Source organism: Bradyrhizobium sp. 192 (assembly GCF_023100965.1).
GTDB lineage: Bacteria > Pseudomonadota > Alphaproteobacteria > Rhizobiales > Xanthobacteraceae > Bradyrhizobium > Bradyrhizobium symbiodeficiens.
The window spans coordinates 686,685-744,053 of sequence record NZ_CP064690.1; the positions used below are offsets into that span (position 1 = coordinate 686,685).

Sequence of the window (57,369 nt, forward strand, 5' to 3'; positions counted from 1 at the left end):
GCCTTTGAGCCCGGTGTCGACCAAATCGTACCAGCTCAGCTTGCGAACAGTCTTCATGTTGCCGGGCATGCAGCCGCCGACGATCAAGCGGTCGGCCGCACGTGTCATCGCGACGTAGAGCAGACGGCGATATTCGTCCTCGGTCTCCTCGAGCATGGCCTTGCGCGCGTCGGCGACGGGCTTGGGGTCGTCTGCCTTACGGCCGGCCCAGACCACGACCTCGCCGCCATTGCCGCGCGGCACGTGGATCAGCCGGACCCGCTGCGAATCCGCCGGCGACGAGGTGGTGTCGACCATGAACACGACCGAAGCTTCCAGCCCCTTGGCGCCGTGCACGGTCATCACCCGCACCTCGTCGCGCGAGATTTCCATGTCGCGCTTCACCTCGGTGTCGGCCGAGCGCAGCCAGGCCATGAAGCCCTGCAGCGAGGCCGGCGCCTTGCGCTCACAGCTGAGCGCGAGCTCCAGGAATTCGTCGAGTGCGTCATTGGCCTCATGGCCGAGCCGGCGCAGGATGCGCGCACGGCCGCCGTCGCCCCCTAACAGCCAGGCGTAGAAGGCGAAAGGCGTCTCCTCGCGCGCACGGGCCTCGCAGGCCTCCAGACGCCGCAGCACGGAAGCGAACTTCTCGCTCCCGGCCGCATGCTCGCCGAGTGCGCGGCGCAGCGAGCCCTTGCGCTCATGGGCCAATTGAAACAGGTCGTCGTCATCGAGGCCGAACAGCGGGCTCTTCAGCGCCACCGCCAGAGCGAGATCGTCCTGCGGCAGCAGCAGCGCGTCCGCGAGGTTCATCAGGTCGATGATCGCGATATGCTCGGTCAGCTTCAGCCGGTCGGCGCCGGCGACGGGAACGCCAGCATGCTTCAGCGCCTGGATCACCGCGTCGAACGCATTGCCGCGCCGTCGCACCAGGATCAGCATGTCGCCGTAGCGCAGCGGCCGGCGCTCGCCCTCATGCCCTGTCAGCGTGCCGCTCTCGACCAGCCGCTTGATCTCGGTCTGGATGCGGCGCGCCAGTTTGACTTCAGGGCTGGTGACCGCAACACCGTCGAACGGCGCGCGCCAGCCCTCGATGTCCTGCCGATCGTCGGCTTCCGCGAGATCCCAGAGCTCGACGACGCTTGGACCAGCATCGCTGAGCGAGTTGTGCAAGGGATGGCCGACGTCGATCGAATGGATGCTCTTGTAGATCGTGGGTTCGCGGAAGACGTGGTCGACCGAATGCAGGATCGCAGCACCCGAACGGAACGAGTAAGTGAAGGCGACGGGGTCGAACTTCAGCCCGGCAGCCCTGAATCTGCGATCCAACTCTCGCTTGCGTTTGTCGAATTCGTGCGGGTCAGCGCCCTGGAACGAGAAGATCGACTGCTTCTCGTCGCCGACCGCGAAGACCGTGCGGTTCAGCCCGTCGCGCGCGCCTTCGCCGGCCGTGAATTCCGAGATGATGTGGGCGACGATGTCCCATTGCCGCGGGCTGGTGTCCTGGGCTTCGTCGATCAGGACGTGATCGACGCCGCGGTCGAGCTTGTAATGCACCCAGCCGGAAGACACGCGGTTCAGCATCGCCAGCGTCTTGTCGATGAGGTCATCGTAGTCCAGCAGGCCGCGCTCTTGCTTCTCGCGGCGATAGTTCGCAGCCGCCGCGGTCGCGATGTGCAGCAGCGCCGCGGTGCGGTCGCGCATGGTCACGGCGCGGCGCTTCTCGATCAATCCGGCGAGGCGCTGCGCCTCGTTCTCGAACAGGCGGGCGACGGACGGGTTGTGCTCGCCAAACTTCTTGGTCAGAACCGCCTTGCGCGGCAGCTTTTCGTCGGTAAGGAAAACGCAGAGATAGGCATCGACCTGCGCACTGCCGGAAAAGACCTTGGCCTCGCGAAGGCGGGAGGCCTGATCATTGTCCGACTTGCTGCCGTCCTCCAGCGCAAAGGCGATGTCCTCCCAGCGCGAGCGCGGCAGGTAGGGACCATCGAGAATGTCCGTCTCGACGTCCTCGATGCGGTCGCTCGCATCAACGCCCAGCGCCGCCGCCATCTGCGCAGCAGCCGCTTCGGCGTTGCCGGCCTCATCCGTCCAGGCCATGAAATGATCGCGGCTGAGACAGGCTTCGCGCACGACCTCCTTGAAGGTGACGTCGGCGGCGCTCGCCATCGCGGTCAGCAAGGCGCGGCCGGTGACGCTGTCGGGAGCGCGCGCGGCCTCCAGCAGCACCTTCAGATTGGCGCGCTCCATCATGTCGGTCTGGTCGCGCTCGTCGATCACGGCAAAGCGCGCGGGCACGTTGGCCTCGAACGGAAACTGCTGCAGCAGGCGCGTGCACAGTGCGTGGATGGTCTGCACCTTCAGCCCGCCCGGTGTTTCCAGCGCGCAGGCGAACAGTTTTCGCGCGTCACGGCGAATTTTCGCGCTGGGATGCGGGATGCCGACCGCGCGGATCGCTGCGTCGAGCCCGGTATCGTCCAGCGTCACCCAATGTCCCAGCGTGGTGAACACGCGCTCGGCCATGTTGGCGGCGGCCGCCTTGGTGAAGGTGATGCAGAGGATCTTTTCCGGCGGCACGCCCGATAGCAGCAGGCGGATCACCCGCTGCACCAGCACATGCGTCTTGCCTGAGCCGGCATTGGCGGACACGAACGCCGACGCAGTCGGATCGGATGCACGCGCCTGCCGCGCGCGCACCTCGTCAGGAATGGGGCGTGGCAGCTTCACCATTCCTCGATCCCCAGGCCGCCGGCCGCCGACCATTCCTTGATCCGGGCGAGATCGTCATAAGTGCCGTAGCGGTTGGTCCACATCGGCAGGTTCAGCGAGGTGTAGGGCTGGTTCTCGTCGTCGAAGGCGCGGATCAGCGCCTCCAGTTTGGCGCGCGCTTCGGCGGCCGCTGTGTCCGGCGGCTGCGGCTCGTCACCCTGCTTGTACTTGAGCTCGAGGATGCGTTCCTCCCCCGGCGGATTGTTACCGCTCAGGCGGACGTAGACGAGCTGGCTCACCGAGGCGCCCGCGTCGATATCGGGGAAGCCGCCCTCGCGCAGGATCGCGGCTTCCAGCGTGAGCTGCGGTGACAGCCCCATGCGGACCTGCTTGCCCGTCGGCGGCTGTCCGGTCTTGTAGTCGAGGATGGCATAGCCGCCGCCCCGGCGCCGCTCGATGCGATCGGCGCGCGCCGAAAGACGGAAGCTGCGTTCGCTGTCGAGCGGGATCGAGATCTCACCGCGGGTCTCCGCCGTGATCGCCTCGATTGCATCGCGGCGCACCGTCTCCCATTCGCCGAACCAGCGCGCGATGCGCTGGAAGCGTGGCCACCACAGCGCGCGCGCCTCGGGCCGCTCCATCAGCGGCGCAAAATACTTTTCGCCGATCGCGCGCAGCACGCGTGCGGGATCGGCGGGCAGATGCGCGGCATAGGTTTCCGTGAACTCGCCGAGCGCATCGTGGATCGCCGAGCCGCGGTCGGCGGCCGACAGCGGCATGTCGACGGGATCGAGCGCGTCGAGTCGCAGGATGTGTTTGGCGTAGATCGTGTAGGGATCGCGCAGCCAGTCCTCGATTGAGGTGACCGACATCCTGAGCGGCCGGGTCGCCCGCGGCGGCCGCGGCTCGGGCTGCTTGATCGGCCTGACCTCGCCCGGCTGGTCCAGCGCGCCCGCGAATTGCACATATTTCTCGCCGGCGCGAACGGCCGCCTTCCAACGATCGTCGCCCGCAACCGCCTCGAGCCGATGCAGGAAGCGCGAAGCCACCGCCGGCGCGCCGCCGGCCTTGGCGGAATGGGTGAGGATCACCTCGCCGCCGCCAAGCAGCTGGGCGAAGTCGTGTGCGGAGAGGCCGATGCGGCGCTCCGGAAGATCGAGACCAAGCTCGTGCCGCATCGGCCGGCTCAGCCAGGGATCGATGCGCGGCGCCGGCGGCCAGACGCCTTCGATCAGCCCGCCGACGATGATGCGGTCGGCCTGCATCAGGCGCGATTCCAGCGGTCCGTAAATCTGCAGCCGCGCACCTGGCTTGTCGCGCCGTCGCACCGCGCGGTCGCTGAACGCGGTCTGGAAGACGTCGGGATAGTCCGGCAGCGCCACCATCAAGCCGCTGGTGGTGCCGCCGCGCAGGAGATCGTCGAAGGCGCCGGCAAGCGCGAGGCCTTCGCGCTCCTCGAAGGCCAGCGGAAGGCCCTGCTCGTCGCGCGACAGCTCGATCATGATCTCGCGGTGCCGGTGCGCGAGCTCGGCGAAGTCGAATGGCTTTGACGATGCGAGGCTCTCGATCGGCGCCAACGCTTTCTGCAGGACATCGATCAGTGCCTGGATGCGATCGAGATCTTCGGCCTTGAGACGCGCACGGGGCTCGGCCTTGTGGAGCGCGGAAACCTCGCTGCGCCACAGCTTGGCCAGCTCCTCGCGAAAACGGTTGAATTCGCGCAAGAGGCCAGCCGCGCAGGCAGGCGGGCGCCTGCCGCGCAGGACTGCAAGCTCGAGGTCCTCGATCGCCGCCTTCCATGCGCCAGGCAGCCGGCCGAGCCGGCACAGCGGATGCTTCAGCATTGCCAGCAGCGTCGGCGGCTCCAACCCCTTGGTCGCGGCTTCCGCTACGAGGCGCGCAAAGACGCCGGCAGAGGTTTCCATCAGCACGTCGCCGCCGGAATCGTCGAACGCCAGATCCCAGCGCGTGAGTGCGGCCATCACCCGCCGCGCCAGCGCGCGGTCGGGTGTCACCAGCGCCGCCGATTTGTCGAGATGCCGTGCCTCGCGCATCGCAATGGCAATAGCGAGCGCTTCCATCTCAGGATTGGGAGCTTCGACGACGGCGAGATTCTTCATGCCGCCCGCGATCTTTGCGGCGACATCCGGCTGCTTCAGCCGGTCGTGCCAGACTTCCGTCTTGGCGGAGGGCCGCATCGACTCGGATGCGAGCAGATCGCGGCCGCCGTCTGCCGGCGGCCGGATGATCTCGACGTCACTGCGCTTGATGCCGAAACGATCCAGCAGCGCATGCAGGGCATATTGCGGATGGTTCGAGGCCGGATGCTCCGCGAACTTGCCGAGCGAATCACGCACACCGCCAATGCTGCGCCAGGCGTCGTCGTCGAGATCGGTGTCGAGGCCCGGCAGCACCACGGCGCCGTGCGGCAGCGAGGCGACTGCGTGCAGGAATTTTGCGGTCGCCGGCATCGAGCCGGTCGAACCCGCCGCGATCACGGGGCCGGTCGGATGTGCCGTCAGCCGTTTGGCTTCCGCTGCGATCAGGAGATCGCGCCGCGCCGCGGGCTCGATCCGATTGATCTCGGCGAGATGACCGGGCCAGGCGATGCGGGCGATACGCAGGAATTCGAGCGAGTGCTGCCAGTAGCGATCGAGGTTATCAGGCACCAAGCCGTCGAGCGCGCTCCAGTCGACGCCGCGCGTCACCATGTCGTCGATCAGCCGCGCGAGGTCGGCTGCGAGAGCCAGCGTCGAAGCGGGCCCGCCGACCACCAGCGGCGACAGCACCGGGCCCTTGGCCCAGGCCGCGACCAGTTGCGCCAGCGTCAGCCGTCGTTCGAGTTCGCCAAGCCGCGGCGGAATGTCGAGCGGCGTTGCGCCGGAGAACTGCTCGCCTTCATCGGCGAAGGCGAGCTCGTCCTCGTCGATGTCGCCGAGCGCGACGATGCGAGGCAGCACGACCGCGTCCGCCTTCATCTCGTCGAGGAAGATCTCGCGGACCACGCGCATCGCGCGCCGTGTCGGCAGATACAGCGTGGCATCGGCCAGCCGCGCCGGTTCCTTGCGCGCCTCGAATCCCTCGACCAGCCGGCCGTCGAGCAGAGCCGTGACGACCGTGCGCAGAAAGGGAACTGAGATGGGGACGCTGAAGACGCGCATGAGCTGCCTGATTCGGGATCAGGCGCCAATATAGGGACGCGGGCTCAAATGGATATGGGTGCAGGGGGATCTTCCCCGCTGTTCGCCGGGCTAGAACAGGTGCTGTAGGGTGGGCAAAGGCGTACTTGCGCCGTGCCCACCATGGCTGCCGCGAGTTTCAGCTTAGATGGTGGGCGCGCTTCGCTTCGCCCACCCTACGGCACTGGGTTCGAGGCGAGTTACGCCACGCTCTCCAGGAACGCCTCTTCCGCGGCGTGGACCGCGTCGGGCGTGCCGACATGCATCCAGACGCCGTCGAGGCGGAGGCCGAACAGCCGCTCCTGCTCGCCCGCACGGTCGAACATCTTCGTCAGCGAGAACTCACCCTGCGGCGCGCCTTCGAAGATCGATGGCGACAGGATCGCGGCCCCGGCATAGACGAACGGAACGACTTCCTTTTCCTTGCGCTTGCGCAGGGCGCCGTCGGGCAACATGCCGTAATCGCCGCGCCCGCTATAGCCGATGCTGGTCGCGGTCGGCGCCATCAGCAGCAGGATGTCCATGCGCGCGGGGTCGAAGTTTTCAGCGAGCCGCGTCAAATTGGAGCGCACGCCGTCGATCCACAGCGTGTCGGAATTGACGTGGTAGAACGGTGCACCGCCGAGCAGCGGCAACGCCTTGACCACGCCGCCGCCGGTGCCGAGCACCTGGTCGCGCTCGTCTGAAATCGTCACGCGCGGAAGCTGGCGCGTTGCGACATGGTCGATGATCTGATCCGGCAGGTAATGCACGTTGACCACGGCCTCGGTCACGCCGGCTTGGCCGAGCTTGTCGAGCACGTGGTCGAGCAGCGGCTGGCCGGCCACCGGCACCATCGGCTTCGGCATCTTGTCCGTCAACGGACGCATGCGCAGGCCGAACCCTGCGGCGAGCACCATGGCTTTGGTCGGTTTGACGGACATCCTTCGCTTTCCAGACCTTTCACGTTCGCGGCAATCTTAACACGAGGTTCGATCAGCCGCACCGCATCTCAATCGCCTTAACTACCCGCCGTGACGGTTGTACGACGGGTGCTGCCGTCATGCCCCGACGGCTGTGGAACGCGCCTTTTTCTTCTTGTCGCCGACTTTCAGGAAATTGACGCCGATCTGGTCGCCATTGACCCAGGCCAGTTCGCAGCGCCGGTACGCGAGTCCAGTGGACGACAGCAGCAGAAAGAACTCTTTCAAATGGAGGCCCTCCACCGAGCCGTCGATGGTCAGCTTGGCGCCGGTCTCGGAGACGTCCTCCATGGTGCAGTCGCGCCGCCAGGTGCCGTCGATCCCCATCATCTGGGCCGAGATCCCGCGCTCGAAAACAACCCGGCTATTGCCGCGCTGGTCCGTCTTTACCGCCATCTGACCTCCAGCCCCGTATTTATCCGGCTGCCTCGCCGCCAGAATACCGGCGTCTTGGCTAATAGCTGGTAAATCGGCCCCCGAATCAGCCCTGTGGCGGACTTTGGGGCGCCGGCACGTTGGCGAGATACCAGTCGCGCAACGAACTCAGCGCGGGATGTGCCAGCGAGCGCTGGAGATAGGTCCAGATCCGCGGCTGGTGACGCAAATAATGCGGCTTACCGTCGCGGCGGTTGAGGCGGGCGAAGGTGCCGAGCAGGCGCGTGTTCCGCTGTGCCGACATGATGGCATAGAGCTCGGCGAAGCCGGCCGGATCGAAGCCGGCATCGGCGCCGCGCCGGGCCTTGATGTAGCGCGACAGCAGCGTCAGCTCGACGGTCTCGGGCACGTCGATGCGGGCGTCCTGAAGCAGCGAAACCACGTCGTAGGATTGCGGACCGAGCACGGCGTCCTGAAAATCGATCACGCCGACGCGCGCGATGCCGGCGCGATCCCCAAGCCAGATCAGATTGGGCGAGTGATAGTCGCGGATGATCCACGTCTTCGGCGCGGACTGTGGCTTCTTCAGCAGCTCGCGCCACATCGCGAAAAATTCCGAGCGCGCCGCCGCGCTCAGCGGCGCGTTTCGATCGGGCAGGTACCATTCCGGCATCAGGCCGATCTCGATCAGCAGCGCCTCGGTATCGAAGACAGGTATGGCGTAGGTCTGATCCGCCAGCGGCAGTGTTTCCGGCAGCGTCTTGCCGTGGAGTGCGGCCAGCACATCGGTCGCGGCCTCGTAGCGCTCGGCGATCGGGCGTGGCGGGTCGCCTTCGACCACGCTTTCGCTGCCGAAATCCTCGGTGATCAGGAAGCCATGGTCGAGGTCGGAATGGTAAATCGCCGGCGCCGAGATGTCCTGCGCACGCAGGCCTTCGTCGATGGCGACGAAGGGCTTTACATTCTCGGCGAGATGTACCGCGGCGCTGTAGGATTTCCCGTTGTACTTCGCGGCACCATCCGGGCGCTGCGGAAAGTTCATGAGGATGACGATCTCGTCGTCGCGCAGCAGCCGCGCATAGGATCGGGTCGAGGCATCGCCGGCCATTCGCCGACGCGTCGACTCGAGATAGCCGGACGCATCGAGGAATTCACGCAGGGCCTGCAGCCTCGCGACCGTGGCGGCGCTCTTGCCGTGACCGGTGATGTCGGCAGCGCGCGCGTTCGAGCCCAGTGCGGGGCGGTGCGTCAGCGAAATGTCGATGCGATCTTGCGGCATCGCCGACGGCGCACGCTCCGGCCATTCGATCAGGACGAGCGTTGCATCGGGCAGCGGTGACAGCCCGATCTCCTCGAGCTCGCTCTCGTCCTCGACGCGGTAGAGGTCGGCGTGCACCACCGGGAACGGCGGCAGCTCGTAGCCCTGCACCAGCGTAAAGGTCGGGCTCGGCACTTCCATCGTCTCGTCGCCGGCGAGGTAGCGGATGAGCGCGCGTGCGGCCGCGGTCTTTCCCGCGCCGAGATCGCCGGTGAGCGTGACGACATCGCCGGGGCCGACCAGCAGCGCGAGGTCGGCCATCAATTGCGCGGTGGCCGTCTCGTTGTGAAGCGCGACGGAGAATGTGGTGGGCGCGCTCATTCGGCGGCGTCGCGATGCGCCGCCTGGTCGGTCGGGAAGTCACAGATCACGACCGTGCCCCGGCCGACGATCGAATCCACCCGCACGTTGCCGCCATGCAGCTCGACGAAGGAGCGCACCAGCGACAGGCCGAGCCCGGCGCCGCGGTGACGCGAGCCCTGCGAGCGGCTTTCGAACCAGTTGAACACCTTGTCCTTCATGTCGGCAGGTATTCCAGGCCCGGAATCTGTCACGGTGAAGACCACGCTGCGTTCGGTGCGCCGCGCGCTGATGCCGACGGTGGAATCCTGTGGAGAAAACCCGACGGCGTTGGCGAGGAGGTTATAGAGCACCTGCACCACGCGCTTCTCGTCGCCGGAGAAGCTGCCGATATCGGGCGCGATCTCGACCTTGAGACGGATGCGGTCGGTGGCGAGCCGGTCCTGGATGCCCTCGGCGGCGAGCTCGATGGCCTTGCTGACGTCGACCGGTCCGAGTTCCAGCTTCATGGCGCCGGCGTCGATGGTGGCGAGATCGAGGATGTTGTTGGTCAGCGCGAGCAGCGCGTTGGTCGATTTGGTGACGTAGTCGAGATATTCGGCCTGTTTCGGCGTCAGCGGCCCGGTCGAGGGATCGCTGAGGAAATGCGCGAAGCCGATGATGGTGGTGAGCGGCGAGCGCAGCTCGTAGGAGACGTGGTGGACGAAATCCACCTTCATCTGGTCGGCAGCCTCCAGCGCCTCGTTGCGCTCGCGCAGCGCGCGCTCGACGTTCTCGGTGTCGGTGATGTCCTGGAACGTCAGCATGGTGGCGCCGTCATGCAGCGGGCGGATCATGCCGTCGAGCACGCTGCCGTCCTTGCGTTCCAGCTTCAGCGGCACGTCGGCGCGGCTCTCGATCGAGGTGACGGCCTCGCGGATCTGGCGCCAGACCGCGGGGTCGTCGAACAACTGGTGGCACCAGCCCTCCACCGTCTGGATGTGCGGCTCGTCGCGCATGGCATCGCTCGACAACTTCCACATCCGGACGAAGGCCGGATTGAACAATTGCGCCTTGCCGTTGCTGCCGAACACCGCGACGCCCTCGGCGAGGCTGTCCAGCGTCTCGCGCTGGACGCGGATCATGCCGTCGAAGCGGCGGGCGAGCTCGAGGCTCTCGGTGACGTCGTCGAACAGATAGGTGACGCCGCCTTCCGGGTTCGGCGTGGTGACGACCGAGAGCGCGCGGCCGTCGGGCAGGTACCAGGTGTCCTTGGTGGTCTCGACCGCGCGATAGGCCTCGTGCAGCTTGGATTTCCAGGCGCGGAAGTCGGGCTGCTCCGGCAGTTTTCGTGCAGCACGGAGCTGATCCAGCACGCTGGAATCATCAGGATTGGCGTCGAGGAAGGTGCGGTCGAGGTCCCACAGCCGGCGGTAGGAATCGTTGTAGAAGGCGAGCCGGCGCTGGCCGTCGAACACGGCAACGCCGGAGGAGAGCTGGTCGAGCGTACGGCGATGCGCCTCCGCCATCCGCACCAGCGCCGAGCTGAGCGCATCCGCCTCGCTGGCGTCGATGGCGACGCCGACGCTGCCGCTGCCGACATTGACCGCGCGCACGTCGTAGATTCGGCGCTCGCCGCGGACCACGATCGGCAGCCGCGCGTTGAAATTGGCGGCGTCCTTCAGTCCCCGCTCCATCGCGGTGCGGTCGGCGCTGTCGAGCAGCTCGAGCTTGCGCTCCTGCGCATCGGTGACGTTGTTCGCCTCGGTGGCACGGACATAGGCCGGGTTGGCGTAGGTCAGCGCGCCGTTCTCGCCCTTGGCCCAGATCGGCCAGGGTGCGTTGGCGGCGAAGCCGCGCAGCATCTCGGTCTCGTCGGAAAGCGCGTTGTAGCGAAGGTTGGTCTCGGCCAGATCGCGGCGGAGCCCCGAGAGTTCGCGAATCCGGACAATGGCCTGGCCGCCGATGGCGCGGCCGATGGCCTCGAGCGTGTGGCCATGCGCGGTCGTCAGTGTCAGCTGGAACCCGTCGCCGCGGTCACGCAGCGCGTCGACGGCATGATCCATCTGGAGCGCGGGTTCCGGCGGCAGCCAGGTTCCGAAGGCGAGCACGCGTTGCGGCGAGGAGTCGCGCGGCAGGACCAGCGAGACGTCGCCGGAGATCTGCGCGCGGTTGTCGCCGGCGGGCCAGGAGATCAGGATTTGCGGCTCGGCGAACAGCAGCGCGCCGAAGCGGTCGGCCTGGAGCTGGAGTTCCCCAATTCGGGCACGCAGCCGCGCCTCGTTCTTCGCAGTGCGCACGCGCGTGCGCATCAACAGGATCGCGGCCATCACCGAGAAGCCGAGCAAGGCCAGCGCGGTGGCGAGCACCGCGAGTTCCTGCCGGTTGAAATCCAGCATGATGGAGAGGGTGTCGATGAGGTCGGCCGCCTCGGCCGGCGCAGCCGGCAGCAGCGCTGCAAGAGCGCCTCCCAACAGGCCGTTGCGCACGAGCGATGTGCACGACAGCAGCGTCCGACGCATCGACACGATCACGCCTGACATAGTTGCCCCAAGACCGCACGAATTTACACGCGGCGACCCCCGTCGCGTGCGAATCAAACGACAATACCCTCACCGTGACTCCGCCGGTAAGAGTCCAGATCGTGAACGCAAAGGCGGCCCCAAAAAAATGCCGGGCGGGGGGTTCCCGGCCACGTAATTGTGCGGGTGATTCGGCTGAAGCGTCGCGGCGACCAGCTGCGCCTCAGCCGCGCGCTACGGATAGCCCCGCCAGAAGTGGCGCGTACGCGGCGAGCCTGCGGGATACGAACTCCGTGAAGAGCTGCACGCGCTTCGTCTTGCGCGTCTCGCCCTGCGTGAGAAGCCAGAGCGTTCCGTACATATGCAGCTCGGTGCCCGGCACCCTCGCCAGCAGGGGGTCGGCGTCGCCGACGAAGCACGGCAATGTCGTGATCCCGAGTCCTTGCCGTACGGCAACGATCTGCGACGCGGCGTCCGTGACCCTGAACGGAACCCCGGTGGTGCGAACCTCACCCGCGCTGGCCCAATCCGGAATGCCATGAATGCTGATGACGATCCACCTGACAGGGTCAGCCGCGCCCGCCCGCAACGCGGCTAGTCGATCGCGCGACATGTAGACGCCGCCGAACACCTCCGGTCCCTTCAGGCCGTGAAGATTGAGCGGCAGGGTTTTGCGATCGTAGACGACGCGGATCGCGACGTCGGCCTCCCGGTTGGTCAGATTTGCCAGCTCGCCGAACGACAGGATGTCCATCTCGATATCAGGATGCAGACGCGCGAAATCGACGAAATCGGGCATCAGCAGGTGTGTCGCCAGCGGCGGTGCCAACGTCGCCCGCAGGAGTCCGCGCACGCTCTGGTCGCGCCCGAAGATTCGCGTCTCCAGCTGGTGCGACGACGCTTCCATCTGGTTCGCGAGCTCGAGCACCTCCTCGCCCGCAGCCGTCAGGCGGTAGCCCGAAGGCAGCTTTTCGAACATCTGCGCCCCGAGGCGTTCCTCGAGTTGGGCGATGCGTCGCAGCACGGTCGAGTGATTGACCCCGAGGCCCTCGGCGGCAGCCCGCACTGAGCCTCCGCGCGCCACGGCAATGAAATAGCGAATGTCATCCCAGTCGATCATGGTGCAATCCGGCACCACGCGGTGCGCCTTCCAACGCTCGTACCGACGCATCGTACAGCAGGATGGGCGGTCTGATAGCCCATATCGACGTGCGCGGCCCAATTCCGAACGGCGGACACGGATCGTCGCGGCGGGCGCCGGCCGTTCAGCCGGATCGTTTTCGCACCACCGATGTGCGCGCTTTCGCACTCAACGCTGGGCTCAGGCGGACCTATGTCGCGGTTCTCCGGGGCAGATGCTGTCCCGACACCACGAAAGGAGAAATTGTGGGAAAGCTTGAAGGTAAAGTTGCAGTCATCACGGGTGGATCGAGCGGCATGGCTCTGGCGAGCGCCAAGCGCTTCGTGGAAGAAGGCGCCTATGTGTTCATCACGGGCCGGAGGCAGGAGGCGCTCGACGAGGCCGTCAGGCTGATTGGCCGGAACGTGACCGGCGTGCGCGGCGACGCGGCCAATCTCGACGACCTCGACCGCCTGTTCGACACGGTCAAACGGGTCAAGGGCAAGATCGACGTGCTGTACGCGAGCGCCGGCACGGGCGACGCCGTCCCACTTGGTGAGATTACCGAGCAGCATTTCGATGCGACCTTCGGCCTGAATACGCGCGGCACGCTGTTCACGGTGCAAAAGGCGTTGCCGCTGTTCAACGACGGCGGATCGATCTTCATGACCGGATCGGTTGCTTCGCTGAAAGGCTTTCCCGGTTACAGCGTGTATGCGGCGAGCAAGGCGGCGTTGCACGCATTCGCACGCGGGTGGCTCAACGAGCTGAAGGGCAGGAATATCCGGGTGAATGTGCTGCACCCGGGGCCGATCGCCACACCGATGCAGGACCAGGTTCTCACCGAGGAAGCGAAGCAGATGTTCGAATCCCTGATCCCGCGCGGAAAAATGGGGCGTCCCGAGGAAATCGCGACGGCCGCGCTGTTTCTGGCGTCAGACGATTCCAGCTTCGTGAATGGGCTGGAGCTGTCTGTCGACGGCGGCTTCTCGGCCATCTGAAATCGGAGACATATCATGAGCTATGCGATTGTAGGATTCGGCAAGATAGGTCAGGCGCTGGCCCGGGCCTTCGCCCGCAAGAACATCGAGGTGACCGTCGCGAGCCGCCGGCCGCCCGAGACGCTGGCACCGCAGGCTCGGGGGATTGGACCCGCGGTCGTCGCCAAGTCGCTGCGGGATGCACTCGAGGCCGACACGATCATCCTGGCGGTCCCGTTTGCGGAGCATCGCGAGGTTGCGAAGGCCCTACCGGACTGGAAAGGCAAGACGATCATCGACGCGATGAACGCATTGCTTCCCCTTGAGGAGCTGGACGGTCTCCCGTCCTCCGCCTTCGTCGCGAAGGCGTTCACCGGCGCCAAGCTCGTGAAAGGCTTCAATCACTTGGGTGCGGCTACCCTGGCCGCCGATCCGATCGTCGAGGGCGGTCACCGTGTCGTCTTTCTGTCCGGTGACGACGAGGACGCGATCGCTCCCGTGGCGGCCCTGGCCAAGCAACTCGGGTTCGCACCCGTCAAGCTGGGAAAGCTCAGCGAGGGTGGCGCGCTGGTGCACGCACGCAACCGCATTTGGGGCCAGCTCATCTTCCAGGATATGTTCAAAAAGGAGCAGTAACGGATTTGCTGTCCACTGCCAGAGTACTGACCTCTCCCGCAAGGAAAGCGGGAGAGGTCGGAAACTAGCGCCCGGTCGAGCCGAAGCCGCCGGCGCCGCGGTCGGTCGCCGACAATGTCGCCACGGGAACCAGCGCGGCCTGCAGCACGGGCGCGATCACCATCTGCGCGATGCGCTCGCCGCGCTTGATCACGAAGGGAGCCGCACCGTGGTTGATCAGGATCACCTTGATCTCGCCGCGGTAGTCCGCGTCGATCGTGCCCGGCGAGTTCAGCACGGTGACGCCGTGCTTGGCGGCAAGCCCCGAGCGCGGCCGCACCTGCGCCTCGTGCCCGGGCGGCAGTGCGATCGCAAGGCCGGTCGGCACCAGCGCATATTGACCGGGGGCGAGCGTCATCGGCGCGCCCTCAGGCACCGCGGCCATCAGATCGAGCCCTGCGGCGTCAGCCGTTTGATAGGCCGGCAGCGCCAGGCCTTCGGCGTGGCCCAGTTGCTGCAGTTCGACGGTGACCTCAGTGCTCAAGATGCGGACTCCCGGGATTTGCCGGTCACGCTCTTGGCGACATGCGCGACCAGCTCGATGGCGACCTGTTCCTTGGTCATCACCGGCCAAGAATCAACTGTGATCTCGCCGTTCCTCTCAGCATTCTTGCTGATGAGGTGCACGGTGTTGCGGTCGCCGCCCATCACGCCGGTGGCGGGCGAGACGTCATTGGCGACGATCCAGTCGCAGCCCTTGCGGGCAAGTTTTGACTTGGCGTTATCGATCAGGTGCTCGGTCTCGGCGGCAAAGCCGATCACCAGCGGCGGGCGCTGGTCGGTCAGCTTCGAAATGGTGGCGAGGATGTCGGGGTTCTCGACCAGCTGAAGCGGTGGCATGCTGCCTGCGGTCTTCTTCAGCTTCTGCTCGCCTTCGCTCGCAACGCGCCAGTCGGCGACGGCGGCGGCGAAGATCGCGATGTCGGCGGGAAGCGCGGCCTGCACCTGCTCCAGCATCTGGCGCGCAGATTCGACGTGCTTGACCGTGACGCCCTGGGGATCGTCGAGATCGACCGGGCCGCTCACCAGAATCACCTCGGCACCGGCGGCCTGGGCCGCGGCGGCAATGGCAAAACCCTGCTTGCCCGAGGAGCGGTTGGCAATGTAGCGCACTGGATCGATCGGCTCGTGGGTCGGGCCCGCGGTGATCAACACGCGCTTGCCGGCGAGCGGGCGCGGCACCGGCGGCCGCAGCAGCCGTTCGGCGGCACTGGCGATCTCGATCGCCTCGGACATGCGGCCGATGCCGGCCTCGCCCGCTTCCGCCATCTCGCCGGAATTGGGCCCGATCAGCACCACTCCGTCGCGCTGCAGCTGCGCGACGTTGCGCCGCGTCGCCGCATTGCCCCACATCAACGGGTTCATTGCCGGTGCCAGCAGCACCTTGCGGTTGGTCGCGAGCAGGATCGCGCTGGCGAGATCGTCGGCATGGCCGTTCGCCATCTTCGCCATCAGGTCGGCAGTGGCCGGCGCCACCACGATCAGGTCGCAGTCGCGCGCGAGCCTGATATGGCCGGCGTCGAACTCGCTCTGGGGATCGAACAGGTCGGTATAGACACGCTCATGCGACAGCGCGCTCACCGCCAGCGGCGTGACGAATTGCTGGGCCGCCTTGGTCAGGACGCAGCGGATCTCGACGCGGCGCTCCTTCAGCCTTCGGATCAGGTCGAGCGATTTATAGGCCGCGATGCCGCCGCCGATGATCAGGGTGACGCTGGCCTCGGGAAGGGCGCCGGTGCGCTGGAGAGTGGGGACGGAGGATGCCGCAGGCGGTGCTGCAAAGGGCGTCAGCGGCTCCTCGCGGCCCTCGATCAGCTCCCGCAGGATGACCCGGACCTCTTCCTCGACCGACCTGCGGTTCTTGGCCGAGCGCAGCCGAAGATAGGTTTTGACGTGTTCGTCGAGCTTGCGGATGGTCAGGCTTGCCACAGCGCCACTCCAGCGTGAATGATGGCGATGCTATCATCCACACGATTGCAATGCAATCATCGGCAATCATAGATTTCTGACGGCGATCAGGATCCCGATGAAGGTCGCGGCGATGATCCAGAGCGCGACGGTGCGCCAGCGATTCTTGCGGCCCTCGCTGCGGCCCATCGCGGCGATGCTCTCGGGCGACAGCCGGATGCCCTCGCGCGTCATGGTCTCGAGCTGTTCCAGCACCTTCACCGACCGTTCGGCGATCTCGGGCAGGCGCATCAGCACGCGCGCGATGTCTCCGGTCCCGGCGAGCGCGCCCTGCACCCGGCCAATGGGGCCGAGATTGCGCTCGATCCATTCTCGCACCACGGGGTCGGCGATCTTCCAGATGTCGAGCTTGGGATCGAAGCCGCGCGCCACGCCCTCGACCACCACCATGGTCTTCTGCAGCAGGATCAGCTCGGGCCGCGTGGTCATGTCGAACAGGCCGGTGACCTCGAGCAGCAGCGTCAGGAGCCGCGCCATCGAGATCTCTTCCGCCGTGCGGTTGTGGATCGGCTCGCCGATGGCGCGAATGGCCTGAGCGAAATTCTCGACCGAGTGATGCGCGGGCACGTAGCCCGCCTCGAAATGCACTTCCGCGACGCGGCGATAGTCGCGGGTGATGAAGCCGAGCAGGATCTCCGCGAGGAATCTCCGCTCCTTCATGCCGAGCCGGCCCATGATGCCGAAATCGACCGCGACGAGTCGTCCTGCGTCATCCAGGAACAGATTGCCCGGATGCATGTCGGCGTGGAAGAAGCCGTCGCGCAGCGCGTGCCGCAGGAAGCTCTGGATCACCTTGCGGCCGAGATCGGGCAGGTCGACCTGTGATTCCGCCAGGCGCTTGTGATCGTTCAGCGCGATGCCGTCGATCCACTCCATCGTCAGCACGTTGTGCGTGGTGCGGTCCCAGTCGACATCAGGCACGCGGAAATCAGGATCGTCGCGCGTGTTCTCCGCCATCTCGGACAGCGCGGCTGCTTCCAGCCGCAGGTCCATCTCCATGGCGACCGAGCGCGACATGGTGTTGATGACCTCGATGAGGCGCAGCCGGCGCGCTTCCGCCGAATAGGTCTCGGCCTTGTGTGCGACGAAGAAGAAGTCGGAGAGATCGCGGCGGAAGCGCGCGGCCACGTTGGGCCTGAGCACCTTGACCGCGACCGATTTTTGGATCCCGTCGTGCAAGACTTCGCCGCGATGCACCTGCGCGATCGAGGCGGCCGCGACGGGGGGGCCGAAGCTGATAAACACGTCTTTCAGCGGCCGCTCCAGCGAGGTCGCGATCGTGGCTTCCGCTTCGTGCTGCGGAAACGGCGGCAGGCGGTCCTGGAGACTTTCGAGGTCGCGCGCCATGATCACGCCGACGACGTCGGGACGTGTGGCCAGGAATTGTCCGAGCTTGAGATAGGCCGGGCCCATCCGCGTCAGCGCGCGCGCGATCCGCGGGCCGTGCTTGACGCCACGTCGTTCGATCAGGCGCGCCAGCTTCAGCGCGAGCTGTCCCGGCGGCGGCACCAGGCTCGGATCGACCGAGCCAAACACGCCCTCGCGGGCAAACACGAACGCGGCGCGGATCAGGCGCGAAATGTGGGTGAAGGCAGAGATCACAAACGCCAGCCCGAATGCAGTGCGACGATTCCGCCCGACAATGTCTGCCAGCTGACGCGGGCGAAGCCGGCGTCGCGGATCATGTCGGCGAAGGCGTTGGGTTTCGGAAACTTGCGGATGGACTCGACGAGATATTGGTAGGACTCGGCATCGCCCGTGATCATGCGGCCGAGCGGCGGGATCACCTTGAACGAGAACAGGTCGTAGATCCGGTCGAGCCCGGGCATCTCGACGGTGGAGAATTCCAGGCACAGGAAGCGGCTGCCGGGCTTGAGCACGCGATGGGCCTCGCGCAGCGCGAGATCGATCCGGGGCACGTTGCGAATGCCGAAAGCGATCGTATATGCGTCGAAGCTGCGATCGGCGAAGGCGAGCGCCTCGGCATTGCCCTCGACGAAATCGACCCGGGTTTCGAGATGGCGCTTCGCGGCGCGCTCGCGGCCGACCGCCAGCATGTCGGTGTTGATGTCGCAGACGGTGGCATGGAAGCCCGCACCAGCGGCCTTGGCGGCGCGGAACGAAATGTCGCCGGTGCCGCCGGCCACGTCGAGCAGCGCGAACGGCCGGTCGCCCCTCGGCGGGTCGAGCGCCGTGATCATGATGTCCTTCCAGACCCGGTGCAGGCCACCGGACATCAAATCGTTCATCAAATCATAGCGCGACGCCACGCTGCGAAACACATCGTTCACCAGCGTCTGCTTGTCCCCCAGGGGAACGTCCCTGAAGCCGAAATGCGTGGTTTCGCCCGGCCGATCCATTACTCTACTCCACTGGGCGAACCATAGCGCGCCCGCCGCAATGGCGCTATCACACCGCCCTCATAAGGTGAATGCCTGACCATGCCTGAATTGCCCGAAGTCGAGACCGTCCGCCGCGGCCTTCAGCCGGTGATGGAGGGCGCGAAAATCCTGGTCGCGGAGGCCCGCCGGCCGGATCTGCGCTTTCCGTTCCAGCCGGATTTCGTGGCGCGGCTGCAGGGGCAGGTCGTCACGGGGCTCGGCCGCCGTGCAAAATATCTCATGGCCGATCTCGCCTCCGGCGACGTGCTCTTGATGCATCTGGGCATGTCGGGCTCATTCCGCGTCATCAAGCCGGATAACGAGGCCGCGCCCGGCGAGTTTCACTATCCGAAGGGCAAGGATTCCACGCACGACCACGTGCTGTTTCGGATGTCCTCCGGCGCCGACATCGTCTTCAACGATCCGCGGCGCTTCGGTTACATGAAAGTGATCGCACGCAACGCGCTCGAAGATGAGCCGCTGCTGCGCGACCTCGGTCCCGAGCCGCTCGGCAACGAATTCGACGCCGCGATGCTGGCTCGGTCCTGCGAAGGCAAAACGACGAGCCTGAAGGCCGCACTGCTCGACCAGCGCGTGGTCGCGGGGCTCGGCAACATCTATGTCTGCGAAGCCCTGCATCGCTCGCATCTGTCGCCGCGCCGGATCGCCGCGACGCTCGCGACCAAGGGTCGCAAGGGTGTTGGCGGCGGCGAGCCGACCGAACATGCGAAGCGGCTGGTGAGTGCGATCCACACCGTGCTGAACGACGCCATCAAGGCCGGTGGCTCGTCCTTGCGCGACCATCGCCAGACCTCGGGTGAGCTCGGCTATTTCCAGCATTCGTTCAAGGTCTACGACCGCGAGGGCGAGACCTGCAAGACGCCGGGGTGCGGCGGCACGGTCAAGCGGTTCACGCAGAACGGCCGATCCACGTTCTGGTGTCCGAAATGTCAGAAGTGACGTAGTCCGTAGACCGGATGGAGCTTCCGAAAAACGCGAAGCGAAGCAATCCGGCGGGGCTGGTGGCCGGATTGCTTCGTCGCTGAGGCCCTTCCGGATGGTGAAGGGCCGACTGCCGTCAGAGCGATTGCCCCGCTCAGGACGTCAGTGTCGTGGTCTCGTCCGCCGCCTGCTCGGCGGCGATATGCAGCATGCTGTCTGCGGCCGAGATGACCTGGTCGATCAGCACATTGGTGGTGGCTTCGAGATCGAGCCGGGTTTCGATCCAGCGCCAGAGGCTGCGGATCTCGTCCGCCGACTTGCCGTTCGGCGCGAATTCGCTCACCGCGAGGCCGCTCGCGAGCGAATCCTGGTGGTCGTTGCGCATCACGATCAGCGGGCGCGCCAGCACGTCCGAAAGATCGAGCGCGGCTTCCTCGCCGAGGGTGTTGGCGGCATTGTCGATGCGCTGGCCGCGGATCGGCGTCTGGTTGAGCACGAAGCTGTAGGGCCGCTTCCAGGCGCGCGCGACGCTGAGCGTCGAGACTGTCGCCTCGATGTCGACAACGCTGGGGCGGGCCGGGATCAGGCAGAGATCGGAATGGCGGATCGCAGCGGTGGTCGCGGCGCTGAGGCCGGCGGCGGTGTCGACGATCGCAAGCTGCAGGCCGCTCTCAGCCAGCATTTTCAGGCGCGGCTCGATATCGGCGGCATGATAGATCGGCTCGACGACGACGTCGTCGTTGTTGCGGCGGCGCAGCCAGTTGGACAGGGTGCCCTGCGGGTCGGTTTCGATCAGGCGGACGGTGAAGCCGGCCTGCTTGGCCGCCAGCGCGAGGCCGATGGCGAGCGTGCTCTTGCCGCTGCCACCCTTTTGGGTGGCCAGTACGATCGTGTGCATTTGAAGATCAATCCTTTGGAGTGCTGGGTCTCGGGATAACGCCACGCGAACGTGCATCGCTCTCGATGCTGAGCTCTTCTCGCTCAGGACGTGCCTTGCCCGATCCAAAGGGGACCGCGGATGTCCGAATCAACGCTGACAATGATGGCAGAATCGGGAATGCCAGCTAATCCGTACCATTACTGGACCCGTAATCGTGCGTGTGGTGTGCTCGCCGCTACAAATAGAGGGACGAGCGGCATGAGCGGAAACTGGCGCGACCGGACGGCGACGACTTTTGACTGCCAGAAGATGCCGGCGGTCTCGAGCCGCGGCATGGTGGTCAGCAACCACCCGCTGGCCTCCAGCGCCGGCGCCGAGATGTTGGCCGCCGGCGGCAACGCCATCGACGCCGCGATCGCCACCCTGTTCACGCTGACCGTGGTCGAGCCGATGATGGTCGGCATCATCGGCGGCGGCATGGCGCATATCAGGCTCGCCGACGGCAGCCATCGCTTCATCGACGGCCAGAGCACCGTGCCCGCAGCGGTGCGCGATACCAGCTACACGCCCAAGCCGGGCTCGGCGCATGACGTGTTCGACACCATCGGCGACGAAAATCTCAACGGTCCGAAAGCCGTTGCCACGCCGGGCTCGCTGAAGGCCTGGTGCGAGACGCTGCGCCGGTTCGGTACGATGAGTCTCTCCGACGTCATGCAGCCTGCCATCAAGCACGCGGCGCGCGGCTATGCGGCGACCCCCTATTTGCACGAGTGCATCAGCGAGAGCGCCGCCGAAATGCGCAAGGACAGGCCGATCGCGGCGATCTTCCTCCCTGATGGCGGGCCGCTGAAAGTCGGCGAGCGCGTGGTGCAGGCCGAATATGCCGAGACCTTGCGCTACATCGCCGATCACGGTGAGACCGCTCTCTACGAAGGGCCGCTCGGCGACATCCTCGCCGACTACATGGAGAAGACCGGCGGCTTCATCCGTCGCAATGACCTCACCAGCTACAAGACCGTCGAGCGGCAGCCGATCCGTGCCGACTATCGTGGTTGGACCATCCTTGGCCCGCCGCCGCCCGCGGCCTCCGGCGTGCACATTGCGCAGATGCTGAACATCCTGGAGGGCTATGACATCGGCGGCCTCGGCTTCGGCACATCCGAGACGATTCATTACCTCGCCGAGGTCCTGAAGATCGCCTTCGCCGATCGTGCCGCGGCCAGCGGCGATCCTGACTATGTCGGTGTTCCCGTGGAGCAGCTGACCTCGAAGGCCTATGCCGAGGAGCGCCGCTGCGCCATCGATCCGGCGCGGGCGCAGGCCTGGGGCGCCGGCGTGTCGCCGCTCGAAGGCGCACATACTACGCACATGACAGCAGCCGATGCGTTCGGCAACGTGGTCGCGACCACGCAGACCATCAACAATCTGTTCGGCGCCAAGATCATGATCCCGGGGCTTGGTGCCATCGCCAACAACTACATAAATCTGTTCGATCCGCGTCCGGGACATGCGCTATCGCTGGCGCCGGGTAAGCGCGTGACGACTTCGATGTCGCCGATGATGGCGATGCGCGACGGCAGGCTGCGCTATGCGCTCGGCTTGCCCGGCGGCAAGCGTATCTTCCCGAGCGCGATGCAGGCACTGGTCAATCTGATCGACCACGGCATGACCTTGCAGGAAGCTGTCGAGGCGCCGCGGGTCTGGACCGAGGGCAACGCGCTCGAGGTCGAGCAGAAGGTGCCGGAGGCCGTGCGTGCGAAACTCGCGGGGCTCGGCCACAAGGTGCAACCGGTTGCGACAGTCGCCGGCGGCATGAACGGCATCGGCTTCCACGACGACGGAACGATGAGCGGCGCCGCCTGCTGGCGCGCGGACGGCACGCCGGTCGGGATCTCAGGCGGCCTCGCAAAGAGTGGTGTGCGGTTCAGGCTGAGCTGATCGCTACTTCCGCACGCAGATCACGCGCACGACGGCGGTCTTCGCATCAGTCGACGTGCCGTTCGCCGTGACACCATTCGCCTTCAGGAAATCGCGTACCGTCTCGGCGGGGACCATCACGGCCTGTGAGGCCGGCACCGCTGTCGCGGGTCCCGCGACCATCGCCGGCTTCAACAGCGCGATGCCGGTGAGCTTGCCGTCGCCATCGATGGCCGGACCACCGGAGAACCCGACCGCCGGCGGCGGGGTCAGCGCGGAATCGCTGCTCGGGACCGGCGCCAGTGCGGCCTTGACGACCGACACGCCGGCCGCGCCGCCCTGGCTCTGTGGATCGGCGATGCCGACGACATCCACGTTCGTCTTGGCCGAGCCGCCAGCAAGGCTGAACGGCTTCAGGCCGCGCGCGCCGTAGATATGCAGCAGTGCAAGACCGCGCTCCTTGTCCTCGGCGAGGCGATCGGCGCTGCCATAGCCGGCGATCGTGATGGCGAGACAGCTGTCGGTGACGAGCCGGTCGGCCAGAATCGCGCCGTCGTCACTGACGACGAGGCCGGTGCCGTATTCGACGGTCTTGCGCGGCGGCGGCCCGGCCTGCGCTCCGGACGGAAACGCATTGAACGCGCTCGACATCGCGATCACGACCGGCTCGACCGTGTTCTCGGTCGCCTGGTCGTAGAGGATCGTCATGGTGCGGACCTCGTCTCCCTTGAAGGTGCCGCGGACGTAAAACTTCTTCAGCCCCTGCAAGCCCGACAGCACGAAGAAATCGGGCTTCACCACGGTGTAATCGACCTTGCGCCCGGACGGCTCCTTCTCCAGTTCCGCGAGTTTTGCCGTGGTCGGGTTCGCCTCCTTGCGGCGGCTGAGCTGTATCTGCACCGTTCCGGTCGGGGAGGTCCATTTCGAGCCGTTGGCGTCGGTCGCCTGCTGCGGCACCAGTTTTGAGGGAATGCCAAGCCGCGCGCCGCTGGTCATCTCGGTCACGATCTTCCAGCCGACGCTCTCCTGCTTTTTTCGCGCTGTTTCGGCCAGCGCCGCGCGCTCCTGCGGATTGAGCACGCCGGTCGGCTTGCCGCCCTTGGCTTTCTGGTATTCCTTGATGGCCTCGACCATGCGCGTGCTGACGTCGCCGGTGATGGCTCCGTTGTATTGCCCGACCCAGGCGAGGTCGGATTGCAGCGACAGCCGCGCCGCCTGCGCCATCGCGTCCGCCGTCGCCGATGGCGTCTGCATTGCGGGTGGCCGGATCGGCACGGTCTGGATAGGCTTCGGCTTGGTGCCGGGGATCTGCGGCGTCGTCATCTGGGCGTTCGCGCCTGTGGCGGACGCAAACATCAGTGTTGCCGCAAGCATCGATCTCATGACAAATCCAGCCAGCCCATTGAACGCAATGTCATTCAAGCACATCTCGTTGGTCGCGAACAACGTTGCGGTGGTTCAGGAGGCTTGGTGGCCACAAGCTGAGATCCTCATCCCGAGGAGCGGCCCGAAAGCCGCGTCTCGAAGGATGGCTACAGGCGAGATCGGGGCCTTCGTGGTTCGAGACGCGCGTACCGCGCTCCTCACCATGAGGTCGAGAGGAACGAAGGACGATGCTGAGCCCGGACGAACTCGAACGCTATGCCCGCCATATCGTGCTGCGTGACGTCGGTGGTCCCGGCCAGGCTGCGCTGAAGCGGGCCTCCGCGCTGGTGATCGGCGCCGGCGGGCTCGGCGCGCCGGCGCTGATGTATCTGGCCGCCGCCGGTATCGGCACGCTCGGCGTGGTCGATGACGACGTTGTGTCGCTGTCCAACCTGCAGCGCCAGGTCATCCACACCACGCCCGATATCGGCCGCCACAAGGTCGAGAGCGCGGCAGAGCGGATCTCGGGGCTCAATCCGCATGTCCGTTTCGTCGGCCACGCCGCCTGGCTCAACGCCGACAACGCGCTCGACCTGATCGGCGAGTACGACCTCGTGCTCGACGGCTCCGATAATTTCTCGACGCGCTATCTGGTCTCGGACGCCTGCTTCTTCGCGAAGAAGCCGCTGATCACGGCGGCGCTCGGCACGTTCGACGGCTCGCTCACCACCATCCGCGCACACGAGACCAACGAGCAGGGTGAATTCAATCCGACCTATCGCTGCCTGTTTCCGGAGGCGCCGCCGCCCGGTACGGTTCCGGCCTGCGCGGAAGCCGGTGTCATGGGCGCGCTGGCGGGCGTGATGGGCTCGATGATGGCGCTGGAGGCGATCCGCGAGATCGTCGGCTTCGGCGACGGCCTCGTCGGCCGCCTCCTCATGATCGATGCGCGTGCGATGCGCTTCGAGACGCTGCGCTATGGGCGCGATCCGGCCAACCCGCTCAATGGCGACGGGCCCGTGGTCACCGACCTCAGCGCCCATCGCACTTGATTTGCTGCGTTACGCCGCGGCCGGCTTCTCGCTATCGAGATGGGCCATCTGCTCGGCGGTATAGCGCGTGCCCGAAGCGACATCCGGCGGAAACGCCTTGGCCAGCGCCGCAAGATGTGCCGGTGTCAGCGTGACCCTGGTCGCGCCAAGCGCTTCGATGAGACGGGTGCGGGTCTTGGCGCCGACCAGCGGCACGATCTCTTGACCGCGCTCTTGGCCTTGCGCCGCCACCCAGGCGATAGCGACTTGCGCCGGCGTTGCGCCAATTTCGTCGGCGATGGCACGCAGGGACTCCACCAGCGCCAGATTGGCGTCGAGATTTGCGCCCTGGAAGCGCGGTGTCATCAGCCGGTAGTCCTTGCCGGCCCTGCCCGAGTCCTTCGACCAATGGCCGCTGATCAGACCGCGCGCCAGGACGCCATAGGCGGTGATGCCAATGCCGAGCTCGCGGCAGGTCTTGAGGATGTCGCGTTCGATGCCGCGCTCGATCAGCGAATATTCGATCTGGAGATCGGCGATCGGATGCACGGCATGCGCGCGGCGGATGGTGTCGGAGCCGACCTCTGACAGGCCGATATGCCTGACGTAGCCGGCCTTCACGAGATCGGCGAGGCCGCCGATGGTCTCTTCGATAGGAACGTTGGGGTCGAGCCGCGCCGGGCGGTAGATGTCGACATAGTCGGTGCCGAGCCGCTGCAGCGAATAAGCAAGGAAATTCCGGGTCGCTGCCGGGCGGCAATCCATTCCGGTGAATTCACCGGCGGGGCCGCGCAGCGCGCCGAACTTGACGCTGATCTGCACTCTGTCGCGCGCCACATCCCTCAGCGCATCGCGAATCAGCATTTCATTGTGGCCCATCGCGTAGAAATCGCCGGTGTCGATCAGTGTGATGCCGGCATCGAGGGCGGCGTGGACCGTAACGATGCTCTCGCCGCGATCGGCCGGGCCGTAGGCGTCCGACATGGCCATGCAGCCGAGACCCAGGGCGGAGACGGTGGGGCCGGTTGAACCGAGTTTGTGCTGTTCCATGATGGCTCTCCTCGAAAAGGCGGCAGGCTGATCGCGCCGCGTGACGAGGAGGGATATGCGCCCGCTCCATTACCCCGATAAGCTGGACAATGCCGAATGGCTTGTTCATTCTGTCGAACAATGACTGAACCTGATCTGCGCGATCTCGACGTCTTCGTGGCGATCGCCCGCACCCGGAATTTCCGGCGTGCGGCAATCGAAATTCGCGTGTCGGTGTCGAGCCTTAGCCAGCGCCTACGGGACCTCGAGGAGCGCCTCGGTGTTCGCCTGATGAACCGTACCACCCGCAGCGTCGCCTTGACCGAGGCGGGTGAGCTGCTGCTGTCGCGGGTGGCACCTGCGCTGCGCGATGTCGGCGATGCCCTGGCGGAGGTGCGGGGTCTGCGCGAGGTGGCCTCTGGCCGCCTGCGCATCAACGCGCCGCCCCCGGCCGTCGATCTCGTGCTGGCTCCGATGGTCGGGCCGTTTCTCGCCGCCCATCCGCAGGTCGATCTCGACGTCGTGTCCGAGAGCGGCTTCGTCGACATCGTGAGCGGGGGCTACGATGCCGGCGTGCGCTATGGCGAGCATCTGGCGCAGGACATGGTGGCGATTCCGCTGAGCGGTCCGCAGCACTATGTCGTCGTCGCCTCGCCCGATTATGTCGCGCGCCGCGGCGAGCCGAAGCATCCGAAGGATCTGCTCGATCATGATTGCATCCGCGCCCGCTATTCGAGCGGCGTGATGCATGATTGGGAGTTCGAGAAGGCCGGCCAGATCATGAAGGTCGATCCGCCGGCCAAGCTGATCTCGACCAACATGAACCTTGCGATGCAGGCCGCGCTCGCCGGCGCGGGCATCTGGGCAACGATCGACGGTTATGTCGGCGAAGCCCTGAAGTCCGGCGCGCTGATCAGCCTGATGGAAGATTGGTGCGAGCCGTTTCCCGGACCGTTTCTGTACTACCCGAGCCGGCGCCAGACGCCGCCCGCGCTGCGCGCCTTCATCGATTTCGTCGCCGACTGGCGCAAGAGCGAGACGCGCGGGAAATAGACCTCAGAGCATGCTCGGGAGCACGCGATCCGGCGGCTTGTGGGCGTCGAGGAAGGTGCGGATGTTGATGATCACCTTCTCGCCCATCTCGACGCGGCCCTCGATCGTGGCCGAGCCCATATGCGGCATCAGCGTCACCTTGCCGGCCCTGGCGAGCCGCACCAGCTTCGGGTTGACCGCGGGCTCGTGCTCGTAGACGTCGAGGCCGGCGCCGGCAATTTCGCCGCCCTCGATCAGCTTGATCAGCGTATCCTCGTCGGTCACCTCGCCGCGCGCGGTGTTGACGATGTAGGCGTCTTTCCGGATCAGCTTCAGCCGCCGCGCCGAGAGCAGATGATAAGTCGCCGGCGTGTGCGGACAGTTCACCGAGATGATGTCCATCCGCGCCAGCATCTGGTCGAGGCTTTCCCAATAGGTCGCCCCCAACTCTTCGGCGATGACGGGCGCCACGGGACGGCGGTTGTGATAGTGGATCTGCAGGCCGAAGGCGCGGGCACGGCGCGCCACCGCCTGGCCGATGCGGCCCATGCCGATGATGCCGAGCCGCTTGCCGCCGATGCGGTGGCCGAGCATCCAGGTCGGCGACCAGCCGGCCCACGGCTTTCCTTCGGTTAGGATCGAGGCGCCTTCAATCATCCGCCTGGGCACGGCGAGGATCAGCGCCATGGTCATGTCGGCGGTGTCCTCGGTCAGGACTTTTGGCGTATTGGTCACGGTGATGCCGCGGGCATGCGCGGCCTCCACGTCGATATTGTCGACGCCGTTGCCGAAATTGGCGATCAGCCGCAGCTTGCAGTCGGGCTGGTTGACGATGTCGGCGCTGATATGGTCGGTGACCGTCGGAACCAGCACGTCGGCGGTGCGCGCGGCTTCCGCGATCTGTTCGGCGGACATCGGCGTGTCCTCGAGATTGATCCGCGCGTCGAACAATTCGCGCATCCGCGTCTCGATCGAATCCGGCAGCTTGCGCGTCACCACGACGAGGGGCTTTTTCTTCACCGACATGTCCTGCTCTCATGAGGCATCGCAAGCCGCCTCTGTCGCCAAAGGCCGGTCGTTGAGGTCTCATTAACCCGGTTGTTCGACACTGCCCTTGCCGTGTCCGTCCCCGGCGTTTCCTTCAAGCTCTCCCGATATTTCCGGCCGGAAAATCGGGGCAAACTGGTTGTTCAGATGCCCGTCCTCTCTAGCAGAAGGCCGGGCCAAGACAAGAACCACGGGTTTAAGGCTTGAAGGAGCCGGCTTGGGAACATCCGCGTGGGGCGGGTCAGGGTGGCGCGGCAGGTTTTGGAATTTGGGGTGAGGACCCGGCTCGGGCCGGGTCTTCGACAGGAGACGGGTTGATGGCGTTGGGGCGTTTTTGTTCGGTGATGGCGCTCGTTTGCACGTGGTTGAGCGCTTCGGTCGGCCCCTCGCATTCGGCCAAGGACTCCACGCCCCAGACCGCCAGCGGCCTGCCGGTGCCGCGCTATGTCAGCCTCAAATCGGATCATGTGAACGTCCGTGCCGGCCCGACCAAGGACAATGACGTGGCCTGGGTCTACACCCGTTCGGGCCTGCCGGTGGAAATCACCGCCGAGTTCGAGAATTGGCGCCGGGTGCGCGATTCCGAAGGTGCCGAGGGCTGGGTCTATCACTCGCTGCTGTCGGGTCGCCGCACCGCGGTCGTCACCATGAAGCACAAGGACGAGCTCGCCCCGATCTACGATCGCGCCGATCCCGACAGCGCCGTTGCAGCAAAACTCCAGGCCGGCGTCGTCACGCAGGTGAAGAAGTGCGCTGCAAACTGGTGCCGTGTCACCGGCAACGGCTTCGACGGCTGGATCCAGCAAGAGCGCCTCTGGGGCGTGTATTCGGACGAGCAGGTCAACTGACGCGGTAGAGGCGAGCTGCTCCCCGTCATGCCCGGGCTTGTCCCGGGCATCCACGGACTTCGCACGTGGCCCAAAAACGTGGATGGCCGGGACAAGCCCGGCCATGACGACGAATTCAGCAGTTTCGGATCGATCTCAGCGCTTCTTGCGCAGGCGCACGACCATGTCGATGCGCGCGATCTCGTAGCCCTCCGGCACCTCCGGCATCTTGGACAGCGCCAGATGCGGATCCTCGATATCGACCAGCTCATGGCTGTTCTCGAGGTAATAGTGGTGGTGGGTTGTGACGTTGGTGTCGAAATAGGTCTTGGTGCCGTCGACACTGACCTGCCGGAGCAGGCCGGCATCGGTGAGCTGGTTCAGCGTGTTGTAAACGGTCGCCAGCGACACCGGAACCTTGGCCAGCGTCGCTTCCTCGTACAGCATTTCAGCTGTGAGGTGGCGAGCACCCTTGCCGAACAACAGCCAGCCGAGCGCCATGCGCTGGCGCGTCGGACGGAGCCCCGCGGACTGGAGCATTTCGTTGACGTCGTGCCAGGGGCAGCCGGTCAAAGCCGGCTGGCGGCCGGACAGGAGGGCCGCGGCATGGACGTCGTCGTCGTGATGGGGCGCGGTGTTCTCGTTCATTTCCAGACTTCGGCACGCGTGAACAATATCTCCCCGTAATATAAGAACAGAAAGATGCAGATGCAAGTTTCTCGCAACTAGAGAGGTTCTAATCAGGCTTGGAACCGGCCCGGGGATCGCGTCATTTTACCTTCATGCATCTGCTTTGCCACCCGAAATGGCCTGTGTTAGAGCAGCGCGCGGTTCCGCTTAACCGACTTTGGTGCAGCCGGGCATCGAGGCCCGGTCCGCAGTCCATCCGGGGCAAGCGGGCGCAGCGCCTGACAGTGGCAATTGGCGTTGCTCTCCGACCGAGACGGGGCCCATTTTCGCCAAGAAGCGCCGCTCAATCGGAATTCAAACAGAGGCTCGTGCATGCTGAACAGGCGCAACGGTTACGAATACGAAGATCTGCTGGCCTGTGGCCGCGGCGAGATGTTCGGCCCGGGCAATGCCCAGCTGCCGTTGCCGCCGATGCTGATGTTCGACCGCATCACTGACATCAACGACAATGGCGGCGAGTTCGGCAAGGGGCTGGTGCGCGCCGAGCTCGATGTGAAGCCCGATCTCTGGTTCTTCGGCTGCCACTTCAAGAACGATCCGGTGATGCCCGGCTGCCTCGGTCTCGACGCGCTGTGGCAAATGGTCGGCTTTTTTCTGGGCTGGACCGGGGGCGAAGGTCGCGGCCGTGCGCTTGGCTTGAACGAATTAAAGTTCAGCGGCCAGGTGCTGCCCGAGGCCCGCAAGGTTGTGTACAACGTCGATATCAAGCGCGTGATGCGTTCAAAGCTCGTGCTTGGCATCGCCGATGGATGGCTTTCGGTCGATGACCAGATTATTTATCGCGCCAAGGACTTGAAGGTCGGCCTGTTCAAGCAGGGCACGGACCTGGGCTGAGCGCATCACCAAGCAACAACGATTAAGGCGAGGCTGTCATGAGGCGGGTTGTGGTCACCGGGATGGGCATCGTCTCGTCGATCGGAAACAACACCCAGGAAGTGCTTGCGAGCCTTCACGAGGCGAAGTCGGGCATTTCGCGGGCTGAGAAATATGCCGAGCTCGGCTTTCGTTCCCAGGTGCAGGGCGCGCCGACGCTCGATCCTGCGACGGTGGTCGACCGCCGCGCGATGCGTTTCCTCGGTCAGGGCGCGGCGTGGAATCACGTCGCGATGGAGCAGGCGATCCAGGACTCCGGCCTGTCGCCCGACGAAGTCTCCAACATTCGCACCGGCATCATCATGGGCTCCGGCGGCCCTTCTGCCCGCACCATCGTCGAATCCGCCGACATCACCCGCACCAAGGGACCGAAGCGCGTCGGACCTTTCGCAGTGCCGAAGGCGATGTCGTCCACGGCTTCCGCGACGCTTGCGACCTGGTTCAAGATCAAGGGTGTGAACTATTCGATCTCCTCGGCCTGTGCGACGTCGAACCATTGCGTCGGCAACGCCTATGAGACGATCCAGATCGGCAAGCAGGACGTCATCTTTGCCGGTGGCTGCGAGGAGCTGGACTGGTCGCTCTCCGTGCTGTTCGACGCCATGGGCGCGATGTCCTCGAAGTACAACGACACGCCGGCCACCGCGTCGCGTCCCTACGACGTCAACCGTGACGGCTTCGTCATCGCCGGCGGTGCCGGCGTGCTGGTGCTGGAAGAGCTCGAGCATGCCAAGGCGCGCGGCGCCCGCATCTACGGCGAGATCGTCGGCTACGGCGCGACCTCGGACGGCTACGACATGGTTGCACCCTCAGGCGAAGGCGCCGAGCGCTGCATGCGCATGGCGATGTCGACGGTGAAGACCAAGGTCGACTACATCAATCCGCACGCGACCTCGACGCCGGCCGGCGATCCTCCGGAGATCGACGCGCTCCGCCGCGTGTTCGGAAGTGGCGAGAAGTGCCCGCCGATCTCGGCGACGAAGGCGCTGACCGGCCACTCGCTGGGCGCCACCGGCGTGCAGGAAGCGATCTACTCGCTGTTGATGATGAACAACGGCTTCATCTGCGAGAGCGCCCACATCCAGGAGCTCGATCCCGAGTTCGCCGACATGCCGATCGTGCGCAAGCGCATCGACAACGTCAGGATCGGCACCGTGCTGTCGAACTCGTTCGGCTTCGGCGGCACCAACGCCACGCTGGTATTCAGCCGAATGGACGTGTGACGACATCGTCGACGCGTTCGTGATTTCTCGTCATGGCCGGGCTTGTCCCGGCCATCCACGTCTTAGGCTCTGGCTGCAAAGGGCGTGGATGCCCGGGACAAGCCCGGGCATGACGAACAGCGGAGGGTAAACTCGCAATGGAAGGTCTGATGAAGGGCAAGCGCGGTCTGATCATGGGCATCGCCAATGATCATTCGATCGCCTGGGGCATGGCGAAGACGCTGCATGCGCACGGCGCCGAGCTCGCCTTCACCTTCCAGGGCGAGGCGCTGGGCAAGCGCGTCAAGCCGCTGGCGGAGCAGCTCGGCGTCGATCTGGTGCTGCCCTGCGACGTCGAGGACATCGCCAGCGTCGATGCGACCTTCGACGTGCTCCGCGAAAAATGGGGCAAGCTCGACTTCGTCATCCACGCCATCGGCTTTGCCGACAAGAACGAGCTGAAGGGCCGCTATGCCGACACCAGCCGCGAGAACTTCTCGCGCACCATGGTGATCTCCTGCTTCTCGTTCACGGAGGTGGCCAAGCGCGCCGCCGAGCTGATGACGGAGGGCGGCAGCATGATCACGCTGACCTTCGGCGCCTCCGAGCGCGCAATGCCGAACTACAACGTTATGGGCGTGGCCAAGGCGGCGCTGGAAGCCTCGGTGCGCTATCTCGCCTCCGATTTCGGACCGCGCGGCATCCGCGTCAACGCGATCTCCGCAGGCCCCATCCGGACACTCGCAGGTTCGGGTATCGGCGAGGCGCGCGCGATGTTCGCCTTCATGCAAAAGCACTCGCCGCTCCGCCGCGGCGTCACGCTCGACGAGCTCGGCGGCTCGGCGCTGTACCTGCTGTCGGATCTCTCCGGCGGCGTGACCGGCGAGATCCACTATGTCGATTCCGGCTACAATATCGTCCTGATGCCGCGGCCGGACGATTTGAAGGCCCCGGAATAGGACTTCGTAGAGCGGGCAAAGGAGCGAAAGCGCCGTGCCGACGATCTCTCAACAATTGCAGATCGTGGGCACGGCGAAGGCGCCTTTGCCCACTCTACGAGAGCTGCTTCAACCCGCTGCGATCTTCTCCGCACGCTGGAACGCCGGCCGCGCCATGCAGCGCGCGAGATAGGCATCGAAGGCGGGGCGCGACGGCACCATCTTGAACTGCCGCACCGCGAAATTCAGACCCGAGCCGATCGTGATGTCGGCGGCCGAAAAATCCTCGCCGAGAATCCACGGCCCCTTGGCGAGCGCAGCTTCCAGCACGTCGAACACCTGCGTTGCGCTGCCCCAAGCGGCGGTCGAGGTCGGGATCTCGATCTTGGTGAAGATCTGGATGATGGCGGGTTCGATGCAGCCCGGCGAGAAGAACAGCCATTGCAAATACCGCCCACGGCGCGGATCGGTCGCGGCGGGCGCTAGCTTCGTCTCGGGATAACGGTCGGCAATGTAGGCGCAGATCGCAGCGGCTTCGCCGAGTGCAATCTCGCCATCGGCGATCGCCGGCACCTTACCCATCGGATTGATCTTGAGAAAATCCGGCGCCTTCTGCGCGCCGGTCGAGATGTCGGTCAGCACGCGCTCATAGGCAAGGCCGCTCTCTTCCATCAGCCAGAGTGTCGTGAACGAGCGCGAGCGGGGCGACCAATAGAGCTTGATCATGACGGGGAACCTTCCATCGGCGCGAGGCGGCGAGGCTTATTCATCGCGTGTCTGCTTTGAAATCGCAACGCACTACGGTTGGTCCGATGCAGCGTTCGCTCGTCAACATTTTGGTCGACGCGAATGAGTGCGTGTCAGTCTTGCTTCAGATAGCCGGGAAGCCCCCGATCGAGCCTGTCGGTGATGAGCGCCCGCGTTTTCTCGCGCAGAATCGCGCTGCTCGAAGCGGTCGCGGGCGGGTTGGGAAACTGGTCATTGTCGAGCTTGTTAAGCGGGTCTTCGGTCAGTCGCATACTTGCGGCGAAGTTCGCGCCGAAATTCACAAAGGGGCGCTTGATCTCCTCGTAGCTCCGGCCGTCGATCAGGTTGATCGAGACGTTTGCGAACAAATGTGAATGCCGGATCAGATTTCCGAGCCCTTGATTGAATGTGCCGATGCCGTTCAACATCATGCGGCTGCCCGGCAATTCCCCCTTGTACGTGGTCGCAACCAGATAGCGATCGCAGCTCACGTTCGGCGTGATGCCCCGCACGATCGCTGGCAGGCGTTCGTTGGGATCGGGAATGAATCGCGATTTCGGATTGTAGAAGGGTTCGAAGGCTCCCTTGGGAAAGGCGATCCTGCGAACGCCGGGATCGCCGCCCGTTGCGGCTTTCACTCGCGCGAACACGAGATCGTCGAGACCCCAGTCGATGGGGACTTCGGTCTCCTCGTTCTCGAAAATGGTGAGCCCGAATTTCTGGACGGAGTAGCGCTCTCCGATCACCGAGATCACGCCGAGCTTGCAGGGGCCGCTCTCGACCGCAACCGGCTGCTTCGCCATCGGTTTGGCCTTCGGCGCGGCTTTCTTGGCAGCCGGCCTTGCTGGTGCGGGAGACGCGGAGGTTGCAGGAGGAGTTTGCGCTGATGCGGAAGCCAGAAGGGACAGCAGGACGAGCAATGAGGCAGCAGATCGAAACATGGATTCCAGGGGATCAGAAACAGGAGGCCAACACTAGGCCGGGATCATGACAACCGCAAGCTGTACCCGGTGGTCGTAATCTATCCGATTGGCCGCTGCCGTTTCCACCGATAATACTTCATCACAAACCCGTTCGACGGTTCGACCTCTTCCTTCTCGAACACGAAACCTTCGCGCTCGTACCAGCGCCAGGCTTTCTCGTTCTCGCGGACGCAGCGCAGGTACATCTCGTTGGGCATCTGCGTGCGCGCGAAGGCCAGCAATTTTCGCCCGAGCGACTGCCCCTGATAGGCAGGCCCGACGAACAGCATGTCGAGATAGAGCTTTGGCGGATGCAACGCCAGCATCGCGGCGATCGTGCTGTTGTCGTCGGCGACGTAAAGGGCCCAGCCGTCTTCGATTTCGCGCCGGATGCGGGCGCGCAGGTTTGCCAGCAGGAACTCGCTCGCCTCGCCGAGCCCGGTCGAGACCCAGCTCTCCATCCAGACGCGGCCGACCTCGTCATATTCGTCGGCCCGTGCGGGGCGGATGATCGGATGCGACATCGGTACGTCAAGCCCGCGGGCTGCGCGCGGGTTGACGTGCCCGCACCTTGCCGGCCGACAGGCACACCACCTCGGAAATCTGGAGCAGCTGCCGCGCCAGCGGGCTGGTCTTGCGCCAGACCATGCCGATGGTGCGGGATGGCTCGGGGTCGCGGAAGCGCGCCAGCGAGACCGAGGCCGACCGGGTCTCCACCGGCACGGCCATCTCCGGAATCAGCGTAACGCCGATGCCGGCGCTGACCATCTGGACCAGCGTCGACAGCGAATTCGCGTCCAGCATCTCGCGCGGCGGCGCCGATTGCATGTTGCAGAACGACAGCGCCTGATCGCGGAAGCAGTGCCCCTCTTCGAGCAGCAACAGCCGCATCTCCCGCATCATCTCGCGCGACGGCGCCGGCGTCCCCTCATCCGCGCCCGGCCGCACCAGCAGGAATTTTTCCTCGAACAGGGCAACCTCGGTCAGCGAGGGCTCGGACACCGGCAGCGCCACGATGGCGGTGTCCAGCCGTCCCTCCACCAGCTCCTGGATCAGCCGCGGCGTCATGGTCTCGCGCACACGGATGTCGAGCTCCGGATGCATGCGCGTGAGATTCTTGGTGATGGTGGGCAGCAGATAGGGCGCGATCGTCGGGATCATGCCGATGCGCAGCCGACCGGCAAAGCGGTCCTGCGAGGCGCGGGCGAAATCGCCGAGCTCGTCGACCGAGCGCAGGATGTCGCGGACGCGTGGCGCGAGCTCTTCGCCGAACCGGGTCAGGGCCACCTGCCGGGCGCTCCGCTCCAGCAAGAGGCCGCCCAGCGCGTCCTCCAGTTCCTTGATCTGCATCGACAGGGCTGGCTGCGAGATAGAGCTTGCCTCGGCCGCACGGCCGAAATGGCCGTGGCGCGCCAGCGCATCGAAATACCGGAGCTGGCGCATCGTCACGTTAGCCATCAGAAAATCCTATCGCAGCGATCATTAAAGTCAACTTCCCCTGATGGAATGGGAGGCTTAGAGTGGTTCTACCTGGTCGAAGGTGCGAACTCGCGCCACCAGAGGAGGTATTCATGGACGACACTTCAAAGTGCCCGTTTTCGGGTGGAAAACGCGTGCCGGCGAACCGCGATTGGTGGCCAACCCAGCTCAGCATCGAGATGCTGCACAAGAATTCCGACAAGTCCGACCCCATGGGCAAGGACTTCGACTACGCCAAGGAATTCAAGTCGCTGGACCTCAACGCGGTCATCAAGGACCTGACCGCGCTGATGACGGATTCGAAGGAATGGTGGCCCGCCGACTTCGGTCATTACGGTGGCCTCATGATCCGCATGGCCTGGCACAGTGCGGGCACCTATCGCACCACCGACGGCCGCGGTGGTGCCGGCGCCGGCCAGCAGCGTTTCGCGCCGCTCAATAGCTGGCCCGACAACGCCAATCTCGACAAGGCGCGCCGTCTGCTCTGGCCGATCAAGCAGAAATACGGCCGCAAGATTTCCTGGGCCGATCTGATGGTGCTCGCCGGCAACGTCGCGCTGGAGTCGATGGGCTTCAAGACGTTTGGCTTTGCCGGCGGTCGCGTCGACGTCTGGGAGCCGGAAGAGCTGTATTGGGGCCCCGAAGGCACATGGCTGGGCGATGAGCGCTACAGCGGCGAACGCGAGCTCGCCGAGCCGCTCGGCGCGGTGCAGATGGGCCTCATCTACGTCAACCCGGAAGGTCCGAACGGCAAGCCGGATCCGGTTGCCGCAGCCAAGGACATCCGTGAGACCTTCGCCCGTATGGCGATGAACGACGAAGAAACCGTGGCTCTGATCGCGGGTGGCCACAGCTTCGGCAAGACCCATGGTGCGGGCGATCCCTCGCTGGTCGGGCCTGAGCCGGAGGCGGGCGCTCTGGAAGATCAGGGCCTTGGCTGGAAGAGCAAGCACGCGTCGGGCCACTCGGGCGATGCCATCACCAGCGGTCTCGAAGTAACGTGGACGACCACGCCCACCAAGTGGAGCAACAACTTCTTCGAGAACCTGTTCAACTTCGAATGGGAGCTGACGAAGAGCCCGGGCGGTGCGAACCAGTGGACGGCCAAGGGTGCGGACGCCATCATTCCCGACGCCTTCGACAAGTCGAAGAAGCATCGGCCGACGATGCTGACCACCGACCTCTCGCTGCGCTTCGATCCGGCCTATGAGAAGATCTCGCGGCGCTTCCTGGAGAACCCGGCTCTGTTTGCCGACGCGTTTGCCCGCGCCTGGTTCAAGCTCACCCATCGCGACATGGGCCCGATCCAGCGCTATCTCGGCCCGCTGGTGCCGAAGGAGACGCTGATCTGGCAGGATCCGATCCCGGCGTTGAATCACGAGCTGGCCAGCGATCAGGACATCGCCGCGCTGAAGACCAAGATCCTTGCCTCGGGCCTCTCGGTGTCCGAGCTGGTCTCGGCGGCGTGGGCGTCGGCCTCGACGTTCCGCGGTTCGGACAAGCGCGGCGGCGCCAACGGCGCGCGCATCCGTCTTGCCCCGCAGAAGGATTGGGAGGTGAACGAGCCGGCCCAGCTGTCCAAGGTGCTCGGCAAGCTCGAAGCGATCCAGAAGGACTTCAACGCGTCGTCAGGCGCGAAGAAGGTCTCGCTGGCCGACCTGATCGTGCTCGGCGGCACCGCGGCGGTCGAAAAGGCCGCCAAGGATGCCGGCATCGACGTTAAGGTTGGTTTCACCCCGGGGCGCATGGATGCCTCGCAGGAGCAGACTGACGCTGCGTCGTTTGCTCCGCTGGAGCCGCGCGCTGATGGTTTCCGCAACTTCATCGGCAAGCGGCATCAGTTCATGCATCAGGAAGAAGCCCTGGTCGACCGCGCGCAACTGCTCCGGCTCACCGGCCCGGAGATGACGGTGCTTCTCGGCGGCCTGCGCGTACTCGGTGCCAATGCGAATGGTTCGAAGCACGGCGTCCTCACCGCGAAGGTGGGAACGCTCAGCAACGACTTCTTCGTCAACCTGCTCGACATGAGCACGCAGTGGTCCCCGGCCGGCTCGGACGGCACCTACGAAGGCCGTGACCACAAGACCAATGCGGTCAAGTGGACCGGCACGCGCGTCGACCTGATCTTCGGAGCGCACTCGCAGCTTCGCGCCTACGCCGAGGTCTATGCGACCTCGGACGCCAAGGAGCAGTTCGTCAAGGACTTCGCCAAGGCCTGGACCAAGGTGATGAACCTCGATCGCTACGACATCGTGGCCTGATCCCGATCAGCAAGCGACAGATACAAGGGGCGGCCGAGAGGCCGCCCCTTTCGTGACCTGGATCGTTGTCACACGTCGAGTGTGCCGGCCTTGGCTGCGGCGTAGCGTTCGCCGACGACTTTCCAGTTTACCGTGTTCCACCATGCCTTGAGATAATCGGCGCGACGGTTCTGGTAGTTCAGGTAATAGGCGTGCTCCCAGACGTCGTTGCCGAGCAGCGCGCGCTTGCCGTCCATCATCGGATTGTCCTGGTTGGGGCGGGTCTCGATCGCGAGCTTGCCATCCTTGCCAACCGTCACGAACACCCAGCCGGAGCCGAATACACGTCCGCCGGCAGCGTTGAAGTCGGTCTGGAATTTCTCCATGCCGCCGAGATCTCCGTCGATCGCGGCGAGCACCGCACCTTCCGGCTTGCCGCCATTCGGTCCCATGATCCGCCAGAACATGGTGTGGTTGGCGTGGCCGCCCATGCTGTTGCGGACGCCGGTGCGGATCGCTTCCGGCACGGCGCCGAGATTGCCCAGCACTTCAGCGACCGGTTTTTCCGCGATCTGCGGATTGTCCTTGGCGAAATTGTTCAGGTTGGTGATGAACGCCTGGTGATGGCGGTCGTGATGGATTTCCATCGTCCTGGCATCGATATGCGGTTCCAGCGCGTTCGCCGGATATGCCAGAGGATCGAGCTTGAACGGACCTGCGGGCGCCGCGGCGGCCTGCGCGAACACGAGGCGTGGAGCCGCGGCAGCGGCAACAAGGCCTGTTGCAGCGAACATGAGACGGCGCCGGGATATGGATGACATGTGATTCTCCTGTCTGAGGACGATCCGCTGATCAAGCGTGAGAACAGCTACGCAGCAGCGACCCCCGCCGGTTTCGATCACAGTCATTGTGACGCTGCGGCGGAATCGCGCATTGCTATCTCGATGATGCCCGCCGCAGACAGCCAATAAAAAGGGCGGCCTTTCGGCCGCCCTTCGTGTTTCCGATGGTGCTCAGCGATTACTCGCCGGCCGCTTCACGCGGGGCCTTCTCGCCGTCGCCGACCTTGCCCTCGAGGTCTTCGCCGGTGGTCTGGTCGACGACCTTCATCGACAGGCGGGTCTTGCCGCGGTCGTCGAAGCCGAGCAGCTTGACCTTGACCTTGTCGCCTTCCTTGACGACGTCGGAGGTCTTCTGCACGCGCGCCGAAGCGAGCTGGCTGATGTGGACGAGGCCGTCCTTGGAGCCGAAGAAGTTCACGAAGGCGCCGAACTCCATCACCTTGACGACGGTGCCGTCATAGATCTGGCCGACTTCCGGATCGGAGGCGATCGACTTGATCCACTTGATCGCGGCCTTCATGGCCTCGCCGTCGCTGGACGCAACCTTCACGGTGCCGTCGTCCTCGATGTTGACCTTGGCGCCGGTCTTCTCGACGATCTCGCGGATCACCTTGCCGCCGGTGCCGATCACTTCGCGGATCTTGTCGGTGGCGATCTTGAAGGTCTCGATGCGCGGCGCGTATTCGCCGAGCTCGGCGCGGGCGTTGGTGAGCGCCTTGGACATTTCGCCGAGGATGTGGATGCGCCCATCCTTGGCCTGGCCGAGCGCGACCTTCATGATCTCTTCGGTGATGCCCTCGATCTTGATGTCCATCTGGAGCGAGGTGATGCCTTGCTCCGTGCCGGCGACCTTGAAGTCCATGTCGCCGAGATGATCCTCGTCACCGAGAATGTCCGAGAGAACCGCGAAGCGCTTGTCTTCGAGGATCAGGCCCATCGCGATGCCCGCGGTCGGCCGCTTCAACGGCACGCCCGCATCCATCAGCGCGAGCGAGGCGCCGCAGACCGAAGCCATCGAGGACGAACCGTTCGATTCGGTGATCTCCGACACCACGCGCGTGGTGTAGGGGAATTCGTGATGCGGCGGCAGCACCGGGTGGATCGCGCGCCAGGCGAGCTTGCCGTGGCCGATCTCGCGGCGCTTGGTTCCGCCGAGGCGGCCGGTCTCACCGACCGAATAGGGAGGGAAGTTGTAGTGCAGCAGGAACGTCTCTTTGTACGTTCCGGACAGTGCGTCGATGTACTGCTCGTCCTCGCCGGTGCCGAGCGTGGTCACGACCAGCGCCTGGGTTTCGCCACGGGTGAACAGCGCCGAACCGTGGGCGCGGGGCAGCACGCCGACTTCGGCGACGATGTTGCGGACGGTCTTCGAGTCGCGGCCGTCGATGCGCTTGCCGGTGTCCAGGATGTTCCAGCGAACGATCTTCGCTTCGAGCTCCTTGAACACGCCGGAGATGCGCAGCTTGTCGTATTTCGGCTCCTGCCCTTCGGGGAAGTAATGGGCGATCACCTTTTCCTTGACCTTGCCGACCGCGGCGTAGCGATCCTGCTTGACCGGAATGGCGTAGGCGGCGCGCAGTTCCTGCTCGACGAGGCCGAGCATTTCTTTTTCGAGCGCCGAATTGTCGATGGTGGTGACTTCGCGCGGCTCCTTGGCGGCCTTCTCGGCGAGCTCGATGATCGCGTTGATCACCGGCTGGAAGTGGCGATGACCGAACATCACGGCGCCGAGCATGATGTCTTCGTTCAGCTCCTTGGCTTCCGATTCCACCATCAGCACGGCGTCGGCGGTGCCGGCGACGACGAGGTCGAGCTGGGTGTCCACCATCTCGTCGAGCGTCGGGTTGAGGATGAACTCGTCATTGGCGAAGCCGACGCGTGCTGCGCCGATCGGGCCCTTGAACGGAGCGCCTGACAGGGTCAGCGCGGCCGACGAGGCCACCAGTGCGACGATGTCGGGGTCGTTTTCCATGTCGTGCGAGAGCACGGTGACGATTACCTGGGTCTCATTGCGCCAGCCGTCGACGAACAGCGGACGGATCGGGCGGTCGATCAGGCGGGAGACAAGCGTTTCCTTCTCGGTCGGACGACCCTCGCGCTTGAAATAGCCGCCGGGAATGCGGCCGGCTGCGTAGGTCTTCTCCTGGTAGTCGACGGTCAGCGGCAGGAAGTCGACGCCTTCGCGCGGCGACTTCGCGGCAACGACGGTGGCGAGCACCACGGTCTCGCCATAGGTGGCGACGACGGCGCCGTCGGCCTGGCGGGCGATCTTGCCGGTTTCGAGCTTGAGAGGGCGTCCACCCCAGTCGATCTCGACTGAATGCTTATTGAACATAGAGGTCTTCTTTCATGGGTTCTCGAAAGAAGGACGGGTCGAAAAACAAAAACCATGCGCAAGATTGCGGGACGTTGATCGAAGCGGGCGATCAGCGTCCTGCGATCCTGCCATGGTTTTTGGATTTCGGATGGCGTCCATCCCTTCGGGTCATACGGGCGCCTTGCCCGTTGTGCCCAGCCGCCGGATTGCTGCTGGACTGTCAGTCGGCACGAACGCGAACACCGAAGCGCGGTGTTCGCCCATCATGCCCCGGATGCTCGCCGTCAACGGCTCGCATCCGACGCGCACGCAGCCTCGACGAAAAACCTTTGAACAAACGCTTTCGTTCGAAATCACGCGCGAAAACGCGCGCCGTTTGGCGCGCGCAGGAACTCTTAACGACGAATGTTGTGCTTCTCGAGCAGCGACTTGTACCGCGCCTCATCCTTCTTCTTCACATAGTCGAGGAGCGAGCGGCGGGTCGAGACCAGCTTCAAGAGGCCGCGACGCGAATGGTTGTCCTTCACGTGGGTCTTGAAATGGTTGGTGAGGTTGGCGATGCGTTCCGACAGGATCGCGACCTGAACCTCCGGCGAGCCGGTGTCGCCGGCCTTGTTGGCGTTCGTCTTGATGACTTCCGCTTTGCGTTCTGCGGCAATCGACATCGTCAATTTCTCTCGTTGCGACCGGAGCTGGCAGTCAGGCCGGTCAGGTTGAACACACGCTTGGGGATGATTTCGCCGTTGCCGACTTCAGCAAGCGCGAGAAGACGGCCTGCCACCGTGACATAGACTGTGCCGCTACTTGTGGGCGCATCCCGTCCGCGCAACAAAACGGCCTGGCCCCGATGGAGCCTTGCCGCATCAGCCCGAGTGACGGCCAGTGCCGGGATGTCGTCCAGCGCGGTCTCAACGGGCATAAGCGCGTCCGCGAGGCTACCCTCGCCGGACGCGGCTCTATCGCACAAAGCCTCCAGCTGATCCAGCGGAATCATGTCGTTTTCGCCAAATGGGCCGACCAGGGTCCGCCTGAGCGCGCAGATATGGCCGTAAGTGCCGAGAATCCGGCCCATATCGCGGGCCAGTGCCCGGACATAGGTGCCCTTGCCGCATTCGGCCTCGAACACGGCGTGGTCGTTATCCGGTTGATCCACAAGGGTTAAATGGTGAATCTCGACCGGGCGGGCCGCCAATTCCACGATTTCGCCATCGCGGGCGAGGTCATAGGCGCGTTCGCCCTGGATCTTGATCGCGGAATAACGCGGCGGAATCTGCTCGATCACCCCTGTGAAGCGGGGCAACAGGGCCAGGATGGCCTCGCGGGTCGGACGCTGGTCGGAGGTCGCGGTCACCCGGCCCTCGATGTCGTCTGTGTCGCGCTCCTCGCCCCAGCACACCGTGAACTGGTAGCGCTTGCGGCCGTCCATGACGAAGGGAACGGTCTTGGTGGCTTCCCCGAGCGCGATCGGCAGCCCGCCCGAGGCGAGTGGATCGAGCGTGCCGGCGTGTCCGGCGCGCTTGGCGTTGAACAGGCGCTTGAGCACCGCAACCGCTTGGGTCGAGGTCATGCCGATCGGCTTGTCGAGCACGACCCAGCCATGGACGTCGCGCCGGTCGCGGCGGACCTGGTTGCCCTTCTGCCTGGTGTTGGCGCGCGGATCGTTGTTGACGCGGCGCGGCTCCTGATGCGGCTGCGAATCGCCGCCCAGGCCCGCAAAATTATCGTCCGCCAGATTATTCTTCTGCACGTCGCGCTGATCGGCCTGTTCGCCGCTGATCGTGTCGTGAGCCGGGTCCATCGTCATCGTTCTTCTTCCCGATCCGTGTCCGGATCCTGTTCCAGATCCTTCTGCACCGCAGGTGTTCTCAAAAGCTTCTCGATCCGTTCCGCTTCATCGAATCGTTCGTCGACGCGGAAGCGAAGGTCAGGTGCAAATTTCAGGTTAACGCGCCGCGCGATCTCGCCGCGCACGAATTTCTTGTTGCGCTCGAGCGCAGCGATGACGACCTCGGTGTCGCGGCCACCGAGCGGCATCACATAGACTGTCGCGAGCTTCAGGTCGGGTGACATCCGCACCTCCGGCACGGTGATGATGTGACCTTCAAGATCCGCATCATGCACGTTGCCTTGCGCCAGAATCTCGGCCATCGCGTGGCGAACCTGTTCGCCGACGCGCAGCTGCCGCTGCGAGCCTCCGCCTGGCGCGGAACTCTTCTTCTGATGATGGCGTGGCATGGTTGGAAATCACCTCGTCATGCCCGTGTTTGGGACACGGGCATTGTCATTTGTCCTGTTGAAACGAAGAGGGGTGGATGGCCGGAAAAATCCGGCCATCGCACTCCCGCAATTTCAGCTCAAAAAGATCCGGACGCTTCGGTAAGATTTGGACTTACAGGGAGCGCTGGATCGTCTCTACGCGGTAACACTCGATCACGTCACCGGCACGCATGTCGTGGTAGTTCTCGAAGGCCATGCCGCATTCCTGACCGGACTGGACTTCCTTCACTTCGTCCTTGAAGCGCTTCAGCGTCGACAGCTTGCCTTCGTGCACGACGACGTTGTCGCGGATCAGGCGCACATTGGCGCCGCGTTCCACGGTGCCGTCGGTGACGCGGCAGCCAGCGACCTTGCCGACCTTGGAGATGTTGAAGATCTCCAGGATCGCGGCATTGCCGAGCATGGTTTCGCGCAAGGTCGGCGCGAGCAGACCGCTCATCGCCTTCTTCACGTCGTCCACGAGGTCGTAGATGATGTTGTAGTAGCGGATCTCGATGCCGTTGCGCTTGGCGGCCGCAGCGGCCTCCTTGTTGGCACGAACCGAGAAGCCGATGATCGCGGCGTTGAAACCTTCCGCCAGCGTCACGTCGGATTCCGAGATGCCGCCGACGCCGGCATGCAGGATGCGGGCGGCGACTTCGTCGGTGCCGAGCTTCTCCAGCGAGCCGAGGATCGCTTCCAGCGAGCCCTGCACGTCGGCCTTGATGATCAGCGGGAATTCCTTGCGGCCCGCCGTCTTCAATTGCGACATCATCTGCTCGAGCGAGCCGCGCATGCCGGAGATCGAGGCAGCCGCGTTCTCGCGCTTCTGGTGCGCACGGTAGCTCGTGACCTGGCGGGCGCGGGCTTCGTTCTCGACCACGGCGAGACGATCGCCGGCTTCCGGCGGACCGTTGAAGCCGAGCACTTCGACCGGCACCGACGGACCTGCTTCCTGGACGGTCTCGCCCTGATCCGAGATCAGCGCGCGCACGCGGCCCATCTCGGCGCCGGCGACGATAATGTCGCCGACCCGGAGCGTGCCGCGCTGGACCAACACGGTCGCGACCGGACCGCGGCCGCGGTCGAGCTTGGCTTCGATCACGGTGCCCTCGGCCGGCCGTTCCGAATTGGTCTTGAGGTCGAGGATATCGGCCTGGAGCGCGATCATCTCGAGCAGCTTGTCGAGATTGGTCTTGTTCTTGGCGGACACTTCGACGTCGACGACGTCGCCGCCGAACGATTCGACCTGCACCTCGTGCTGGAGCAGCTCGGTGCGCACGCGCTCGGGTTTGGCATCGGGCTTGTCGATCTTGTTGATGGCAACGATGATCGGCACCCGCGCCGCCTTGGCGTGGTTGATGGCTTCGATCGTCTGCGGCATGACGCCATCATCGGCCGCGACCACCAGCACGACGATGTCGGTGACCTTGGCGCCGCGGGCGCGCATCGCGGTGAACGCGGCGTGGCCGGGCGTGTCGATGAAGGTGATCTTCTTGCCGCTTTCGGGCGACAGCACCTGATAGGCGCCGATATGCTGGGTGATGCCGCCGGCTTCGCCGGAGACGACGTTGGCATGACGGAGCGCGTCGAGCAGCGAGGTCTTGCCGTGATCGACGTGGCCCATCACGGTCACCACAGGCGAACGGGTCTCGGTGTCGGTCGAATCGTCGGTGGCGTCGAACAGGCCTTCTTCAACGTCGGACGCGGCAACGCGCTTGACGGTGTGGCCGAGCTCTTCGGCGATCAGCTGCGCGGTGTCGGCGTCGATCACGTCGGTGATCTTGTGGATCGCGCCCTGCTTCATCAGCATGCGGATGATTTCCACCGCGCGCTCGGACATGCGGTTGGCGAGTTCCTGGATCGTGATCGCTTCCGGAATGACCACTTCGCGGATCAGTTTTTCCTTCGGCTCGTTCGCGGCATGGCCCTTCAGGCGCTGGGTGCGGCGGCGGAACGAGGCGATCGAGCGCTCGCGCACGTCGTCGGCATTGAATGCGGTGACGACGGTCAGGCGGCCGCGCTCCTTCTGCGGGCCGGGCTTGTGGGTGGGCTTGGGGGCTACAACGGGACGCGCGGCGCCGCCGGGACCGCGGCGGATCTGGCGAGGACCATCGTCCTCGTCCGGGCCGGCAGCAACCGCGGGCGCGCGGCCCAACGGGCCACCTGCCGGTCTCGCTGTGGTCGCTCCGGGACGCGCGGTCGATGTTCCCGGGCGTGCCGTGGTGGTGCCGGGGCGCGCGGCGGGGGCGCCGGGACGCGGCGCCGGAGCTGCGGGGGGGCGGCGGGGCGCGGCGCGGATGCCGGCTGCTCGCCTTCGCCAAAACGCTTCTTGGCCTCGGTCTCTGCCTTGCGCTTGGCTTCGTCCTCGTGACGGTGACGCTCTTCCTCGGCCTTGCGGCGGGATTCGGCCGCTTCGCGCTCGATGCGTTCAGCGGCTTCGCGAACAGCGCGGCGCTGGGCCTCTTCCTCGGCCTGGCGGCGCTCTTCGACTTCGCGCACCTTGGCGTCGGCCAGCGCGCTGGCGCGGGCGGAACGTTCGTCCTCGGTCAGCGTGCGCAGCACCACGCCGGATCCGGCGTTGCGCGGCGGCGCCGGGCGCGACGGAGCGGGCGTCGGAGTTGGCGCGACCGGTGCCGGCTTCGCGACAACCGTGGGAGCCTGCGGTTCGGCACTGCCGTCGATGCGGCGCTTGCCGCGCTTCTCGACCACGACCTGCTTGCTGCGGCCGTGGCTGAAGCTCTGGCGGACAGTGCCCGTTTCGACGCGCGGCTTGAGCGATAGCGTCTTGCTCGGAACGCTCAGCTTTTTGTCGTCAGGGGTCTTGGTATCAACCATTCAGCAGTCCTAATCCTGATTTATCAGTGTTGTGCGTTGCCGCACCGTCCAATCGGGTCGTCGTATCTCTCAGAAATCCTGGCCGGGCTTTTCGGCAGTCTTGTCAGCGTCCGCCATCCGGTATCGGACCAGCATCTGGCTACGTGACAGGAATGACCTGCTCGCCGGGCCCGCGAGCAGGGCAGCATGTATCACATTTGACCGGGTCAGTGCCAAATCCAATTCTAACGATTTCAGCGCCGTGACGACGGTAATCTGCGGCTTGGCGCCGCGATTTCCGGCATTTTGACGCGCCAGCATGTCCAATTTGCGGATTCCGTCCGCGGCCCCGTCGCTGGCGTGGATCAGGACCTCGGCCGTGCCTTCCCGAAGGGCGCTTTCGACCTTGCCGAAGCCGGCCACGACCTGACCGGCCTTGGCAGCGATCCCAAGGGCTTCAGTCACGCTCCGAACCAGAAGCGCCTCGATATCGGCAGGAAGCGTCTGAGGGATGCGCAACTCGCGCTTGAAGGCCTTGCCAAAATGGTGACGCCGGACGGCTTCCGCAACCACCCCGCGAGAGGCGGTGAGCCACATGCCGCGTCCGGGCAGCTTGCGCTTGAGATCTGGAACTACGTCGCCCTGCGGCGAAATGACGAAGCGGATCAGCTCGTCGATCGGCCGGACCTGCCGACTGACCGCGCACATCCGCATGGTCGCGGACCTTTCGGTCCGCGGTCCATGGTCAAGTTCGGGGTCAGTATCGGTGAGCATCCGGGCGACATCCTCCTTCGCCCTAAGCCGGCTGATCTTCAGTCGCCTCGGCCTCCTCAGTGGGCTTGGCGAGATCGGCCTCGGTGATCCAGCCGGCCTTGACGCGGGCCTGCATGATCATCGCCTCGGCATCGTCACGGGAAATGTCGATACCGTCGAGCGCGCCCGGGAACTTGGTCTGCTCGCCGCCTTCCTTGCGCTCGGTCCAGCCGACCAGATCGTCGGTGGCGCAGCCGGCGAGGTCCTCGACCGTCTTGATGTCGTTCTCGCCGAACTTCACCAGCATCTTGGAGGTGACGCCGGGCACGTCCTTGACGGCGTCCTCGACACCGAGCTCCCTGCGGCGGGCCTCGATCTCCGCTTCCTGCTGCTCGAGATATTCGCGGGCACGGTTCTGGAGTTCCTGCGCGGTCTCCTCGTCGAAGCCTTCGATACCGGCGAGTTCCTTGAGGTCCACCATGGCGAGTTCCTCAACCGAGGTGAAGCCTTCGGACGCCAGCAGCTGGCCGACCACTTCGTCGACGTTGAGCGATTCCATGAAGACGCGGGTGGAATTCTCGAAGTCGGCCTGGCGGCGCTCCGATTCCTCCTGCTCGGTCAGGATGTCGATGTCCCAGCCGGTGAGCTGCGAGGCCAGACGCACGTTCTGGCCGCGGCGGCCGATCGCCAGCGAGAGCTGGTTGTTGGTGTCGGGCACCACGACCTCGATGCGCTCGCGGTCCTCGTCGATGACGACCTTGGACACTTCGGCCGGCGCCAGCGCGTTGACCACGAAGGTCGCGATGTCGGGCGACCACGGGATGATGTCGATCTTCTCGCCCTGCAATTCGTTCACCACGGCCTGCACGCGCGAGCCGCGCATACCGACGCAGGCGCCGACCGGATCGACCGAGGAATCCCGGGAAATCACGCCGATTTTCGCGCGCGAGCCCGGATCGCGGGCAACCGCCTTGATCTCGACGATGCCGTCATAGATCTCCGGCACTTCCTGTGCGAACAGCTTCGCCATGAATTGCGGATGGGTGCGGGAGAGGAAGATCTGCGGGCCACGGGTCTCGCGGCGGACGTCGAAGATGTAGGCCCGGACGCGGTCGCCGTTGCGGAACACTTCGCGCGGCAGCATCTCGTCGCGGCGGATGATGGCTTCGCCCCGGCCGAGATCGACGATCACGCTGCCATATTCGACGCGCTTGACGACGCCGTTGACGATGTCGCCGATGCGGTCCTTGAATTCCTGATACTGCCGGTCGCGCTCGGCCTCGCGGACCTTCTGCACGATGACCTGCTTGGCCGACTGCGCGGCGATGCGGCCATATTCCAGCGGCGGCAGGGTGTCGGCGATGGTGTCGCCGACCTGGGCGCCGGGATTGGCGCGCTGTGCATCCACCAGCGAGATCTGGTTGGAATGGTTTTCGACCTTCTCGACCACCAGCATGTGGCGCGACAGCCGCAGCTCGCCCTTCTTCGGGTCGATCTCGGCGTGAACGTCAGTTTCGCTGCCGTAACGTGCCCGCGCCGCCTTGGCGATGGCATCCTCCATCGCGGCGATGACGATGCCGCGGTCGATCGATTTCTCGCGCGCAACGGCATCGGCGATCTGGAGCAACTCAAGTCGATTGGCGCTGACTGCCATGGCTAGTCTCCTTCGTCAGGCTCGATCTCGCCACGCCGCGCGCGTTCGGCAGCAAGGCGATGTTTCTTTGTGTTGGTCGGGGCCGGCTTCTTTTGCGGCTTGGTGTTCTTGGTGATCTTCGCGCTGATCTCGGCGTGCGGCGCAGCCGGCGGCTCCAGCCCGAGATTGCGGCGCATCTGGCGCTCCTCGGCCTTGCCGCGGCGCATGGATTCCGCGATCAGATCGTCGGTCAGCACCAGCCGGGCCTCGCCGATATCTTCCATCGTCAGCAGGACGTCGGGATTGTCGCTCGCCTTGGCGTCGTCGCGACGCAGGTGCACCCGGTCGCCCTCGACGGCGCCCAGCTTGCCACGGAACCGCTTGCGTCCCTCATGGGCGACGGCCATGTCGATCTTCACCAGATGGCCGGAATAGCGTTCGAAATCGGAACGGCGGACCAGCGGCCGGTCGATCCCGGGCGAGGAAACTTCCAGCCGATAGGCGCGATCGATGGGATCGGCGACGTCCAGCACGGGCGACAACGCCCGCGAGATCGCCTCGCAATCCTCGAGCTGCATCGAGCCGTCCGGCCGCTCGGCCATGATCTGCACGGTGCAGCCGGCCTCGCCGGAGATGCGGATCCGCACCAGCCGGTAGCCCATGCCCTCGAGCACCGGACCTGCGACCGCAGACACACGTGCCGCCACGCCCGGCTCGACCACGAGCCTCGGCTCGGCCAGCAACTCGGCATCCGTGGAACCAGTGTTCGGTTCGGTCATATCAGGGGTCAAGGCGCTCGTTGGATAAGGCTTGGGGTTAAGGCTTGGTTAAGATTTTCAAAGCCCGCTTCGGAAACTTCCCGACAGCGCGTCGGGCTACATCTTCCGCCAAGCCGCGTTCGGGTAATAAAAAAGAGCGGGTCCTTTCGGGCCCACTCTCACTACGCGGATCGTATGAGAAGATGAATTGGCGCTGATATAGCGCTTTCTGTCCCTCCGGACAAGGCCCATCGCAGGCCAAACGAGGCTTTTTGCGCCCGATTCGCGGCGTCCCGGGCCTAACGCTTCCTTCACCTCGGAGGTCTAAATTCCCTGATTGTGGGGCGGCTTGGACCAAGGGCGCGCCCGCGGCGTGCCCCCTACGAGTTTGCGTTTTCATGACCGTTGCCACGTCGCTCATTCCCGGACTGGACGATATCGTCAAGCGCGGCGATCCGCGGCGACGTGGCGAGATCGCGCGCGCCATCTCCGAACTGTTCTTCCAGGATTCCGCCCATCTTCGTCCCGAGCTCATCGATCTCTTCGACAATCTCCTGATCGATCTCGTCCCGCATGCCGAGCTTGCCTCGCGCGTCGATCTCGCCGAGCGCTTCTCGCAGTTGAACAATGCACCGCCGCATCTGGTGAATCAGCTCGCGCGCGAAAACGAAATCGCGGTCGCGGGTCCGGTGCTGCGCCGCTCCCCCGTGCTCGACGACGCCGCGCTGGTCGAGATTGCGCGGTTGAAAGGTCAAGGGCATCTGCTGGCGATGACGGAGCGCCCCGCTTTGTCTCCCCTCATCACCGACGTGCTGGTCGAGCGCGGCGATCGCAACGTGGTGCGCCGCGCCGCGGCCAATGCCGGTGCGGTGTTCTCGCCTGGCAGCTATTCCGAGCTGATCAAGCGCGCGGCGCAGGACGGCGTGCTGACGCTCAAGATCGGCCAGCGCAACGATCTCTCGGGCGAGAACCTGAAACAGCTTTTGGACGGTACGCTCGACGTCATCCGCCGCCGGCTCTCCAGCGTGGTCAATCCCGCGCGCCAGGTCGAGATCAAGCGCGCGATGGTGGCAATCGAGGAGGCCGCGCTGCCGCCGGGGCCACGGCGCGATTTCTCGGCTGCCCAGCGCACGGTGCTTGCGTTGCATCGCGGCGGCCATCTCGGCGAGAGCGCGCTGCTCGGCTTCGCCAAGGCGAGCAAATACGAGGAATCGATCGCCTCGCTCTCGGCGATGTCCGGCGTTCGCCTCTCGATCCTCGACCGCCTGATCTCAGGCGATCGCTACGATCCGATTCTCATTCTCGGCCGCGTACTGAATCTCGGCTGGCCCACGGTGCGCGCGCTCATCCTGCTCTGGTACGGCCCGCACCGCACGCCGGCCGATGCCGACATCGAGGCCGCGCGCGTCAACTTCACGCGCCTGATGCCGACGACCGCCGAGCGGGTCGTGAATTTCTGGCGCAACCGGCAGACGATCTAGAGTCGCCTGAACCGCAGATAAGCCGCCTTGCGTCCTTCGCGCGTGGCCTTCCGGCCGTAGCGCGTCATGGTGTAGCCCGCCCATGGCTGCCTGAAATCGTCGGCGCGTTCGGCAAGCCAGACGAAATCCTGGGAATGCGCAAGATGCGACAGTGTCCAGGCGCAGTAATCGTCGATGTCGCAGACGAAGCGGAATTCGCCGTTCGGCTTCAGCACGCGCGCCATCGCCGCGATCGTCCTGTCCTGGACGAAGCGCCGTTTCCAGTGCCGCCGCTTCGGCCAAGGATCCGGATGGATCAGGTCGATCCGCGACAGCGATGCCTTCGGCAGCCAGGCCAGCAGTTCGGCCGCATCGCCTGCAAACAGGCGGATGTTGCCGATGTTGGCGGCCTCGATCTGCGCGAGGATCTTTGCCATGCCGTTGACATAGGGCTCACAGCCGATGAAGCCGGTCGTGGCGAAGCTCCGGGCCTCGGCCGCGAGATGCTCGCCGCCGCCGAAGCCGATCTCGAGCCGCACATCTTCAGTGGCGGGGTCGAAGATCTCGCCTGCATCCGCCGGCGTCTCGCTGGCGATGTCGAGCGCCAGATGCGGCAGCAGATGACCAATCAGCTCGGCCTGGTGCTGCCTGAGCTTGTGGCCCTTGCGGCGCCCGAAGAACGCGCGCTCGCTGTCATCGCGATCGGGGTCTGATTTGCGCTCGCTCATCGCAGCGTCTGGTACAGGCGATGGAGCAGCCGCGCGCGGGGGGCTAGCGACGAGATGTAGATCTGCTCATAATGGGTGTGCGCGCCCTTGCCGTCGACGCCGAGACCGTCGAGCGTCGCGGTATGGGCCGCGGTGAAATTGCCGTCCGAGCCGCCGCCGGTGTGGGTGTCGACCAGCTCGAAGCCGATCTCGCCGGCGAGTGTCTTCGCATGCTCGTAGAGCGAGGCGCCTGCGTTGCTCTTCTCGTAGGGCGGACGATTGAGCCCGCCGGTGACGGTAACGGTGACGCCGTCGGTCTTCGATGTCAGCCCAAGGATCTTGCCGACGAACTCCTCTGCGTCCTTGAGGCTCAGCACGCGCAAATCGACTTCGGCAAAGGCTTCTTCGGGGGTGACGTTGGGGCGCGTGCCGCCACGCACCACACCGACATTGACGGTGACGCCACGCGCGAGGTCGTTCATCCCTTCCAGAGCCAGGATGACGTTGCCGAGCTCGCGCACGGCGCTGCGGCCGTCTTCCGGCCGTGAGCCGGCATGCGCGGGCACGCCTCTGATTGATACCTTGAAGCGTCCGACGCCCTTGCGTCCGGTGACGATCTTGCCGCCGTCGCGCGCCGGCTCCGTCACCAGCACGTATTTGGCCTTGCGCCCTTCCGCCTCGATGAGTGTGCGAGAGGTGGGGCTGCCGATCTCCTCGTCGGAGGTGAACAGATGCGTGATGCCGAGCGGCGAGCGATCGACTGCGGCACACAGTGCGCGAAACGCGTGATGGGCGATGTAGGCGCCGCCCTTCATGTCGTAGATGCCGGGACCGAACGCGACGTCACCGTCGACCTTGAACGGTAGGCGCTCGATGAATCCCATGGGATGAACGGTGTCGAGGTGGCTCAGCACCAGGATGCCCGGCCGGTCCTGCCCCCAATTCGTGCGCGCGATGAGATGGTCGCCGCAGCCGTCGACGCCGTCGACGCGCTCGAGCGTGACGGGCAGATCGCGGTATTGCTCCGCGACCACGGACATCAGCCTGTTGACCTGTTCAGGCGCTTCCGTCGGCGTCTCGATCTCCACCCAGCGGCGGATACCATCGAGAATAGTTTGGGAATCGAACCAATTGGAGCTGGTCATGCGCGCATCTGTGCCCTTGAATCGCATCATCGAAGCGGACACGCATCAAAGCGCGGCCGGAAATGACGACATAGGCCAGATTTCACGCCGTCTCAAATCGCGATTGAGATAGTGCGTCAGCGCTTGTCGGGGCCTTCGCGGGCCGCGATCTGCTCGACGAGATCGACGATCGAGCGGCGCATCTTCGAATCGGTGATTCGCGTGAATGCCTTGGTCAAGGCAAGCCCCTCGGAGGTCGCGAGAAAGTCCGACACATAGGAGGGCGAGGCGCCTTCGCTGAAGCCATCCGGACCCGCCACGCCGCTCGGGCCGCCCTCGAACAGGAACGACACCGGCACCTGCAGAATCTCGGCGATCTGCTGGATGCGGCTCGCGCCTACACGGTTGGTGCCCTTCTCGTATTTCTGAACTTGCTGGAAAGTCAGGCCCAAAGCTTCACCGAGCTTTTCCTGGCTCATGCCCAACATGATGCGGCGCATACGCACGCGACTGCCGACATATTTGTCAACAGGGTTGGGCGCTTTCGACATTTCCTCAGCCCTCCAAACACCACCTTCAGCGCAATCAACCGGAGTGCCTCAGGTGCAAGCAACGTCAAATCAAACCCTCTTATTGGAAAACATTGCGGAGAAATTTAGCAATGCACCACTGTCTTTTGCAGCCGGTGCAGAATGGGGAGCCCGCGTGCAGTCTGTCAACCGTGGGACTACGGTTGTCAAAAGCTTCCGGCCGCGACGGCGCGATCAGGCCTTCCGCTTGGCGGTGCGTCGGCGGACGGCCAGAAACACGGCCACTGCGACGAGCATGGCGGCCGGCACATCGCCCACCCGCGCATAGACGGTCGGTGAGATCGCGGCAGGCAGACTTGCATCCAAAATGCCTTCGATTCCGAGACCGAGGCTGGCGACGGTGCGGCCCACGGGATCGATCACCGCAGAGACACCCGTATTGGCCGAGCGGACGAGCGGCAATCCAAGCTCGATGGCGCGCATCCGCGACTGCTCCAGATGCTGATAGGGACCAGTCGAAATGCCGAACCAGCCGTCATTGGTGAGGTTGACGATCCAGCCCGGGCGTTCGTTGCGTCCAGCCACTTCGCCGGGAAAGATTGCTTCGTAACAGATCAGCGGTAGCGCAGGCGGCGCTCCGGGCACCTGCAGCGCATGACGCACTGTGCCGGGAATGAAGCCGCCGCGCATGCGCGTCAGTTGCTCGAAACCGAGCTTCTCCATCAATGCCTGGTAGGGAAGAAATTCTCCGAAAGGCACCAAATGCAACTTGTCGTACACTGCGAGCACGCTGCCGTCGTGATCGATGACGTAAATCGAATTATAGGCACGCGTGATCGGCGTGCCGCGCGGCAGGTCGGGCGCGCGGACCGAACCCGTGATCAGCACCGTGCCTTTCGCCAGAAGCTCGGCGATTTGCGCCATCGCGTCGACTTCGCGGGTCAGGAAGAACGGAAAGGCGGATTCCGGCCAGATCAGGATGGTGGCATCGCGCACGCCTGTCGATTGCGGGCCGGAGGCGCGGTCCGACAGCGCCAGGTATTTTTTCATCACCTCCGATTTGGCGGCGTAGTTGAACTTGGCGTCCTGCTGCAGGTTCGGTTGCATCAGGCGCAACTTGACGCCTGAGACCATCGTGGTTGGATGCAGCGACAGGCGGATCGCGCCGAAGATGCTCATGACAAGCAGGAGCGCAATTGCAGCCGCCGGCACGCGCCACGCCAGGCGGCGATCGGGCGTGCGGTCGATCAGCGTCGCGGGGCTCGCGAAGATCGCAACCGTCAGGAACGTCATGCCCCACAGGCCGACCAGCGAGGCGGTCTGCGCCAGCGGCAACGGCTCGGACAGCGCGTAACCGAACGCGTTCCAGGGAAAGCCGGTCAGCGCGTGACCGCGCAGCCATTCGGCGATGGTGAGGCTTGCGGCGAGCGCCAGAATGCGCGTGGCATCCTTGGTCCAGAGTAGGCGGGCCAGCGCAAATCCGATCGCGGTGAAGATCGAGAGATAGGCCGGCAGGCCAAGCACGGCGAACGGCGTCAGCCAGGCGAATGTATCGGCATCGACGAAGAAGGCGTAGCCGATCCAGTAGAGACCAGGGACGAAATAGCCGAGCCCGAACCAGTAGCCGGTCAGCGCCGCGGCGGGGACGCCGCCATAGCGTCCGGCGCCGGCGCCGTCGATCAGCCAGACCAGCACCGGGAAGGTGATGAACAGCACCGGGAACAGGTTGAACGGCGCCAGTGCCAGCACCGACAGCGCTCCGCACGCCATGGCGATGACGGCGCGCTTCCACCCCCAGGCGAGGATGATGGCAAGTGCAATTTGCCGAAGTCGCTGGAACGGGCTCACTGCTGGCCGGTCCCGTCGCTCGGCGGCGGGGCGGGCGTGTCATTGGCCGGCGGTTGACCGCTGTCCGGCGCGGCCTCGCGGCGCCGGGTCTCGCGCTGAGTGCGCGGCGCGGGGCGCTCCTTCCGCGTCGAGATGCGCAGCCGCTTGACGCGGCGCGGATCGGCATCGAGCACCTCGATCTCGTAATTGCCAGGACCCGAGATCACCTCGCCGCGCACCGGCAGGCGCCCGACGAAGCTGACGAGATAGCCGCCGAGAGTCTCCACTTCCTCGCCCGCCTCGCCGGTGACGAAATCCTCGCCGATCACCGTGCGAACGTCATCGAGGCTGGCGCGGGCGTCGGCGATGAAGGCATTGTCGGGCAGGCGCACGATCGAGGGCGGCTCGTCGCTGTCGTGTTCGTCGTCGATCTCGCCAACGATCTGCTCGACGATGTCCTCGAGCGAGACCAGCCCGTCGCTGCCGCCATATTCGTCGACCACCAGCGCCAGGTGAATGCGCGTGGCCTGCATCTGCGCCAGCAGGTCGATCGCCCGCATCGACGGCGGCACGTAGAGCAGCTTGCGGATGATGCGCGCATCCTCGAGCGGCATCGCGAGATCGACGGCGCGGAGGTCGAGCCCGGCCGGCAGCGGCTTCTTGCGCTTGGTCTTGGTGGCTTCCGACACGCGGGCACGCGAGGTCATGAAAGCGAGCAGGTCGCGGATGTGGACGATGCCGACGGGATCGTCGAGCGTCTCGTTGAAGACCACGAGGCGCGAATGGCCGGCGCTCTCGAAGCGGTCCATCAACTCGCCGAGCGGGATGTCGCGCTTGACCGCGATGACGTCGGCGCGATGCACCATGACGTCTGCGATGCGGCGCTCGTGCAGACCAAGGATGTTGCGCAGCATGGTGCGCTCGACCGCCGAGAAGCCGGTGTCGTCGGGCGTCGTTGCATCGAGCACGACCTGGAGGTCGTCGCGCACCGATCCCGCCTTCCAGCCGAACAGCGTGCGAATGGCGCGCAGGAGCCAGCCGTCGGCGGTCGGGCGCATCACCTCGCCCTGGGTCACCACGACCGGCAAATTGGCCGAGTGGCGCGGGTTGTCGTGGATCGGGTCGGAGTCCGGCATCTCAGTGCGTCCCTGCGCGGTCTGCATAGGGATCGGGAATTCCCAGGTGAGCCAGGATCTGCGTCTCCAGTGCTTCCATCTCTTCGGCGTCGCCGTCGTTCTCGTGGTCGTAGCCGATCAGGTGCAGGAAGCCGTGCACGGCGAGATGGCTCAAATGGTGGTCGAACGGCTTCTGTTCCTCGTCCGCCTCGCGCCGCATGGTCTCGTAGGCGATCGCGATATCGCCGAGCATGCGCGGTGCATCGCCCGGCTTCCGTTCGCTCTCCTGCTGGAGCGCGGGAAACGACAGCACGTTGGTCGGCTTGTCGATGCCGCGCCAATTGCTGTTGAGGGTGCGGATGCCGGCATCATCGGTCAGCATCACCGCCACTTCCGCGTCGGCAACGTCTTCGTCGACACTTTCGGCCGCGGCTGCGACCGCACGTTGGATCACGGCTTCGGAGTCGGGCTCGCCTTGCCAGCAATCGGCGACGACGAGGACCTCGGTCATGGGAAGATTCGGTTGCGACATTGTCTTTGTTCGGAACGATGAGGCGCCGTGTCCGCGCCCTCTGGGTCCGGCTGTTGCCTCGTCAGGATTTGCCGGCGGCCGGCCGCTGCGGCGAGCCTTCGTAGGCGGCGACGATCCGCGCCACGAGTTCGTGGCGGATCACGTCCTCGGCTTTGAAATGAACCTGGGCAATGCCCTCGACACCGCTCAGCAGACGAGTCGCCTCGGCCAGGCCCGAGGTCTGGCCGTTCGGCAGATCGATCTGCGAGGGGTCGCCGGTCACGATCATGCGGCTGTTCTCGCCGAGGCGCGTCAGGAACATCTTCATCTGCATCGACGTGGTGTTCTGCGCCTCGTCAAGGATGATGGCGGCGTTGGTGAGGGTACGGCCGCGCATGAAGGCGAGCGGCGCGATCTCGATCTCGCCGGTCTGGAGCGCGCGCTCGACGATGCGCGCATCCATGAGGTCGTAGAGCGCGTCGTAGATCGGGCGCAGATAAGGATCGACCTTCTCGCGGAGATCGCCGGGCAGGAAACCGAGCCGCTCGCCGGCTTCCACCGCCGGACGCGACAGGATGATCTTGTCAACCTCCTTGCGCTCGAACAGTTGCGCGGCATGCGCGACCGCGAGCCAGGTCTTGCCGGTACCGGCCGGGCCGATGCCGAACACCAGCTCGTGGCGTTTCAGTGCGCGGATATAGGAATCCTGAGCGGCCGTGCGTGCGCGCACCGGGCGCTTGCGCAGATTGATGCTGTCGAAGGCCGCCGATTTGGCCGATTTGGCGTCGAACTCGAACAGCGAGCCTTGCGCGATCACGGCGCGAATCGCGCCCTCGACCTCGCCCTGGTCGAGATCCTGCCCCTTCACGGCCTGGGCGTAGAGCGTTTCCAGCACGCGGCGAGCGGCGTCGCAGCCGTCGCGCGAGCCGCCGATGGTGATGTGGTTCCCTTTCGAATCGACCACGACGCCGAGCCGCCGTTCGATCAGCGCCAGGTGCTGGCCGTAGGGGCCGACCAGCGCGGAAGCGGCGCGGTTGTCGTCGAAGTCGATGACGACCTGGGTCTCGGGCG

47 protein-coding genes and 1 pseudogene (2 of these 48 running past the window's edge) are annotated in these 57,369 nt (G+C 65.2%); 12 read left to right on the forward strand and 36 right to left on the reverse strand.

Annotation, left to right across the window (positions count from 1 at the left end; all coding sequences use genetic code 11):
- From addA to IVB24_RS03295, 7 genes are all read right to left on the reverse strand, one after another.
- Positions 1-2,709, reverse strand: the 5' portion of a protein-coding gene (addA, locus tag IVB24_RS03265) for a double-strand break repair helicase AddA (protein ID WP_247772028.1). 801 nt of this gene lie to the left of the window's left edge; only the first 2,709 of its 3,510 coding nucleotides appear in the window; it begins with the start codon at positions 2,707-2,709; its stop codon lies off the left edge, out of view.
- Complete coding sequence (gene addB, locus IVB24_RS03270; RefSeq protein ID WP_247772029.1) at positions 2,703-5,849, reverse strand: double-strand break repair protein AddB; 3,147 nt, start codon at positions 5,847-5,849, stop codon at positions 2,703-2,705. Before addB ends, addA begins: the two co-directional genes overlap by 7 nt.
- Positions 5,850-6,067: 218 nt before the next feature.
- Positions 6,068-6,790: a nucleotidyltransferase family protein gene (locus IVB24_RS03275; protein ID WP_094976080.1), complete on the reverse strand. Its 723-nt coding sequence runs from the start codon at positions 6,788-6,790 to the stop codon at positions 6,068-6,070.
- Between the two features lie 117 nt (positions 6,791-6,907).
- The gene (locus IVB24_RS03280) at positions 6,908-7,225 is read right to left on the reverse strand and encodes a PilZ domain-containing protein (RefSeq protein WP_091962288.1); all 318 of its coding nucleotides are present in this window, start codon (positions 7,223-7,225) and stop codon (positions 6,908-6,910) included.
- 85 nt (positions 7,226-7,310) lie between these two features.
- The gene (gene tsaE / locus IVB24_RS03285; RefSeq protein WP_247772030.1) at positions 7,311-8,843 is read right to left on the reverse strand and encodes a tRNA (adenosine(37)-N6)-threonylcarbamoyltransferase complex ATPase subunit type 1 TsaE; all 1,533 of its coding nucleotides are present in this window, start codon (positions 8,841-8,843) and stop codon (positions 7,311-7,313) included.
- Entirely contained in the window at positions 8,840-11,344 is a 2,505-nt protein-coding gene (locus IVB24_RS03290; RefSeq protein ID WP_094976082.1) for a PAS domain-containing sensor histidine kinase, read from the reverse strand. The genes tsaE and IVB24_RS03290 overlap by 4 nt, the downstream gene beginning before the upstream one ends.
- Before the next feature lie 202 nt (positions 11,345-11,546).
- Positions 11,547-12,443, reverse strand: a complete 897-nt coding sequence (locus IVB24_RS03295) for a LysR family transcriptional regulator (protein WP_247772031.1) — start codon at positions 12,441-12,443, stop codon at positions 11,547-11,549.
- 266 nt (positions 12,444-12,709) lie between these two features.
- Here IVB24_RS03295 and IVB24_RS03300 point away from each other — a divergent pair, with 266 nt between their 5' ends.
- Positions 12,710-13,444: an SDR family oxidoreductase gene (locus IVB24_RS03300; protein ID WP_247774278.1), complete on the forward strand. Its 735-nt coding sequence runs from the start codon at positions 12,710-12,712 to the stop codon at positions 13,442-13,444.
- Positions 13,445-13,459: 15 nt separating this feature from the next.
- Positions 13,460-14,059: an NADPH-dependent F420 reductase gene (locus IVB24_RS03305; RefSeq protein ID WP_247772032.1), complete on the forward strand. Its 600-nt coding sequence runs from the start codon at positions 13,460-13,462 to the stop codon at positions 14,057-14,059.
- A 64-nt stretch (positions 14,060-14,123) separates the two neighbouring features.
- Here IVB24_RS03305 and dut read toward each other — a convergent pair whose 3' ends face one another.
- From dut to ubiE, 4 genes are all read right to left on the reverse strand, one after another.
- Positions 14,124-14,582 carry a dUTP diphosphatase gene (gene dut / locus IVB24_RS03310; protein WP_247772033.1) on the reverse strand — a complete coding sequence of 153 codons (459 nt, stop codon included), beginning with the start codon at positions 14,580-14,582 and terminating at the stop codon, positions 14,124-14,126.
- Positions 14,579-16,027 carry a bifunctional phosphopantothenoylcysteine decarboxylase/phosphopantothenate--cysteine ligase CoaBC gene (gene coaBC, locus IVB24_RS03315; RefSeq protein WP_247772034.1) on the reverse strand — a complete coding sequence of 483 codons (1,449 nt, stop codon included), beginning with the start codon at positions 16,025-16,027 and terminating at the stop codon, positions 14,579-14,581. The genes dut and coaBC overlap by 4 nt, the downstream gene beginning before the upstream one ends.
- Before the next feature lie 66 nt (positions 16,028-16,093).
- Positions 16,094-17,668, reverse strand: coding sequence for a 2-polyprenylphenol 6-hydroxylase (gene ubiB / locus IVB24_RS03320; RefSeq protein WP_247772035.1), 1,575 nt, complete (start codon positions 17,666-17,668; stop codon positions 16,094-16,096).
- Complete coding sequence (gene ubiE, locus IVB24_RS03325) at positions 17,665-18,426, reverse strand: bifunctional demethylmenaquinone methyltransferase/2-methoxy-6-polyprenyl-1,4-benzoquinol methylase UbiE (RefSeq protein ID WP_247772036.1); 762 nt, start codon at positions 18,424-18,426, stop codon at positions 17,665-17,667. The genes ubiB and ubiE overlap by 4 nt, the downstream gene beginning before the upstream one ends.
- 81 nt (positions 18,427-18,507) lie before the next feature.
- Between ubiE and mutM the strand changes: the two genes are divergently transcribed.
- Positions 18,508-19,407 (forward strand): bifunctional DNA-formamidopyrimidine glycosylase/DNA-(apurinic or apyrimidinic site) lyase, encoded by a 900-nt coding sequence (gene mutM / locus IVB24_RS03330; RefSeq protein WP_247772037.1) that lies wholly within the window; start codon positions 18,508-18,510, stop codon positions 19,405-19,407.
- Between the two features lie 136 nt (positions 19,408-19,543).
- On the opposite strand, the gene IVB24_RS03335 is transcribed toward mutM, so the two are convergent.
- The gene (locus IVB24_RS03335; RefSeq protein WP_247772038.1) at positions 19,544-20,287 is read right to left on the reverse strand and encodes a ParA family protein; all 744 of its coding nucleotides are present in this window, start codon (positions 20,285-20,287) and stop codon (positions 19,544-19,546) included.
- 240 nt (positions 20,288-20,527) lie between these two features.
- Here IVB24_RS03335 and ggt point away from each other — a divergent pair, with 240 nt between their 5' ends.
- Positions 20,528-22,207: a gamma-glutamyltransferase gene (ggt, locus tag IVB24_RS03340; RefSeq protein WP_247772039.1), complete on the forward strand. Its 1,680-nt coding sequence runs from the start codon at positions 20,528-20,530 to the stop codon at positions 22,205-22,207.
- 3 nt (positions 22,208-22,210) lie between these two features.
- On the opposite strand, the gene IVB24_RS03345 is transcribed toward ggt, so the two are convergent.
- Positions 22,211-23,569, reverse strand: a complete 1,359-nt coding sequence (locus tag IVB24_RS03345; RefSeq protein WP_247772040.1) for a peptidoglycan-binding protein — start codon at positions 23,567-23,569, stop codon at positions 22,211-22,213.
- 230 nt (positions 23,570-23,799) lie between these two features.
- Between IVB24_RS03345 and moeB the strand changes: the two genes are divergently transcribed.
- A complete protein-coding gene (gene moeB, locus IVB24_RS03350; RefSeq protein ID WP_247772041.1) occupies positions 23,800-24,603 on the forward strand; it encodes a molybdopterin-synthase adenylyltransferase MoeB in 804 nt (267 codons plus the stop codon).
- Positions 24,604-24,612: 9 nt separating this feature from the next.
- Here moeB and IVB24_RS03355 read toward each other — a convergent pair whose 3' ends face one another.
- Positions 24,613-25,632 (reverse strand): aldo/keto reductase, encoded by a 1,020-nt coding sequence (locus IVB24_RS03355; protein WP_247772042.1) that lies wholly within the window; start codon positions 25,630-25,632, stop codon positions 24,613-24,615.
- 120 nt (positions 25,633-25,752) lie between these two features.
- On the opposite strand from IVB24_RS03355, the gene IVB24_RS03360 reads away from it, so the two are divergent.
- Positions 25,753-26,664: a LysR family transcriptional regulator gene (locus IVB24_RS03360; protein WP_247772043.1), complete on the forward strand. Its 912-nt coding sequence runs from the start codon at positions 25,753-25,755 to the stop codon at positions 26,662-26,664.
- 3 nt (positions 26,665-26,667) lie between these two features.
- On the opposite strand, the gene IVB24_RS03365 is transcribed toward IVB24_RS03360, so the two are convergent.
- Positions 26,668-27,669 carry a D-glycerate dehydrogenase gene (locus IVB24_RS03365; RefSeq protein ID WP_094976094.1) on the reverse strand — a complete coding sequence of 334 codons (1,002 nt, stop codon included), beginning with the start codon at positions 27,667-27,669 and terminating at the stop codon, positions 26,668-26,670.
- 338 nt (positions 27,670-28,007) lie between these two features.
- Here IVB24_RS03365 and IVB24_RS03370 point away from each other — a divergent pair, with 338 nt between their 5' ends.
- On the forward strand, positions 28,008-28,538 hold the full coding sequence (locus IVB24_RS03370; protein ID WP_094976095.1) for an SH3 domain-containing protein: 531 nt from the start codon (positions 28,008-28,010) through the stop codon (positions 28,536-28,538).
- Between the two features lie 135 nt (positions 28,539-28,673).
- Here the strand turns inward: IVB24_RS03370 and irrA are convergent, their stop codons facing one another.
- A complete protein-coding gene (gene irrA / locus IVB24_RS03375) occupies positions 28,674-29,165 on the reverse strand; it encodes an iron response transcriptional regulator IrrA (RefSeq protein ID WP_094894280.1) in 492 nt (163 codons plus the stop codon).
- A 354-nt stretch (positions 29,166-29,519) separates the two neighbouring features.
- Between irrA and fabA the strand changes: the two genes are divergently transcribed.
- The 3 genes from fabA (at position 29,520) to fabI (ending at position 32,241) form a co-directional block, all read left to right on the forward strand.
- Positions 29,520-30,041, forward strand: coding sequence for a bifunctional 3-hydroxydecanoyl-ACP dehydratase/trans-2-decenoyl-ACP isomerase (fabA, locus tag IVB24_RS03380; protein ID WP_094894282.1), 522 nt, complete (start codon positions 29,520-29,522; stop codon positions 30,039-30,041).
- Between the two features lie 38 nt (positions 30,042-30,079).
- Complete coding sequence (gene fabB / locus IVB24_RS03385) at positions 30,080-31,303, forward strand: beta-ketoacyl-ACP synthase I (RefSeq protein ID WP_247772044.1); 1,224 nt, start codon at positions 30,080-30,082, stop codon at positions 31,301-31,303.
- A gap of 137 nt (positions 31,304-31,440) precedes the next feature.
- The gene (fabI, locus tag IVB24_RS03390) at positions 31,441-32,241 is read left to right on the forward strand and encodes an enoyl-ACP reductase FabI (RefSeq protein WP_166476603.1); all 801 of its coding nucleotides are present in this window, start codon (positions 31,441-31,443) and stop codon (positions 32,239-32,241) included.
- A 108-nt stretch (positions 32,242-32,349) separates the two neighbouring features.
- Here the strand turns inward: fabI and IVB24_RS03395 are convergent, their stop codons facing one another.
- From IVB24_RS03395 to IVB24_RS03410, 4 genes are all read right to left on the reverse strand, one after another.
- Positions 32,350-32,946, reverse strand: coding sequence for a glutathione S-transferase family protein (locus IVB24_RS03395; RefSeq protein ID WP_094976098.1), 597 nt, complete (start codon positions 32,944-32,946; stop codon positions 32,350-32,352).
- Between the two features lie 134 nt (positions 32,947-33,080).
- Positions 33,081-33,770 (reverse strand): hypothetical protein, encoded by a 690-nt coding sequence (locus IVB24_RS03400; protein ID WP_247772045.1) that lies wholly within the window; start codon positions 33,768-33,770, stop codon positions 33,081-33,083.
- Positions 33,771-33,988: 218 nt separating this feature from the next.
- The gene (locus IVB24_RS03405) at positions 33,989-34,453 is read right to left on the reverse strand and encodes a GNAT family N-acetyltransferase (RefSeq protein WP_247772046.1); all 465 of its coding nucleotides are present in this window, start codon (positions 34,451-34,453) and stop codon (positions 33,989-33,991) included.
- Positions 34,454-34,460: 7 nt separating this feature from the next.
- On the reverse strand, positions 34,461-35,387 hold the full coding sequence (locus IVB24_RS03410) for a hydrogen peroxide-inducible genes activator (RefSeq protein WP_094976101.1): 927 nt from the start codon (positions 35,385-35,387) through the stop codon (positions 34,461-34,463).
- Between the two features lie 113 nt (positions 35,388-35,500).
- On the opposite strand from IVB24_RS03410, the gene katG reads away from it, so the two are divergent.
- Positions 35,501-37,669: a catalase/peroxidase HPI gene (katG, locus tag IVB24_RS03415; protein WP_247772047.1), complete on the forward strand. Its 2,169-nt coding sequence runs from the start codon at positions 35,501-35,503 to the stop codon at positions 37,667-37,669.
- Positions 37,670-37,737: 68 nt separating this feature from the next.
- On the opposite strand, the gene IVB24_RS03420 is transcribed toward katG, so the two are convergent.
- The 9 genes and pseudogenes from IVB24_RS03420 to rimP form a co-directional block, all read right to left on the reverse strand.
- Positions 37,738-38,469: a superoxide dismutase gene (locus tag IVB24_RS03420; protein ID WP_247772048.1), complete on the reverse strand. Its 732-nt coding sequence runs from the start codon at positions 38,467-38,469 to the stop codon at positions 37,738-37,740.
- Positions 38,470-38,668: 199 nt separating this feature from the next.
- A complete protein-coding gene (pnp, locus tag IVB24_RS03425; protein WP_247772049.1) occupies positions 38,669-40,825 on the reverse strand; it encodes a polyribonucleotide nucleotidyltransferase in 2,157 nt (718 codons plus the stop codon).
- A 377-nt stretch (positions 40,826-41,202) separates the two neighbouring features.
- A complete protein-coding gene (gene rpsO, locus IVB24_RS03430; protein WP_094976105.1) occupies positions 41,203-41,472 on the reverse strand; it encodes a 30S ribosomal protein S15 in 270 nt (89 codons plus the stop codon).
- A gap of 2 nt (positions 41,473-41,474) precedes the next feature.
- Positions 41,475-42,611 carry a tRNA pseudouridine(55) synthase TruB gene (gene truB / locus IVB24_RS03435; protein WP_166476600.1) on the reverse strand — a complete coding sequence of 379 codons (1,137 nt, stop codon included), beginning with the start codon at positions 42,609-42,611 and terminating at the stop codon, positions 41,475-41,477.
- Entirely contained in the window at positions 42,608-43,042 is a 435-nt protein-coding gene (gene rbfA / locus IVB24_RS03440; RefSeq protein WP_094976106.1) for a 30S ribosome-binding factor RbfA, read from the reverse strand. Before rbfA ends, truB begins: the two co-directional genes overlap by 4 nt.
- A 154-nt stretch (positions 43,043-43,196) precedes the next feature.
- Positions 43,197-45,901 (reverse strand): annotated as a pseudogene (gene infB, locus IVB24_RS03445) (translation initiation factor IF-2).
- A gap of 69 nt (positions 45,902-45,970) precedes the next feature.
- On the reverse strand, positions 45,971-46,654 hold the full coding sequence (locus IVB24_RS03450) for an RNA-binding protein (protein ID WP_094976108.1): 684 nt from the start codon (positions 46,652-46,654) through the stop codon (positions 45,971-45,973).
- 22 nt (positions 46,655-46,676) lie between these two features.
- Positions 46,677-48,287, reverse strand: a complete 1,611-nt coding sequence (gene nusA / locus IVB24_RS03455; RefSeq protein WP_094976109.1) for a transcription termination factor NusA — start codon at positions 48,285-48,287, stop codon at positions 46,677-46,679.
- Between the two features lie 2 nt (positions 48,288-48,289).
- Complete coding sequence (rimP, locus tag IVB24_RS03460; protein ID WP_094976110.1) at positions 48,290-49,045, reverse strand: ribosome maturation factor RimP; 756 nt, start codon at positions 49,043-49,045, stop codon at positions 48,290-48,292.
- 377 nt (positions 49,046-49,422) lie between these two features.
- Here rimP and IVB24_RS03465 point away from each other — a divergent pair, with 377 nt between their 5' ends.
- On the forward strand, positions 49,423-50,505 hold the full coding sequence (locus IVB24_RS03465) for a DUF2336 domain-containing protein (protein WP_247772050.1): 1,083 nt from the start codon (positions 49,423-49,425) through the stop codon (positions 50,503-50,505).
- On the opposite strand, the gene trmB is transcribed toward IVB24_RS03465, so the two are convergent.
- The 7 genes from trmB to IVB24_RS03500 all read right to left on the reverse strand — a co-directional run.
- Positions 50,502-51,212 carry a tRNA (guanosine(46)-N7)-methyltransferase TrmB gene (gene trmB, locus IVB24_RS03470; protein ID WP_166467673.1) on the reverse strand — a complete coding sequence of 237 codons (711 nt, stop codon included), beginning with the start codon at positions 51,210-51,212 and terminating at the stop codon, positions 50,502-50,504. The genes IVB24_RS03465 and trmB overlap by 4 nt on opposite strands.
- Positions 51,209-52,366 (reverse strand): M20 family metallopeptidase, encoded by a 1,158-nt coding sequence (locus IVB24_RS03475; protein WP_247772051.1) that lies wholly within the window; start codon positions 52,364-52,366, stop codon positions 51,209-51,211. Before IVB24_RS03475 ends, trmB begins: the two co-directional genes overlap by 4 nt.
- Before the next feature lie 86 nt (positions 52,367-52,452).
- Entirely contained in the window at positions 52,453-52,866 is a 414-nt protein-coding gene (locus IVB24_RS03480; RefSeq protein WP_094894323.1) for a helix-turn-helix transcriptional regulator, read from the reverse strand.
- Between the two features lie 213 nt (positions 52,867-53,079).
- The gene (lnt, locus tag IVB24_RS03485; protein WP_094976114.1) at positions 53,080-54,693 is read right to left on the reverse strand and encodes an apolipoprotein N-acyltransferase; all 1,614 of its coding nucleotides are present in this window, start codon (positions 54,691-54,693) and stop codon (positions 53,080-53,082) included.
- Complete coding sequence (locus tag IVB24_RS03490) at positions 54,690-55,808, reverse strand: hemolysin family protein (protein WP_247772052.1); 1,119 nt, start codon at positions 55,806-55,808, stop codon at positions 54,690-54,692. The genes lnt and IVB24_RS03490 overlap by 4 nt, the downstream gene beginning before the upstream one ends.
- A 1-nt stretch (position 55,809) precedes the next feature.
- Positions 55,810-56,319, reverse strand: coding sequence for an rRNA maturation RNase YbeY (ybeY, locus tag IVB24_RS03495; protein WP_140481704.1), 510 nt, complete (start codon positions 56,317-56,319; stop codon positions 55,810-55,812).
- Positions 56,320-56,380: 61 nt separating this feature from the next.
- On the reverse strand, positions 56,381-57,369 hold the 3' portion of the coding sequence (locus IVB24_RS03500) for a PhoH family protein (RefSeq protein ID WP_247772053.1). It continues 10 nt past the right edge of the window; 989 of the gene's 999 nt are visible here — the last part of the coding sequence; its start codon lies off the right edge, out of view; it ends in the stop codon at positions 56,381-56,383.

Bases quoted from the DNA above. Each gene is read 5' to 3' on its own strand.
- rimP (WP_094976110.1), bottom strand. From the start codon at position 49,045: ATGACCGAACCGAACACTGGTTCCACGGATGCCGAGTTGCTGGCCGAG.
- IVB24_RS03305 (WP_247772032.1), top strand. From the start codon at position 13,460: ATGAGCTATGCGATTGTAGGATTCGGCAAGATAGGTCAGGCGCTGGCC.
- IVB24_RS03405 (WP_247772046.1), bottom strand. From the start codon at position 34,453: ATGTCGCATCCGATCATCCGCCCCGCACGGGCCGACGAATATGACGAG.
- IVB24_RS03345 (WP_247772040.1), bottom strand. From the start codon at position 23,569: ATGAGATCGATGCTTGCGGCAACACTGATGTTTGCGTCCGCCACAGGC.
- ubiE (WP_247772036.1), bottom strand. From the start codon at position 18,426: ATGGATCGGCCGGGCGAAACCACGCATTTCGGCTTCAGGGACGTTCCC.
- IVB24_RS03410 (WP_094976101.1), bottom strand. From the start codon at position 35,387: ATGGCTAACGTGACGATGCGCCAGCTCCGGTATTTCGATGCGCTGGCG.
- IVB24_RS03295 (WP_247772031.1), bottom strand. From the start codon at position 12,443: ATGATCGACTGGGATGACATTCGCTATTTCATTGCCGTGGCGCGCGGA.
- tsaE (WP_247772030.1), bottom strand. From the start codon at position 8,843: ATGAGCGCGCCCACCACATTCTCCGTCGCGCTTCACAACGAGACGGCC.
- IVB24_RS03395 (WP_094976098.1), bottom strand. From the start codon at position 32,946: ATGATCAAGCTCTATTGGTCGCCCCGCTCGCGCTCGTTCACGACACTC.
- moeB (WP_247772041.1), top strand. From the start codon at position 23,800: ATGCTGAGCCCGGACGAACTCGAACGCTATGCCCGCCATATCGTGCTG.
- rpsO (WP_094976105.1), bottom strand. From the start codon at position 41,472: ATGTCGATTGCCGCAGAACGCAAAGCGGAAGTCATCAAGACGAACGCC.
- addB (WP_247772029.1), bottom strand. From the start codon at position 5,849: ATGCGCGTCTTCAGCGTCCCCATCTCAGTTCCCTTTCTGCGCACGGTC.
- ggt (WP_247772039.1), top strand. From the start codon at position 20,528: ATGAGCGGAAACTGGCGCGACCGGACGGCGACGACTTTTGACTGCCAG.
- IVB24_RS03355 (WP_247772042.1), bottom strand. From the start codon at position 25,632: ATGGAACAGCACAAACTCGGTTCAACCGGCCCCACCGTCTCCGCCCTG.
- IVB24_RS03335 (WP_247772038.1), bottom strand. From the start codon at position 20,287: ATGCACACGATCGTACTGGCCACCCAAAAGGGTGGCAGCGGCAAGAGC.
- truB (WP_166476600.1), bottom strand. From the start codon at position 42,611: ATGACGATGGACCCGGCTCACGACACGATCAGCGGCGAACAGGCCGAT.
- IVB24_RS03490 (WP_247772052.1), bottom strand. From the start codon at position 55,808: ATGCCGGACTCCGACCCGATCCACGACAACCCGCGCCACTCGGCCAAT.
- IVB24_RS03480 (WP_094894323.1), bottom strand. From the start codon at position 52,866: ATGTCGAAAGCGCCCAACCCTGTTGACAAATATGTCGGCAGTCGCGTG.
- IVB24_RS03400 (WP_247772045.1), bottom strand. From the start codon at position 33,770: ATGGCGAAGCAGCCGGTTGCGGTCGAGAGCGGCCCCTGCAAGCTCGGC.
- nusA (WP_094976109.1), bottom strand. From the start codon at position 48,287: ATGGCAGTCAGCGCCAATCGACTTGAGTTGCTCCAGATCGCCGATGCC.
- trmB (WP_166467673.1), bottom strand. From the start codon at position 51,212: ATGAGCGAGCGCAAATCAGACCCCGATCGCGATGACAGCGAGCGCGCG.
- IVB24_RS03420 (WP_247772048.1), bottom strand. From the start codon at position 38,469: ATGTCATCCATATCCCGGCGCCGTCTCATGTTCGCTGCAACAGGCCTT.
- irrA (WP_094894280.1), bottom strand. From the start codon at position 29,165: ATGAACGAGAACACCGCGCCCCATCACGACGACGACGTCCATGCCGCG.
- IVB24_RS03290 (WP_094976082.1), bottom strand. From the start codon at position 11,344: ATGTCAGGCGTGATCGTGTCGATGCGTCGGACGCTGCTGTCGTGCACA.
- fabA (WP_094894282.1), top strand. From the start codon at position 29,520: ATGCTGAACAGGCGCAACGGTTACGAATACGAAGATCTGCTGGCCTGT.
- IVB24_RS03465 (WP_247772050.1), top strand. From the start codon at position 49,423: ATGACCGTTGCCACGTCGCTCATTCCCGGACTGGACGATATCGTCAAG.
- IVB24_RS03450 (WP_094976108.1), bottom strand. From the start codon at position 46,654: ATGCTCACCGATACTGACCCCGAACTTGACCATGGACCGCGGACCGAA.
- rbfA (WP_094976106.1), bottom strand. From the start codon at position 43,042: ATGCCACGCCATCATCAGAAGAAGAGTTCCGCGCCAGGCGGAGGCTCG.
- fabI (WP_166476603.1), top strand. From the start codon at position 31,441: ATGGAAGGTCTGATGAAGGGCAAGCGCGGTCTGATCATGGGCATCGCC.
- IVB24_RS03475 (WP_247772051.1), bottom strand. From the start codon at position 52,366: ATGATGCGATTCAAGGGCACAGATGCGCGCATGACCAGCTCCAATTGG.
- mutM (WP_247772037.1), top strand. From the start codon at position 18,508: ATGCCTGAATTGCCCGAAGTCGAGACCGTCCGCCGCGGCCTTCAGCCG.
- IVB24_RS03365 (WP_094976094.1), bottom strand. From the start codon at position 27,669: ATGTCGGTGAAGAAAAAGCCCCTCGTCGTGGTGACGCGCAAGCTGCCG.
- IVB24_RS03370 (WP_094976095.1), top strand. From the start codon at position 28,008: ATGGCGTTGGGGCGTTTTTGTTCGGTGATGGCGCTCGTTTGCACGTGG.
- ybeY (WP_140481704.1), bottom strand. From the start codon at position 56,319: ATGTCGCAACCGAATCTTCCCATGACCGAGGTCCTCGTCGTCGCCGAT.
- IVB24_RS03275 (WP_094976080.1), bottom strand. From the start codon at position 6,790: ATGTCCGTCAAACCGACCAAAGCCATGGTGCTCGCCGCAGGGTTCGGC.
- fabB (WP_247772044.1), top strand. From the start codon at position 30,080: ATGAGGCGGGTTGTGGTCACCGGGATGGGCATCGTCTCGTCGATCGGA.
- IVB24_RS03280 (WP_091962288.1), bottom strand. From the start codon at position 7,225: ATGGCGGTAAAGACGGACCAGCGCGGCAATAGCCGGGTTGTTTTCGAG.
- katG (WP_247772047.1), top strand. From the start codon at position 35,501: ATGGACGACACTTCAAAGTGCCCGTTTTCGGGTGGAAAACGCGTGCCG.
- IVB24_RS03360 (WP_247772043.1), top strand. From the start codon at position 25,753: ATGACTGAACCTGATCTGCGCGATCTCGACGTCTTCGTGGCGATCGCC.
- pnp (WP_247772049.1), bottom strand. From the start codon at position 40,825: ATGTTCAATAAGCATTCAGTCGAGATCGACTGGGGTGGACGCCCTCTC.